Genomic DNA, 57,671 nt, shown 5'->3' with positions numbered 1-57,671 from the left:
AAGTCCTCGATCGATTAGTATTCGTCAGCTCCATGTGTCACCACACTTCCACCTCGAACCTATCTACCTCATCGTCTTTGAGGGATCTTACTTACTTGCGTAATGGGAAATCTCATCTTGAGGGGGCTTCATGCTTAGATGCTTTCAGCACTTATCCCGTCCACACATAGCTACCCAGCGATGCCTTTGGCAAGACAACTGGTACACCAGCGGTGTGTCCATCCCGGTCCTCTCGTACTAAGGACAGCTCCTCTCAAATTTCCTACGCCCACGACGGATAGGGACCGAACTGTCTCACGACGTTCTGAACCCAGCTCGCGTACCGCTTTAATGGGCGAACAGCCCAACCCTTGGGACCGACTACAGCCCCAGGATGCGATGAGCCGACATCGAGGTGCCAAACCTCCCCGTCGATGTGGACTCTTGGGGAGATAAGCCTGTTATCCCCGGGGTAGCTTTTATCCGTTGAGCGATGGTACCTTCCATGCGGAACCACCGGATCACTAAGCCCGTCTTTCGACCCTGCTCGACTTGTAGGTCTCGCAGTCAAGCTCCCTTGTGCCTTTACACTCTACGAATGATTTCCAACCATTCTGAGGGAACCTTTGGGCGCCTCCGTTACCTTTTAGGAGGCGACCGCCCCAGTCAAACTGTCCGCCTGACACTGTCTCCTGCCCCGCTAAGGGGCATGGGTTAGAATTTCAATACAACCAGGGTAGTATCCCACCGACGCCTCCTTCGAAGCTGGCGCTCCGAGATCTCTGGCTCCTACCTATCCTGTACAAGTTGTACCAAAATTCAATATCAGGCTACAGTAAAGCTCCACGGGGTCTTTCCGTCCTGTCGCGGGTAACCTGCATCTTCACAGGTACTATAATTTCACCGAGTCTCTCGTTGAGACAGTGCCCAGATCGTTACGCCTTTCGTGCGGGTCGGAACTTACCCGACAAGGAATTTCGCTACCTTAGGACCGTTATAGTTACGGCGCCGTTTACTGGGGCTTCAATTCGCAGCTTCGCTTGCGCTAACCACTCCTCTTAACCTTCCAGCACCGGGCAGGCGTCAGCCCCTATACGTCACCTTACGGTTTTGCAGAGACCTGTGTTTTTGCTAAACAGTCGCCTGGCCTATTCACTGCGGCTCTCATGCGCTTGCACGCTCAAGAGCACCCCTTCTCCCGAAGTTACGGGGTCATTTTGCCGAGTTCCTTAACGAGAGTTCTCTCGCACACCTTAGGATTCTCTCCTCGACTACCTGTGTCGGTTTGCGGTACGGGCACCTCTCACCTCGATAGAGGCTTTTCTTGGCAGTGTGAAATCAGGAACTTCGTCCATACGGACTCGCCATCACAGCTCAACGTTACAGTGTGCGGATTTGCCTACACACACGCCTTACTGCTTGGACGCGCACAACCAACGGCGCGCTTACCCTATCCTACTGCGTCCCCCCATTTCTCAAACGGTGAGGAGGTGGTACAGGAATATCAACCTGTTGTCCATCGCCTACGCCTATCTACCTCGGCTTAGGTCCCGACTAACCCTGAGCGGACGAGCCTTCCTCAGGAAACCTTAGTCATACGGTGGACGGGATTCTCACCCGTCTTTCGCTACTCATACCGGCATTCTCACTTCTAAGCGCTCCACCAGTCCTTCCGGTCTGACTTCAACGCACTTAGAACGCTCTCCTACCACTGACATCGTAGATGTCAATCCACAGCTTCGGTGAATCGTTTAGCCCCGATACATTTTCGGCGCAGCGTCACTCGACCAGTGAGCTATTACGCACTCTTTAAATGATGGCTGCTTCTAAGCCAACATCCTGGTTGTCTGTGCAACGCCACATCCTTTTCCACTTAACGATTACTTTGGGACCTTAGCTGGTGGTCTGGGCTGTTTCCCTTTTGACTACGGATCTTATCACTCGCAGTCTGACTCCCGTGTATAAATATCTGGCATTCGGAGTTTGTCTGAATTCGGTAAACCGGGATGGCCCCTAGTCCAAACAGTGCTCTACCTCCAGTATTCTCATCACGAGGCTAGCCCTAAAGCTATTTCGGAGAGAACCAGCTATCTCCAAGTTCGATTGGAATTTCTCCGCTACCCACACCTCATCCCCGCACTTTTCAACGTGCGTGGGTTCGGCCTCCAGTAAGTGTTACCTCACCTTCACCCTGGACATGGGTAGATCACCTGGTTTCGGGTCTACGACCACGTACTAATTCGCCCTATTCAGACTCGCTTTCGCTGCGGCTCCGCCTTCTAAAGCTTAACCTCGCACGTAATCGTAACTCGCCGGTTCATTCTACAAAAGGCACGCTATCACCCATTAACGGGCTCTAACTACTTGTAGGCACACGGTTTCAGGATCTCTTTCACTCCCCTTCCGGGGTGCTTTTCACCTTTCCCTCACGGTACTGGTTCACTATCGGTCACTAGGTAGTATTTAGCCTTGGGAGATGGTCCTCCCGGATTCCGACGGAATTTCACGTGTTCCGCCGTACTCAGGATCCACTCTGGAGGGAACGAACTTTCGACTACAGGGCTTTTACCTGCTCTGGCGGACCTTTCCAAGTCGCTTCATCTAACTCATTCCTTTGTAACTCCGTATAGAGTGTCCTACAACCCCAAGAGGCAAGCCTCTTGGTTTGGGCTCTTCCCGTTTCGCTCGCCGCTACTCAGGGAATCGATTTTTCTTTCTCTTCCTCCAGGTACTTAGATGTTTCAGTTCCCTGGGTCTGCCTTCAAGACGCTATGTATTCACGTCAAGATACTACGCGATTAAACGTAGTGGGTTCCCCCATTCGGAAATCTCCGGATCAAAGCTCACTTACAGCTCCCCGAAGCATATCGGTGTTAGTGCCGTCCTTCTTCGGCTCCTAGTGCCAAGGCATTCGCCGTGCGCCCTTAATAACTTAACCTAGTTATTAAGCCTATAAAAAACTTAAAAAATAAATGTGTTTGTTACAATTTCAATGTCGTTTTATCCAGTTTTCAAAGAACAAGTTTTGAAGTATTTCATCGTAATGATGAACCTTCAAAACTGAACGCAAAACGTAATCTTACAAACCCAAGGTTTGTATTCCGAAAATATCCTTAGAAAGGAGGTGATCCAGCCGCACCTTCCGATACGGCTACCTTGTTACGACTTCACCCCAATCATCTATCCCACCTTCGGCGGCTGGCTCCAAAAGGTTACCTCACCGACTTCGGGTGTTACAAACTCTCGTGGTGTGACGGGCGGTGTGTACAAGGGAACGTATTCACCGCGGCATGCTGATCCGCGATTACTAGCGATTCCGGCTTCATGTAGGCGAGTTGCAGCCTACAATCCGAACTGAGAACGACTTTATCGGATTAGCTCCCTCTCGCGAGTTGGCAACCGTTTGTATCGTCCATTGTAGCACGTGTGTAGCCCAGGTCATAAGGGGCATGATGATTTGACGTCATCCCCACCTTCCTCCGGTTTGTCACCGGCAGTCACCTTAGAGTGCCCAACTAAATGATGGCAACTAAGATCAAGGGTTGCGCTCGTTGCGGGACTTAACCCAACATCTCACGACACGAGCTGACGACAACCATGCACCACCTGTCACCGTTGTCCCCGAAGGGAAAACCATATCTCTACAGTGGTCAACGGGATGTCAAGACCTGGTAAGGTTCTTCGCGTTGCTTCGAATTAAACCACATGCTCCACCGCTTGTGCGGTACCCCGTCAATTCCTTTGAGTTTCAGTCTTGCGACCGTACTCCCCAGGCGGAGTGCTTAATGCGTTAGCTGCAGCACTAAGGGGCGGAAACCCCCTAACACTTAGCACTCATCGTTTACGGCGTGGACTACCAGGGTATCTAATCCTGTTTGCTCCCCACGCTTTCGCGCCTCAGTGTCAGTTACAGACCAGATAGTCGCCTTCGCCACTGGTGTTCCTCCAAATCTCTACGCATTTCACCGCTACACTTGGAATTCCACTATCCTCTTCTGCACTCAAGTCTCCCAGTTTCCAATGACCCTCCACGGTTGAGCCGTGGGCTTTCACATCAGACTTAAGAAACCACCTGCGCGCGCTTTACGCCCAATAATTCCGGACAACGCTTGCCACCTACGTATTACCGCGGCTGCTGGCACGTAGTTAGCCGTGGCTTTCTAATAAGGTACCGTCAAGGTACAGCCAGTTACTACTGTACTTGTTCTTCCCTTACAACAGAGTTTTACGAACCGAAATCCTTCTTCACTCACGCGGCGTTGCTCCATCAGGCTTTCGCCCATTGTGGAAGATTCCCTACTGCTGCCTCCCGTAGGAGTCTGGTAGTGTCTCAGTCCCAGTGTGGTAGATCACCCTCTCAGGTCGGCTACGCATCGTTGCCTTGGTGAGCCGTTACCTCACCAACTAGCTAATGCGCCGCGGTCATCCTATAGCGACAGCCGAAACCGTCTTTCAGTATTGTCCCATGAGGGACAAAAGATTATTCGGTATTAGCCCCGGTTTCCCGGAGTTATCCCAAACTATAGGGTAGGTTGCCCACGTGTTACTCACCCGTCCGCCGCTAACGTCAAAGGAGCAAGCTCCTTCTCTGTTCGCTCGACTTGCATGTATTAGGCACGCCGCCAGCGTTCGTCCTGAGCCAGGATCAAACTCTCCATAAAAGAAATTTGATTAGCTCAAATTGTTTTGCTGGCATCAATTTTGATGTCCAAAATTTTGTTTTGTTCACTAACGAAGTTAGCTAGTAAAAACTATATTGATTACGTTTTGCTTGTTCAGTTTTCAAGGTTCATTTTGTCGCCGCTTGTTTCAGCAACTCTTATATAATACCATCTTTTCAAATCGATGTCAACAATTTATTTTAAATTGTTTTTTGTTTTATAATTAAGTTGTTTCAGTTGTTATCTTAACGACTCTTATTACTATATCACAATATTTATAGTTTGCAAGCCTTTTATAAAAATAATATTAAAAAAGTGATTCCTAGTACACCTGGAATGCCCAACAATGCAATTGTGAAAACGGAAAACAGGTTAATTGGTACATTATAACCGCTATAACCAACACCTAAATGAATAATGAATAATAATAAAAATGCAAATGCAAATCGGAACCAAAATACTGATAGTCCTTCTAATACTTTACCCAATTTAATGTGTCTTCCTACTATATAAAGAAAAAGAAGCGCTACAGGAACACAAATACTCACAATTACAGTCCACGGCATATGCTTGCCCCCTTCGATCATAATTATGTAATTTTATGATTCCTATAGCACGTCTATAACTCTACAATCATTATTTTATTAGTACTCGTCGAATTCTAGCTTCTTTAAATAAATAAAAATGAATACTCTCTGCTGCTTTTCGCTGAGCAATAACTTCTAAATCATAATCATTTAATAATTCTTCAATCAATTTTGCTTGTTGTAAATCTTCTTTTGTTTGTTTAATGAGATTAACAAGCTTTTCGTCAAATTCTCTTTTTAGCTTTCCTTTATTGCGGAAGAACATTTCAATCCCTCACTCATAACTCTCGGCGGCCTTCCATTGCCTTCGATAACGTTACTTCATCAGCATATTCTAAATCTCCACCTACTGGTAATCCGTGCGCAATGCGTGTTGTGCGGATGCCAGATGGTTTAACAAGACGAGAGATATACATAGCCGTCGCTTCACCTTCAATAGTAGAATTGGTTGCTAAAATAAGCTCCTGCACCGTTTCATCTTGTAAGCGTACTAACAGTGAGGCTACATTAATATCCTCTGGGCCTATACCATCCATAGGTGAAATAGCCCCCTGTAACACATGGTACTTACCATGGTAATCACGCATTTTTTCCATTGCAATAACGTCCTTTGTATCTTGTACAACGCAAATTACTGAGGCATCGCGTTGTTTATCGGTACAAATATGACATGGGTCTACATCGGTAATATTGCCACAAACAGAGCAATAACTTAAATTACGTTTTGCATCTATTAAAGCTTTGGAAAAAGAAAGAACGTCATCTTCTTTCATTGTTAACACAAAAAACGCCAGTCGGGCTGCGGTTTTTGGCCCGATACCTGGCAATTTCATAAAACTATCGATTAATTTTGATATTGGTTCTGGGTAATACATATTGTTACCTCCTAGAATGGAAGGTTCATGCCTTGCGTAAATTTACCCATTGTTGCATTTGTTTTTTCTTCTACTTTTTTAAGTGCTTCATTCGTTGCAACAACAATTAAATCTTGTAACATTTCGATATCGTCAGGATCTACTACTGAAGTATCAAGATTCACTTCTACTACTTCACGTTGACCTGTAACTGTTACTTTCACCATACCGCCGCCAGCAACACCTTCAAATTGTTCAGCATTTAAAGCTTCTTGAGCTTCCATCATTTCTTTTTGCATTTTTTGCATTTTTTTCATCATGCCTTGCATATTTCCCATTCCACGCATAACCTATTCCTCCTAAGTAATCAGTCTTCAATAATTTCAATAAAATCCTTACCGAACAGCTTTTCCGCTTCCGTCACCAATGGATCTTGTGATGCCAGCGGTTGCGCATCATCGATAAAAGGTTCTTCTGGCATTTCTGCCGGTGGTGGTTCCAATAATTCAACATTCGGATCATCGTTAGCTAATGGTGCTTTCTTTTGATGTAATCCGTGATCACGAATGAACTCTTCACGCAACTTTAACCATGTTTCTTCTGGCGTACAAAGCATTTCATACATCGTGCCTGTTTGACCTGCAATAAGTTGTGTGAATTGTGCTTTTAGCATTTGATTATCAGCAACCATTTGACAATGAATATCATACTTGAATTTTAACACAAAAGCACTCGAAGATGCCGCAACAGGTTCAGCTTCTGCTAAAAGAGCTGATTGTGACTTTTGCAATTGATTTAACGCCTGCGCCCATACAGCCTTTACACGTTGCACATCTTGCTTTGTCGCATCCTTTAGCACTTCTTGAATACGACCAGTAGGCGCCTTATAACCATTTGGACTTTTTGCACGCGGACGTTGTTCTTTGGCAACCTGAGTAGCTTGTGACGGCGCACCATTTTGTATTTGTAAAGATAGTTGTTGCACCATTTGCTCAAGCGCAATGATTTTTTGCGCTAGTTCTGGGCTCATTACCGCCTCACTTGATGGGGCAGTTTGATTGACTACGCCACCCGAAAACTGTGTCATTTTTAGCAATGCTGTTTCCAAATAGATTTTCGTATGATGCGAGAAACGCATTTCTTGTTGTGTTTTCGCTAAAATGTCGATGTAGCCGTAAAGCATATCTGGTGCAAAGTCATGTGCCAATGCAAATACGCGCTCCTCAGGTGATACTAACTCTAATAGTTCAGCTAAATTCTCACTCGTTTGTAAAAGCAGTAAATCGCGGAAAAATGTAATTAAATCCTCCGATAAGCGCAACGGATCCTTCCCATCTGCGATTAGCTGCTCTAATAGTGCAAGCATTTGTGCCACATCTTTGACCTTTAAAGCTTCAGCTAAATCATAGAAAACATCCTGACTAATTGAGCCTGTGACTAGTAGTGCATCCTCTAGTTTCAACATTTCACCGCTAAAGGATACAACTTGGTCCAACAAGCTCAATGCATCACGCATACCGCCCGCAGCTGACTGCGCAATCACTTTTAGACCTTGTTCTTCAAATGGGAGTTCAATATCTTCTAGTACGACCTTCATGCGCTCGATAATATCGTTAGTTGAAAGTCGCTTGAAGTCAAAACGTTGGCAACGTGAAATAATCGTTGCAGGTAATTTATGAGGTTCTGTTGTTGCTAAAATAAATACAGCGTGAGGTGGTGGTTCTTCTAGCGTTTTTAAAAGCGCATTGAAGGCACTTGTAGACAGCATATGCACTTCATCAATGATGTACACTTTAAACCTGCTACTAGCTGGAGCAAAACGTACCTTTTCAATAATGTCCCGTATTTCTTCAACACGTGAATTAGAAGCTGCATCAAATTCAATAACGTCTGGATGAGAACCATCTGTAATGCTTAAACAAGTTGCACACTCATTACAAGGTTCACTTGCTGGAGCATGCTCGCAGTTTAAAGCCTTAGCAAAAATTTTAGCTGTACTTGTTTTCCCTGTACCCCGAGGTCCAGAAAACAAGTAAGCATGAGTTGTTTTATTCGCTAGGAGAGCATTTTGCAGCGTTCTTTTGACATGCGCTTGACCTGACATTTCTCGGAATGATTGTGGTCTATACACACGATAAAATGCTTGATACGTCAATGATTTCCTCTCCCCTTCTTTTTCAATATTAATAAAACTATTATAGCATCGGCAGCCTTGTTTATAAAACCGTGTCCTATTTTATAATATAAAAAAACGCACTCGCCTACAGTAGACGAATGCGTTTAAATTGGCAATTTAATGCCGTGCACCTTTCTTCGACAGCCGCACATAAGCGTTACTCTTGTCGTTAGCTCAGATTAGGCAACCCCGCGGCACATGAATAAGACCACTTAATGCTGCTTCCTTCCGGACCTGACATGGTTCATGGGTATCCATTGCGCAGGACCCAATCGTCAACACTACGTGCAAAAGGCAGACCAAACAATACGGACAGCCTCGAAAAAGGAATTCAGTCTCGCTAGAGCGGATTGCGAGTTACAGGACACCGCTACCTTCCCACCTAGCACGGCAATAACTAGTATACTTTCAGTTTGTATAAATTGCAACGAATTGCACAAATTATTTAAGTACATTCTTAATTAATAAAAATTAATTTTTTAAAACCTACTATTTTTTCAAAAAGATGTTGACGTCAAAATAAAATCATGATAAATTAGTTCTTGTCGATAAGACATCGAAGCAATATAGTATGGAGGTATACCCAAGTCTGGCTGAAGGGATCGGTCTTGAAAACCGACAGGCGGGTAACACCGCGCGGGGGTTCGAATCCCTCTACCTCCTCCAGTTTTTTAAAATCCGACTACACGATGTAGCCGTTTTTTTTTGCTTAAAAAATTGTATGTCATACTTATTAAATACCACTTCCGATTAGGTTGTGGTATTTTTTTATTAGCTATCTTGCTCTTAAATACTTTAGGGAGGATATTTAATATGTATTCCAAAGCCTTTATTTCTCGTAGTTCCCTCACATGGATTATATCCATCGCTTTATTAACGGCTATCGGTAGTGAAATTAAAATCATCCCTTTCGCCAATACTTCTTTTCGCTTTGGTCTGGGGACAATTATATTCTTTTTATGCACCTTACTTAGACCGACACCTATTATATTAGCCGGTATTGTAACCAGCATTGTAACAACCACTTTACGAATCGCTATTAGTTACTATACGCATAATACATCTTTAATAGATGGTATTTATACTCACTTACCTGCTGGGACATTTTATTTATTGTTTGCAATATGCCTACAGCTTTTAAATATTCATCAATATCGTGAAAAGCCATTAAAGTTAGGATTACTAGTAGCCTTCAGTGAGGTCATTAGTAATTTAGCGGAACAATTGCTACGTTTCCTTGTCCAATCCTATACAATTTTATTTATTCATGACCTGCTCATCTTATTAGCCGTTGCCCTGTTACGTAGTTTTTTTGTTGTTGGCATTTATAGCTCTATTGTTATTGCCGAGCAAAAAAAACGCGTGCAGGAAATGCTTACGATTGGTTCAGATTTATATGTAGAGACGCTCTATTTAAAAAAATCTATGAATCATATTGAAACGATTACTGCTAATGGGTTTGATTTGTATAGACAATTAAAAGCACAGGGCAATCGTTCAGAAAGTATACAAGCACTTCATATTGCCCAGGAAATTCATGAAGTCAAAAAAGATTCTCAGCGTATTTATGCGGGTATATCTAAAATTGTTGGGGACAAGAGCTTTAGCTCATTACGATTATCAGAATTATTACATTATATAGAAGACGGCAATCGCAAATACAGTGAGTTACTCGGTAAAGACATCCAGTTTAATATAAGTTTAGATACTGATTTTTTAACGAAAGAGCACATTGCCTTGCTGGCACTATTAAATAATTTAACTGCTAATGCCATTGAAGCAATAGAAAAGCAAGGTATCATATCTATTGATATTCAACAGCAGGAGGTTGATACTGTAATAACAGTAAGTGATGATGGAAAAGGCATCTCCGAAAGTGACCTTTCTATTATTTTTGAACCTGGCTATACGACGAAATACAATGTTGAAGGTGTAGCAGCTACAGGAATTGGACTATCACATGTCGCTGAATTAATTTCAAAATTAAATGGCTCCATTTCAGTTGAATCAAATAACTACAAAACGGTGTTTAAAATTATAATTCCTACGCAAACTATTCTAACGGGAGAGACTTAAATGAGGTATTTTATTGTAGATGATGATCGTGCAAGCCGCGTGATGCTAAAACAAATTATTGAAGATAGTGGTTTAGGTACAGTAATCGGCGAAGCACGCAATGGAGTAGATGCCATTCCACAAATATTAATGACACAACCTGAATTTGTACTAATCGACTTACTTATGCCTAAGTTAGACGGTATAGCAACAGTGGAGCATCTTCTTCAGAATCGATTTGAAGGACAGTTTATTATGATTTCACAAGTTGTGAATAAGGAAATGGTCGGCGAGGCTTATGAACAAGGGATAGATTTCTTTATTCATAAACCCATTAACCGTATTGAGGTTGAAAATGTTTTACGCAAAACAACGGAACAATTTCGCCTAAAAAATTCCCTATTAGTTATTCGACAATCGCTAACGAACATCGATCTAAGTGAGCAAATAAACAATAAAGCTACATCGCGAGACCACATCCAATCGATCTTAAATGATATGGGGATTGTCGGTGAAATTGGAAGTGAGGATATTATAGCAATTATTGAAACATTATTAGCTCATCAGCACAAAATTGCGCCACTTCCTCCATTAAAAGAGCTCTATGAGGAAATAGCAGCTGTCACAAAGTCAACTCCTGATGAAATATTGAAAGAGAGTAAAGCGATTGAACAGCGTGTACGTCGAACGATTTTAGCTGCCATGATTAATCTCGCCAATTTAGGTGTCGTTGATTATACAAACTCTGAATTTGAATATTATGCACCTCGATACTTTGATTTTAAAGAGATTCGCCAGCTTATGACGCAAATCGAAGACCACGGGAATCGCAAAGCAAAGGTCAATATTAAAAAGTTTATTCAGGTGTTATATTCAGACATTTTAACAAAAGTAAATTAATTTTCTCGGATTTTGTCGGATTTCATAAGTCCTCCGTATTATTAAAGTAAGGCGTGTCCTAAAAATTTTAATATAGGGGAGGAATTAAGATTTTGAAAAAGAAATTTAAAATCAGTTTAGCCGCTCAAATTTTAATCGGTTTGATTTTAGGGATAATTATTGGTGGTATCTTTTATGGTAACCCCAAAGTTGAAACATATTTACAACCATTAGGGGATATCTTCCTACATCTAATTAAGATGATTGTAGTACCTATTATCATTTCGACTTTAATTGTTGGTGTTGCTGGAACTGGAGACATGAAACAGCTCGGAAGATTAGGCGGAAAATCGCTTATTTACTTTGAAATCATTACAACAGTAGCGATTGTTGTTGGATTACTTTCAGCAAACCTGTTCCAACCAGGTGCTGGCATCAATATGAACGAACTTTCGCAAGGGGATATTTCAAAATACGTTTCAACAACTGAAGAAGTACAGCATGAAGGTCCATTTGATATTATTGTAGGTATTGTACCGACAAATATTATTCAATCAATGGCTGAAGGCAATATGCTTGCCATCATCTTCTTCTCTGTTATTTTTGGTTTAGGGGTAGCTGCAATTGGAGAACGAGGTAAACCAGTATTGGACTTCTTCCAAGGTGTAGCAGATGCTATGTTCTGGGTAACGAACCTTGTGATGAAATTCGCTCCAATTGGGGTATTTGGTTTAATTGGTGTAACCGTTTCCAAATATGGTTTTGCTTCCCTCATACCTTTAGGTAAGCTTGCAATACTTGTATATGCCACAATGTTATTCTTCATCTTTGTTATTCTTGGCTTCGTTGCAAAATTTGCCGGTGTCAACATTTTCTACTTAATCAGAGTGTTAAAAGATGAGTTAATTTTAGCCTTCTCCACTGCTAGCTCGGAAGCTGTCTTACCACGAGTGATGTTGAAAATGGAGAAATTAGGTGCACCAAAAGATATTGTTTCTTTTGTTATTCCAACAGGTTATTCTTTTAACTTAGATGGTTCAACATTGTATCAAGCAATTGCTGCATTATTCATTGCCCAAATGTATGGTATTCACTTAAGCATCGGGGAACAAATTACATTAATGCTTGTATTAATGGTTACTTCTAAAGGGATTGCCGGTGTACCAGGCGTATCATTCGTCGTATTACTTGCCACTTTAGGTACTGTTGGTATTCCAATCGAAGGTTTAGCATTTATTGCTGGTATCGACCGTATCCTTGATATGGGACGAACAGTAGTTAACGTAATCGGTAACTCACTAGCTTCATTAGTAATGGCGAAATGGGAATTTCGATAAAGAAAAAATGAAAAACTACTTTAAAGAAAATGAAAATTTAGCATAAATTCATAAAAAATGCCTCACGATGGCTTAAGCCATCGTGAGGCATTTTTTATTTTGTCAGTACTTTATCTAAATAAGCAATAATAGACGCTTTGCCATTGACATGGGCTTCTTGTGCACGCACTTCATCCTTTTCGACTTTCGCCTCAGCGGCTGCAACAATACGCTCTGCATCCTCTTGAGGCACGACAATAACGCCATCTACATCTCCAATAATATAATCACCTGGTTGCACTGTTACACCGCCAATTGCGATTGGCACATTCACTTTACCGCCGCCATTTTTGTTGCCTGCTGCTACGGTTGTCCCAAGTGAAAATACAGGAAAATCTAGTTCCCGAATCGCGGCAATATCACGAATAACCCCGTCTACTACAAAGCCCTGTACACCCATACCCTTTGCTAAAGAAATAACAAAATCTCCTGCTACCGCACGATTTCTATTACCCTTTGCATCAATGACCAAAATATCACCCTCGCTAGCTGCTCGAATCGCTTCAAGTACAGCTCCATTTTCGCCATCTGGTAAACGTACAGTAACCGCTCGACCTGCTATTTTAAAATGGTCTGCTAACGGTTTAATGTCACTGCGTAAATTTGTATGTCCCCCAGTTGCATCTGAAATTGCTGTCGTTGGTAAATGTTTAAAACTTATTTCCACATTTTCCATGCATAACACCCCTATTATGATTTATGAATACCTTACACAATTATTGTAAATAAAACACATCTACTATTTCAATATAATTCAGAAAATTTAGTAAAATATGTTGTTAAAAACAAATCGCCGTTATCCCGTTTTTTAAACAAAACAAAACACCTAAGGCAATGTTCATATCGTGACCATTTGCCTTAGGCGTCTTTTAAATTATTTCAATAAATTGTTTAGACCGTTCATCTAAAGCCTCTGCTGCAGAAGCGATTTCAGCAAAATCACTCGTCGTCACAGTAATTTGCCCATTCGTTTTTTCAATTTCCTCAGAAATTCGCGTGATGCTTTCTGTTACTTGCCCAACCTCGCGTACAATCCCTTCCACATTTTCTTTCACTTCTGAAATTGATTGCTCTACTCTTACGGAAAGTTTTCGTACCTCTTTGGCGACAACATCAAAACCTCTGCCATACTCTCCAGCTCTTGCGGCTTCAATAGCTGCATTTAAAGCTAGTAAGTTTGTTTGGGAGGCAATTCCTTGAATTGTTTTGACAATGCCTTTAATGGAATCTGCTTGATTTTGTAATTGATCTAAATTTTTAACATTTTCCGAAGATTCCTTTGAAACTTGTTGGATTGTTGCAAGTAAATTTTCACTATTTTTAATACCTGCCTCTGAACGACTGTAAAGCTTAGTGGACATTTGTTTTAACTGATCTGCTACATTGACAATGGTATTTTGACGTTCCGTAATATTTGTTGCTATTTTAGATACACCAATAACTCTTCTTGAATGATTATCAAATACGGGCATATAGGTAGCTTCTAGCCAAATACTATTTCCACGGGCATCCATTCGTTCTACTTTATCTTGATAGCTCTTACCTGCTGCTAAATTACGCCAAAACCTCTCGTATTCAGGACTCTTCACGTAATTAGGAAAACAAAATTCCTTATGGTCTTTCCCCATCATTTTTTCTACTGTATAGCCCATTGTTTTCGCAAAAAGCTCATTTACATAAGCAACTCTTCGGTTCATATCAAATCGGATAATCGCTATATTACGCTCAATTGCTTGAACAACTAAATCATCTGTGACTTGTGTATCATTCTTTTGCACAACATCCACCTCTATCACCCTATTGTACTAGCGTTATCTCTAATCTACTTTCTTCTTTTTAAAAAATGCATTGTTATATATTATAATATATCTAATAGCATCTTAAAAATACTATAAATTTGTATTTTTACTATTCTTATGCTCAATTATGCTTTTTTTCTTATTTTATCATTGTTAAAACTTCTTCTGCCGTTGTTGCGACACGAATTAATGCCTTGTGTTCTGGGCGTATAAAGCCCTCCTCTAGCATTTTAGAAAAATGTTGTAGCAGTGCGTCATAAAAACCATTGACGTTAAATAAAATAACAGGTTTTTCATGTAATCTAATTTGCGCCCATGTAAATACTTCAAAATATTCGTCCAGTGTACCGCCACCACCTGGTAACGCAATAAAAGCATCTGCTAATTCAACCATTTTTGCCTTACGTATATGCATGGATTCTACAAAATGGATTTCTGTCAATGCGGCATGAACAATTTCTTGTTTTTGTAAATGAGTAGGCATGACACCAATCACTTCTCCACCTGCTACTAATGCAGCATCTGCCACTTTGCCCATCAATCCTATTTTAGAACCTCCATAAACAATACCATGTCCATGTTGTGCTAATACCGTTCCTAATTCACTTGCCTTTTCAGCATAAATCGGGTTATTGCCAAGTCCTGATCCACAATATACTGCGATTCTCATATTTATTCCTCCTATTACAAAAGACGTGAAAACAATAGGTATCATATTGTCTCACGTCTCTTGGTCTTATTTCTGTTATTTATTTTAAAATACAAAGTCCTTATATTTCTATCTGGAAGCTTTCTACGTTCCTTTTGCTTTCGGCCAGAACGCTTTGAGGTTCCCTTCTTCAACGTCTTTACTGTTGCATAGCTTTTCTTCTATTTACGTAAATGACTTGTTTGCTTTAGCATATGACTTATGCGACTGACAATTGATTCAATTGCGTCTGGATTTTTTAATAAATCATAATCATTAATATCTAAACGTAGGACAGGGCATGAATTAAAATTATTTATCCAATTTTCGTAACGCTCATGCATTTCAATCCAATAATCATTCGGTGTTTGCTGCTCCATCTCACGACCACGCTCTTGAATACGTCCAATGACGTCATCAATCGGCTCCTCTAAATAAACTAATAAATCTGGGTGCGGGAAATACGGTGTCATCACCATCGCATCAAATAAATTACGATACGTTTCATAATCAGTTGGACTCATTGTTCCTTTATCATAATGCATTTTGGCAAAAATCCCTGTATCTTCATAAATAGAACGATCTTGCACAAAGCCCCCACCATATTCGAAAATACGCTTCTGCTCTTTAAAACGCTCTGCTAGAAAATAGACTTGTAAATGGAAGCTCCATTTTTCAAAGTCATCATAAAACTTATCTAAGTATGGATTGGTATCTACTTTTTCAAATGATGTACGGAAATTTAACGCTTGTGCTAGCGCCTTTGTCATCGTTGATTTTCCTACACCTACTGTTCCGGCAATTGTAATAACAGTTTGTGGTGGAATATCATATTTCTCTCTCAAATTCATTGTTGCAAGCTCCTTTGTTGTAACGTATCTTCGATTGTTTTTAATACATATTGTAAATCTTGTGGGTTTTTCACAAAATCAAGTTGATCTCCATTAAATCGGATTACAGGTATTTCGGGATGTAGCTGCTCAAAGTGCTCTGTAAAAGTATGATAGTCTGCTACTAACTGCTCCATATATTCACGTGAAATCATTTTCTCAAATTCACGCCCTCGTTTAGCAATGCGTTTCATTAACGTATCAACACTAGCATGTAAATAAACAACGACATTAGGCACAGGCATATCTTTTGTTAAAATTTGATAGATTTCTTCATACTTTTCGTACTCGGCAGGTGGCAATGTACGCTTTGCAAAAATTAAATTTTTAAAAATATGATAGTCCGATACAACTGATGTCTTTTGTGCTAAACGTAACTTCTTTATATCTGTTAATTGTTTATAGCGATTACACAGGAAGAACATTTCCGTTTGGAAACTCCATTCCTCTATATTTTCATAAAACTTATTTAAAAACGGATTTTCGTCTACAATTTCTTTTAATAGATGGTAATTAAATGTCGCCGCTACCTCTTTTGCCAATGAAGTTTTGCCTACACCAATCGGACCTTCTACTGCAACAAATGGAACCGTCACTAGAAGTTCCTCCTTTATATTTAGGATTCTATAAGTCAATTATGCCACTATTTTAAGGCTATATTGTATGAAACTAAAATGAATCAGTGCTTTTCATTGTATCATAGTGAGAAAATGAAAAACAGAATCAACATGTATCTCAATTTTTAACATTATTTGACCTGCCCAGTTGATAGATATCAAACAAACTTATAGCTCCATGCAACAAAAAAGACCCACCTTAGTGGGCCTAACTTTAGCCAGCAAATACTGCGTAAATTTCCGCTAGGCGGACGCTTTCCTCTCTGCACAAGTAACGTCCATTCTACGCAGGCGTTTTAGTAAAAATCTACTTAGAGAATTGTTTGAGAATTGTTTGAGTGACTGGCACTATAATTTTACTCGTTGTAAACGTAAGGCATTTAACACGACGGACACTGAGCTGAATGCCATAGCTGCACCCGCTACCCACGGTGCAAGAAGGCCCATAGCTGCAATTGGAATCCCTAATGTATTATATGCAAATGCCCAAAATAGATTTTGCTTAATATTGCGCATTGTTTTACGACTCATAATAATGGCATCTGCAATGCTAGTTAAATCACCACGAATAAGCGTAATATCAGCAGCCTCCATTGCCACATCTGTACCAGTTCCTATGGCCATCCCAATATTGGCAGTTGCTAATGCTGGTGCATCATTAATGCCATCACCAACCATCGCTACGTTTTTGCCTGTAGCTTGCAGTTTTTTCACTTCATCCGCTTTTCCTTCTGGAAGTACTTCTGCGATAACATGGTTAACCCCAACTTCCTGACCGATTGCTTGCGCAGTCCGTTCGTTATCACCCGTCATCATAATGACTGTAATACCCATATCCTGTAAACGACGAATGGCTTCTTTTGACGTATCTTTTACCGTATCTGCAACAGCAACAAGGCCTACATATTGACCGTTTATAGCAGCCAACATAGCGGTTTTACCGTTTTCCTCTAATATCTCCATTGTCGGCAATATATGCTGAATATCTATATCATATTGTTGCATTAATTTACGTGTCCCGATTACCACACCTTGACCAGAAACGGTTGCTTGCACGCCGTAACCTGGAATTATCAAAAATTGAACATCGCCAAGTGTGATACTTCGCTCTTCAATTCCTTGCACAATGGCTTGTGCTAGCGGATGTTCGGATTGTTTCTCTGCTGCCCCAATCAATGAAAGAAAGGATGCTTCTTCTTGCCCCGTTGCTAGTACAACGTCTGTTAATATCGGTTTGCCGTGTGTTACGGTTCCTGTTTTATCGACAACAACTGTATCAATGCGTTGCGTTTGTTCTAAATGCTCGCCACCTTTAAACAAAATCCCAAATTCAGCGGCGCGACCAGAACCTGCCATAATAGAGGTCGGTGTCGCTAAGCCTAGCGCACAAGGACAAGCAATAACAAGAACCGCAATTAACACTTCTAGTGCAGGTGTAAATTCACCAGGTTTTACCCATAAAATCCAAACAAGGAATGTCACAATCGCAATACCAACAACAATCGGCACGAATATACCCGAAATTTGGTCTGCTAAACGTTGTATGGGGGCTTTTGAACCTTGTGCATCTTCTACAACTTTAATAATTTGAGCAAGTGCTGTGTCTCGACCAACTTTGGTTGCTGACATTTTCACAAAGCCATTTTTATTAATGGTTGAACCGTATAATACATCTCCTTGTTTTTTATCTACCGGAAGACTTTCCCCTGTTAGCATTGATTCATCAATGGCTGTTGTACCTTCTACTACTTCACCATCTACAGGAATTTTTTCACCTGGTTTAACTAATAAAGTATCACCAATCACAACTTCTTCTAATGGGACTTCTTTTTCTACTCCATCTCGCACAACTATCGCAGATTTCGCTTGCAGACCCATTAGCTTTTTAATCGCTTCTGATGAACGCCCTTTTGCCTTTGCTTCGAATAATTTACCTAAAAGAATTAACGTAATTAAAACGGCACTCGTTTCAAAGTATAGATGCGGTCCATGATGTGAATTAACTGTAACAATGGCTTGATAAACGCTGTAAAAATAAGCTGCTGAAGTCCCCATAACGACAAGGACATCCATATTAGCACTGCCATTACGTAAAGCTTTATATGCACCTACATAAAATTGTTTCCCAATAATAAATTGAACTGGTGTAGCTAACACTAATTGCACCCAAGGATTCATTAAAAAATCGGGGACATATAAAAACGATGTCAATGAAAAGTGAGCAACCATCGTCCACAGTAATGGTAGCGAAAGAATAGCTGAAAAAAGAAATTTTTGTTGCTGTTGTTTTATTGCCTTTTCTCGATAATCTTCAGTTGCTCGCTCATCCGCTTTTTGATGAGCACCATATCCCAGCTTCTCAACCTTACCGATAATATCCGATACAGAAACCTCTGTTGGATTAAATTCGATGGATGCTTTTTCAAGTGCCAAGTTTACAGTTGCTGTAACACCTGAAAGCTTATTTAAACCTTTCTCAATACGAGTGGCACATGCAGCACACGTCATACCTGTAATATCAAGTTCCGCTTTCTGTTTTACGACGCCATAGCCTAACGCTTCGATTTTCTTTTCAAAGTCTACTTCACTCAATATTGCTGGATCATATTTTATAGAGGATTTTTCAAGCGCTAAGTTTACGGTTGCTTGCTCGACACCCTCCATTTTTTTCAAGCCTTTCTCAATACGCGTAGCACACGCTGCGCAAGTCATGCCAGTAATTTGTAGGTTCGTTTCCTTCAATTCAGAACGCATTAACTTCCCACCTCTTTCTATACCATATAGGGGTATATAAATTTGAAAATAATAGAGTGCCTTGTGAGCACCCTATTAATCTTATTCTACCTCGTAGCCTTGATCGTCAATCGTTTCTTTAATTTGCGCAAGTGATACTTGGGCATCGTCAAATGCGACATCTACCAAACCATCTGCTAAATTTACTGTTACTTGTTCTACACCCGCTAAAGCGCCGACACTTTTTTCCACTGCATTGACACAATGTCCACATGACATTCCTTGTACGTTTAATGTTACATTTTGCATAAATATCTCTCCTTTAAATTTAATGTACATGCTATATAAGAGTAACTACCCGTAAAATTATTTTTTCATTAATTTTTGAATGGTCACGACTAACTCATCTAGAACCGCTTCATCGCCTTCAGATAGGCGATCTACGACACAGCCTTTTAAATGACCTTCTAATAAAATTTTCGCTACGCTATTCAAAGCTGATTGCGTGGCAGACAGTTGCGTGATGATATCATCACAGTAAACGTCTTTTTCAATCATTCCCTTAATACCTCGGATTTGACCTTCTACTCGATTTAAGCGAGTCGTTAAATCCTTTTTCACGCGCTCAGGGTGATGACTTTTTCGACACGATGCAGTTTCCTCTGTATGACAAGCATCCTCTTTCACTGTGTCCTCCAAATTCTTCACCTCCTATTTGCTAATATCATACTATACCCACGAAGGGTATGTAAATAGGCGTTTTATTTTTTTATAATTAATGGTGATCGTGATGAACTGGCTCACTCTTAAGATTACATAAAATTGATTCATCATGGCGGTTCGCTGCGGTTTCCAATTGAATCGTTATATGCTTTATGCCCTTATGTTCAAGATTATGTTCAATTTCACGTAAAATATGCTCGCTTTCTCCAATGTTTAGCTGGTCATCGACAACTGCATGACAGGACAATGCATTTGTTCCGCTAGTTATCGTCCAAATATGAAGATCATGAATACTTTGCACACCTTCAGTTTGCTCCATTATTTGAATGATTTCCTGAACGTCGACATTTGAAGGTGTTCCTTCCATAAGAACATGGATAGCAGACTTTGTCACAAAATATCCACTACGTAGTACTAATAATGCAACAATAACACTGGCAAGTGGATCGGCTCAGCCCCAGCCGAAAAACATAATGACTAAAGCAGCAATGATGGCACCGACAGAGCCAAGCATATCACTAAGAACATGTAAAAATGCACCACGCATGTTTAAATTGTCTTCCGTATCTCCACCCCGCATCATAATCCAAGCCACTACTATATTAATTAACAAACCAATTACACTAATAATCAGCATACCTGTTGTTGCTACTTCTGGTGGATTTGCAAAACGCTCAATGGCTTCATAGAAAATAAATAACGCAATTAAAATTAATGTTACACCATTTAACACTGCAGCTAATATTTCAAACCTTTTATAACCATATGTTTTACTAAAGCTAGCTGCTTTTTCTCCAAAAATAAAAGCAAGAAGTGCAATGGCTAAAGAAATTGAGTCACTTAACATATGGCCAGCATCCGATAAAAGTGCCAAACTATTTGTTAAGAACCCACCAATTGCTTCAATCACCATATAACTCGTAATGATGATAAAGGATAGTAAAAGCACCTTTTTATTTGCACCATGTGTATGGTCATGACCGTGATCGTGATTATGCCCCATCGTTTTCCCCCCCAAATATTAATTCATACAATTAGTTGTGCGTAGCGTGTTCAATTGCTTGCTTCAATAAATTCATAATGTGGTCATCATCTTTTGAATAATATAAGCTTGTTCCTTCCCTCCTGAATTTTACTAATCGTAAATTTTTTAAAAATCGTAATTGATGGGATACCGTTGACTGACTTAAGTCTAATATTTCAGCAATGTCGTTAACCGAATGCTCATCTGAACATAATAAATTTAAAATCCGTATTCTTGTTGGATCACTCAATGCTTTAAACGTTTGAGAAACAACAAATAACGTTTCCTCATCTAAGTGCTGGCCATTACCGGTTTCTATTTCGCCCTGTTTAACTTGTTCATCCATTTTCCGTTCCTCCTATAGTTTATTTATATATGAGCATGTGTTCACATATAAATATATAGGGTTATTTTAGAAATGTCAATTCAAAGCAAAATACAAAACGCCACCCGCATGATACACTACTCTGTAAGGAGAGATTCTAGTGGATATTTTTGAAAAAGACCGCATATTTATGAACCAAGCTTTAGAGGAAGCAAAAAAAGCTGCTTTGCTTGGTGAGGTACCAATAGGGGCCGTTCTTGTATATGAAGGAGAAATTATTGCGCGCGCGCATAATCTACGTGAAACAACTCAAAATGCAACTACTCATGCCGAATTAATGGTGATTCAAGAAGCATGTAAAAAACTTGGTAGTTGGCGTCTTGAACAAACAACACTTTATGTCACACTGGAACCTTGCCCTATGTGTGCAGGGGCTATTTTGCAGTCGCGAGTGCCACGTGTTGTATACGGCGCACGGGACATAAAAGCTGGCTGTGTCGATTCACTCTATCATTTATTAAATGATGCGCGCTTCAACCATGACTGTGATGTAACGGAAGGTATATTAGCTGAAGAATGCGGACAAATTTTAACCGATTTTTTTAGAGCATTACGCGAACGAAAAAAAGCTGAGAAAAAAGCACAGAAAATGGCAGAATCTAGTGAGCCACAATAAGTGGTATTTACGAGAGCATTTGCTGTCAACATGAAAAAGGTACCCCCAAATTTAGGTGGGTACCTTTTTCTATTCTCTAATAATAGGGGGTAAATCAGGAAAGTAGACCGAAATTATCCTTTTATCCGAAACTTTTCCACGTTTCATTCGTATTAGATATAGAATAAATAAAACATCATGGGAGAGAGAACAATTGAAAAAATGGATGAAGAAATCAATTGCTTTAGTAGCGTCAGCTTCACTAATGGTTCCTGCTGCTTCTGCCTATGCTACAGCACCAGAAAAAACAGCACAGCACACAGAAGTAGAGAAAAGTCTTATAGCTAGCAATAAGGAAAAAGCATTAAAGTATGTAAAAAATGATAAGGAATGGATTAGTAAAGATACCATTATCGTCAAGCATACAGGTCTTGCTAAAAACGCACATAAAAACATTGGCTCCAAAGTAATACGATCTATTCCATCACTAGGATATGATGTAATCCAACTGAAAAAGGGAATTTCTTTAGAAAAAGCAGTTTCTTATTATGCAAAGCAAGACGGCGTTAAAAGTGTATCCCCAAGCTACGTTTATCATTCCTTCGCTAACGGAGCAGATCCAAAGAAAAAAGATATGTATCATTTAAACTTACTTCAAATGGATAAGGCACTAGAGTTAGCAGGTAATCATGAAGTAAAAGTAGCGGTTATCGATTCTGGTGTGGATTTTAAACACCCTGATTTAAAATCTCAAGTACTTCCACCGTATAATGCCGCAGCACCAGCCAATACCACTTATACTGGTGACCACGGAACACATGTAGCGGGCATTATTGGCGCTGCAAAAGATAATAATGTAGGAGGACATGGGATTAATCCAAATGCTAAGCTTCTTCCAATTGATGTATTCAACGGAGAAGAAGGTGCCAATGATTTCGTCATTGCACAAGGTATTCTTTACGCCATTGAACAGGGCGCTGATGTTATTAACATGAGTCTTGGTGGTTATGGAGAATCTCCATTAATGAAAGACGCTGTTAAGCAAGCGATAGATAAAGGAATTACGATTGTAGCAGCAGCAGGAAACGAATCGACAGATGAATATTCTTTCCCTGCTTCTTACGAAGGTGTCATTAGCGTAGGTTCTACAAATGATATCAACAAACTATCAAGCTATTCAAACTATGGTCCATCGGTTGACGTGGTAGCACCAGGTGAGGAAATATACAGTACCGTTCACGACGAGAAAAAGGGATCATCCTTTGTCAAATTTAGTGGGACATCAATGGCGGCTCCCGTTGTAGCAGGTGTTGCCTCCCTACTAAAATCAAAACATCCAAATTTAAAGCCTCATGAAGTAGAAGCTATTCTCGAAATGACCGCAAATAATCTAGGCGAGAAAGGCTATGATCTTACATATGGACATGGTCTTATCAACCCGGTGAAAGCATTACAGTTTAATGTCAATAATCTTCCGAAAGAGTATTCAGAAACAACGGAAGAACGTATTAAAAACGCCAAAGTTCTTGCAAAGAATACATTGAATTCAGAAAAAGGTGAATTCAAACAACCAAACGAAAAAAAATGGTACAAGGTTGATTTAGATGCAAATGAATATGCTCAACTGACATTAAAGGGTGCAAACAAATACGATTATGCACTTGAATTGTATTTCTACCCTACAGATAGCAAAGAGGAAGTCGACCCAATCCATATCAATGATGTGCGTGTAGGAAAGCAAGAGGGATACCTATACAAAGCAGATCAAAAAGGAACACTGCTTGTTGGGGTTAAAGATTATAATGGCAGCTATAACTTAAATGGTGAATCGAATTATGTATTCACTGCTCAAACAACGAAGGATTTACCAGTTGATTCATTAGAGATGGACAAAAAGGAGAACATTCAACAGTTCCCATTCAGTACAAAAGGGAAAAACTATACCCTGCTTTCTAAAGATCAACAAAGCGACCAAGATTATTTCACATTTTCAGTAAAAGAACCAACAACGCTGCGATTTGATTTGTCTGGTATTCCAGGTGTTACAGCCTCTATGGAACTTTATCTAAAGGAAGAATTAGATGCTGTACCAGCAGAAAACGTTAATGATGAGGAAATGTATGAGGCTTATCCAATTCAAACAAGCTATAGCGCAGATAAAGGCGACGGTGTAAACCTTATTGTTGACGCTATTCCTGGGACAGAATATGTATTAAACGTATCCAATCAAGGCAGTAGTGCTTTTTCACTTGATATGTTCTTTAGCGGCGGCATTGAAAATGAAGAAACGATAAGTGAATCTATCATCCCTTATACATTAAAGGGTGAAGTCGTTACCCTTCCTGAAGATGAAGACGGGTTACCGTTAAATGAGGAAATGCCAGAAGGTAATGTAGAAAATGAGCTTTTACCTTTAACTCAATATCAAACAAAAAAAGACAATCAAATAAATAATTTATTCAATATGTTTATGGATCCTGGTGCTATGGGTAATCCGGAAGACATAGCTCTAATTATGGAGCAAGCGGTTCCTTTTGACATTGGTCAAGATAAAAAAGCTTACTTCCAAACAGAATTTGATGAAGATTACTTCTTATTAAAGCCAGAAGAAGATGCCGTATATGGTTTCCAAGTTAAAAAAGGCATGAATCAAATTCCAGCTGGAACTATCTTTGAATATGATGAGGAAACAAACGAATTATTAGCAGTTTCTTCATTAAGTAATGATATGGGGATACTAAGTTTACTTCTTGGCTCAACTAGTAATGCCAATGATGCAAAAGCAGTCGCATTGAAAAAGGACAAAACTTATGTTGTAAAGGTAATGAATCAAGGTGCTCGCTCGGCTGAACCATATACTCTTAAAACAAGTAAATTAGCAGCTATCCCATCAGATTATAAAAGTGATAATAACACAACAATAAATGCTCAAGCGGTGCAACCTGGTACAATCTATAAAGATCATATCATTTATCAAGATGATATTGATTACTACTACTATAAACAACGCGGTCAAGATGAAATCATGAGCCTTCTTGTTTCTTCTGTACCTATGACAAATGAACAGCTAAATCAATTACCTAAAGAGCTTCAAAATGCCTTTAAATTTTCAGGTTCTATAATTGAAGATACAAATGGCAACATGGAAATTGATCCAAAAGAATTGGAAACCGAAATTCAATTTGGACAAGGCAATAACATTTTTGAACTATTACTCGGTATTATTGGCACAACTGATGTTAATACCTCTTTTAAAGCGAAAAAGAATCATGGTTATTTTATTATTATTAACGGTATGAACCTTGAACAAGTATCGATTCATCCATATACTTTAAGCATGTATAAACACAATCAAGTCGATGAAGATAAGGATTCCGAATTAATCAATGGTATACCAACAAAGCCATCTAAGCTTACGAAAAAAGATAACAAATGGGTTGCTTCGCAATATTTAAATGCCGGTATTCCGTTTGGCGATAAAGACTACTTTGAATTAAATATTGATAGCAAACGCGATGTATTCTTCTCTCTACAAACAGAAAAAGCACTGGATGGTGTTATCCGTATTATTGATGCAAAAGGAAAAACAGTAGGAACTTTTGATCTTTACGGAACTGAAGATCCGGAAGTAGGTACAGTTGAATTAGACAAAGGAACTTACTATATTGAAGTAAGTGAATTAAACGGCAAAGCTAGTACTCAACCATATACACTTGAAGTACAATAGGGTATAAATCACCTAAACATAGTCACTTCTGTTGTCTGATTTAGAACTAAAACAAAAGAGAAAAAGTGTTAGATTGACTGTAGTCAATCTAACACTTTTTTGCTATGCCGTTGTTGTCTGCAACGGCGGTGCTTTCCGCTACCAACAACTAGTGAACAGTTCTAATTTTTTAGTAGTTGCAAAAGCAAGAATAGCTAAATTCTCTATATAGTTTGGAGATTTTAATTACTTCGGTGCAATGACTTTTTTGCCGCCCATATAAGGAACTAATACCTCTGGAATAGCTACGCTTCCGTCGGCTTGCTGATAGTTTTCAAGGATGGCAGCCACTGTTCGACCAATAGCAAGACCTGAACCATTTAATGTGTGTACGTATTCTGGTTTAGCATTTGGCTCACGGCGGAAGCGGATATTGGCACGACGCGCTTGGAAATCCTCAAAGTTTGAGCAAGAAGAAATTTCACGGTACATATTTTGTGCTGGAATCCATACTTCTAAATCATATTTTTTGGCAGCAGTGAAGCCTAAATCAGCTGTACACATTTTTAATTTACGATAAGGTAAACCTAATAATTGTAATACTTTTTCAGCGTGACCTGTTAATAATTCTAGCTGTTCATAAGATTCCTCTGGTTTTACAAAACGGACTAATTCCACTTTATTAAATTGGTGCTGACGAATTAAGCCACGTGTATCGCGACCGGCAGAGCCCGCTTCTGAGCGGAAGCAAGCGCTATACGCTGCAAAGCCTTGTGGTAAAACTTCAATAGGTAGAATTTCATCACGATAGAAATTCGTAACAGGTACTTCTGCTGTTGGAATCATAAAGTAATCTGTATCATCTAGTTTAAATACATCTTCTTCAAATTTAGGTAGCTGACCTGTACCCGTTAAGCTATCTCGATTAACAATAACAGGTGGTAGCATTTCTTCATAACCATGCTCTTCTGCATGTAAATCCATCATAAAGCTCATTAATGCACGTTCTAAACGAGCACCTAAGCCACGGTAGAATAAGAAACGACTGCCCGCTACTTTTGCTCCGCGTTCAAAATCTACAATTTGTAAATCTGTTGCGATATCCCAGTGTGCTTTAATATCAAAATCAAAAGTTGGTACTTCGCCCCACGTATATTCCACTACATTGTCGTCTTCCGTAGTACCGACTGGCACAGATTCATGTGGCACGTTTGGTAAGCGCATCATCATATCTTTAAAACGGTCTTCTACTTCATTGAGTTGTGTATCTAGCTCTTTAATTTCATCGCCAACTTGACGCATACGTGCGATGACTTCATCAGCATTTTCTTTATTACGTTTCATAACAGAAATTTGTTCAGATACTTTATTTCGTTCTGCTTTCAGTTCTTCTGCTTTCGCGATTAATTCGCGACGTTTTGTATCTAAAGCTTCAAAATCATCTAAGTTTCCTAAATCTTCATTGCGTGTTAATAGCATTTCTTTAATTTCCGCGAAGTTATCACGGACGCGTTTAATATCTAACATCCTTCATACCTCCAGTAGTAGATTCATAAATGATGGGAATTTATAGATAAGATAGAACACAAAAAAGCCCTCATCCCATGAAAGGGACGAGAGCTACCCGCGTTGCCACCCTAATTGACCAGACAGATTGCCTAGTCCACTTATCTCATAACGGCATTTCAGCCGGCGACAGCCTACTTCATTCACTTCGACTGCGCAACTCCAGGACGGATTCACAAGTGCTTTTATCAGCTTCCACCACCCGCTGACTCTCTAAAAAAAACGTGCTTGCTACTACTTCCCATCATCGTGTTCAATTATTTAAATTTTATCCATACTGTACTATATGAAACGACATTTTGCAAGTCACACCATGGTCGTCACAAAATATTCGACAATGCGCAAATCTGTCGTTAGTTCAGGATGAAATGAACAGCCAAGTAAATGACCATCTCGCGCTAGCACAATTTTTCCATCATGCTCCGCTAACACTTCAACACTTTCCCCAACTGACACAATATGCGGTGCGCGTATAAAGACAGCTGGTATTGCTTCGCCAATCGCTTGGATATTTAAATTCACTTCAAAGCTATCTACTTGACGTCCATATGAATTTCGAGCAACGACAACATCCATTACAGCTAAATGTGGATCATGGTCAACTACTTCTTTTGCCAATAATATCAATCCAGCACACGTGCCGAACATTGGTACGCCTTTTTGCGCAAGTGAACGAATGGGTCCCATTAGTTCATAGCGATCAAGTAACTTGCGCATTGTTGTACTTTCTCCACCTGGTAATATAAGTCCATCAAGCCCTTCTAATTGCTCCTTATGCTTGACTAAAACCGTTTGACAACCAAGTGCCTCTAACATTCGTACATGCTCTCTAACAGCACCCTGTAAAGCTAATACACCGACTCTCTTCATATTACCAGCCTCGTTCTTGCATACGTTCACTTTGACTAAGTTGTGCAATATCAATACCTTTCATCGGCACACCCAGCTCTTTTGAAATTTCTGCAATCAATTTATAATCTTTATAATGCGTCGTTGCTTCTACAATAGCACGTGCAAATTTCTCAGGATTTTCCGATTTAAAAATACCAGAGCCCACAAATACTCCATCAGCACCTAACTCCATCATTAATGCTGCGTCTGCTGGTGTCGCTACACCGCCTGCGGCAAAGTTTACAACTGGTAATCGACCAAGCTTTTTAATTTCTCGTAATAATTCAAATGGAGCACCAAGCAATTTTGCCTCAGTCATTAACTCATCCTCAGTCATCCCGACAACTTTTCGTACTTGGGCATTGACCTTACGAATATGGCGTACAGCCTCTACAATATTCCCTGTACCTGGCTCACCTTTCGTCCGTAGCATAGATGCCCCTTCACCGATACGACGAGCCGCTTCTCCTAAATCACGACAGCCGCATACAAATGGCACTGTATAGTCACTTTTCAATAAATGATATTCCTCATCCGCTGGTGTTAACACTTCACTCTCATCAATATAATCAACGCCCATTGCCTCTAACACGCGAGCTTCAACGATATGACCAATACGTGCTTTCGCCATTACAGGAATTGTGACAGCCGCCATAACCTCCTCTACAATACGAGGATCTGCCATGCGTGCCACTCCTCCTGCCTTTCGTATATCTGAAGGCACTCGCTCTAATGCCATCACAGCCACAGCACCCGCTGCTTCAGCAATTTTCGCCTGCTCCGCATTAATGACATCCATAATCACGCCACCCTTTTGCATTTCCGCCATCCCACGTTTTACTAATTCTGTTCCTGTTTGCTTCATTCTTTTCTACCTCCACCTTTGTGATGAAATTTAGTATAATAGAAATTGACCATATCAAAATATTCAGTTTATAAAATAATTATAAGGTCAGGTGAAAAATCGAACATGGATATGCTTTTATTTCAGCTTGAAAAAAACGGTGGAAAACCGCTATATGATCAGCTTTATAGCGGTATTAAAGAAGCGATTATTACAAAGAAAATTACGGTCGGAGAAAAATTACCTTCGAAGCGAAAATTGGCAGATTTTTTAAATATTTCTCAAACAACAATCGAAATTGCCTATGCCCAATTACTTGCAGAGGGTTATATAATATCAAAATCTCGGGTCGGTTATTTTGTAGAGGATATTGATGAGCTCCCCTATATACAGCAAGACACATCTATGCTGCTAAAAGAGCAACCTCGGAAAAAAACATATGCCATTGATTTTAACCCTGGTTCCATAGATATTGATGCCTTCCCATTTCAAACATGGCGAAAATATGCAAAAGAACTTTTTGATGATACCTCCAAAGAATTATTATTGACTGGAGAACCTCAAGGAGAATTAGCGTTACGTACAGAGATTGCAAATTACTTATATCAATCGCGCGGCGTTATTTGTAGCCCAGAGCAAATTGTCATTGGTTCAGGTACAGAACAACTGCTCCCGATGATTTTGCGTCTTTTCAGCGAAGACACTTGCTTTGCACTCGAAAACCCTGGTTATCCGACCGTGCATCGGATGTTTTTACAACACAAACGACAGGTTTGTCCAATTGCAGTAGATGATGAAGGTATCCTTATTCATCAACTAGAAAAAACAACTGCTAATGTCGTTTATATCACGCCGTCGCATCAATTCCCTACTGGCGCTGTATTGTCTGCCACAAGGCGCGCACAAGCTTTAAATTGGGCAGCTCAAAGTCCATCACGATATATCATTGAAGATGATTATGATTCGGAATTTCGTTATACTGGAAAACCAATTCCCGCGCTACAAGCTTTAGATCGCAATGATAAAGTCATCTATATGAGTACTTTTACCAAATCATTAATGCCTTCCTTGCGAGTCGCCTATTTTGTACTACCACCTAAGCTACTTGCTACTTATAATGATGTCTTTAATTATTATTCATCTACAGTACCAAGGTTTGATCAGCACATTGTAGCCAATTTTATGCGAGATGGACATTTTTCAAAACATTTAAATCGTATGCGAAAAGTATATCGAAAAAAGCATGAGAAGCTCACGACGATATTAGAAAATTATTCTAATCAAATAAAAATCACTGGGGAGCAGGCAGGTATGCATATCTTGCTCAATGTTCAACATGAACTATCCGAGCAACAATTACAGCACAGTGCCAATGATGCAGGTATCGGTATCTATCCATTATCCGCTTATCGTCTTGATGAAAATACGGCCACACAAGCTCAATTTTTACTCGGCTTTGGCGGCATTCCTGTACACGAGATTGAATCTTCCATTGAGAAGTTAATGAATTGTTGGGCAATACAAACGAAACAACCATCTCCGTCACGATTCAAGTGACAAGATGGTTGTGCTTTTTTTAATTTTCTTTTAGTTGAATGTTATAATGCTTAAACCATGTATCAATTTGCCCCAAATAGGCTAACAGTTGTGGTCCTGCCATTAATTGTCCATACCAAGGTTCTTTAAATGAACTTCCTCCAGAGTCAATTAGCTCCACTAGTTTTTGTCGTTCAAAAAATTCATGAAGAACTGAATGTTTATCGTTCATAATTTCTGTTAACCATCGTTGAACACCTGCTGTATAAACTGGATGATAGGTTTTTGGATAAGGATTTTTTTTTCGATATAATACTTCCTCTGGTAATAAATGCGACATCGCCTTGCGAATCAAACCTTTTTCCATACCGTCTAAATTTTTCATTTCCCAAGGAATATTCCATGCGTATTCCACAAGCCGATGATCTGCAAATGGCACGCGCACCTCAAGACTCGCGCCCATACTCATCCGATCTTTTCGTTCTAGCAATGTTTGCATAAACCATACCGTGTTTAAATAAAACATTTCACGATGTTGAGCTGCGTCTGTACTTTCCCCTTCTAAATAAGGTACTTCACCAATCGTTTGTTCATAAACATGCTGCGCGTAATTTTCAACAGCTAACTTTGTACGCCATTCCTCGCGTAACATAGCTGTTCTTTCGGGTAATGAACGAATCCAAGGGAAACCAGTCGCTCTTTCTTTGAACCATGGATAACCACCGAATATTTCATCGGCACATTCCCCTGATAAAGCAACCGTAAAATCTTTTTTTATTTCTCGGCAAAACCATAGTAAGGATGAGTCAACATCAGCCATACCAGGTGCATCTCTTACAAAGACAGCTTCTTTCAACAAGTCAATTAACTGTTGTTGGCTAATTTGCTCCGCATGATGTGTTGTATCAAACGAGTCTTTCATTTTTTGTATCCAATAGGTATCCGTTGAATTTTGAAAAGCATGCGGATTAAAGAAACGTTCATTGTCCTCATAGTCGATAGAGTATGTGTGGAGTTTACCTTTCTTTTGTTGTTGAAAGCTGTTTGCCGCAATTCCAGTAATAATACTGGAATCAAGCCCTCCAGAAAGGAATGTACAAATTGGTACATCTGATACTAGCTGACGCTCAATAGCATCGGTTAGTAAATACCGTACATGGTCAATCGTTTCTTCTAATGATTCTTCATGTTTTTTACTTTGAAGTTGCCAGTATTGCCATATACGTAATCCTTCTTTTGAATACCGCATTGCGTATCCTGGTCGTAGCTCATGAATATTATGGAACAGCGACTTTCCGGGCGGTTTAGATGGTCCTACAGCCATGATTGTCGCAAGCCCTTCCCTATTAACAATTGGTTGGACTGCTGGATGTGCAAATAATGCCTTGACCTCCGAGGCAAATAGTAATCCTTCTTGTTGCTCAGTGTAATACAGAGGCTTTACACCTAGACGATCACGACACAGAAAGAGCGATGCCGTTTGTTCATCCCACACACCAAATGCAAAAATGCCATTTAGATAGTTCACACACTGTTCTTTCCACTCAATATACGCAGTTAATAATACTTCTGTATCTGACTGGGTTGTAAAGTCGTGTCCTCTTGTTTGCAGTTCTTTTCGCAATTCTTTGGTATTATACAGTTCGCCATTATATGTAATGACATATGTTACGCCATCATGTTTTTTCACCATTGGTTGCTTGCCACCTATTAAGTCAATGACCGCTAACCGACGGTGGCCAAATGCGATATGTTCATTACACCAAATATTTTCATCATCTGGTCCCCGTTTACTTAATGTTTGCGCCATTAACTTCACAATGCTCTCGCTTGTTCGTAAATCATTTTTAAAACTAGCCCACCCGGTAATTCCACACATTTAGCCACATCCTTTCGCCTATTAGCGTATGCACATTGACTGTAAAACGTGAAAAAAAGAACACGCTATGTTTTTTCAAACATAAACGTGTTCTTACTAGTTAGTTTTTAAAATAATCCACCAACAAAATCAGTAATGCCGCCCCATAAGTTTCCGAAGAAGTTACCGATACCTTGGAAGAATAGAGAAATACCGCTAGCACGTTCTACAGACGCTGTTGTCACGACATCAGATGTAAACTCCTTACCATCAATAAAGCCGTAATCTTTGCCTTCTGTGCGCTCTATAACGACCTTCCCTACTACTGTATCTTTCTTAACTTTAGCTTCAAGGCTTTTTTTATCTAAAACTAATTTAGGTTGATATAAATCCTTTTCAGAAGATTTCACCATAAATGAAATTGGTTCTTTCACAGCAATGGCTACTTTGTCTTCTTGCCCTTTAGTTACTTTCACAGTCTTTTGGTCTTTAAACTTATAGTTTGCTGGAATAATTTCATGTTTTGTAAATTGTGTGAAGCCATAATTAAATAACTTAGCCGTAGCATCAAAACGTGCTTTATAAGAGCCTTCTCCTTTTGCATCGACAGCTTTCATTACGACTGCGATTAAGCGTGTCCCATTGCGTTCTGCAGTACCAGTGAAGCAATGCCCTGCAAAGTTAGTAGTACCTGTTTTTAGGCCATCTACGCCTTCATATTGGAATACTAGACCTGGTAACATAAAGTTCCAGTTTGACATTTCAATCGCGTCATCTGTTCCTTCACGGAATATCTTTTTTGTTATTTTAGATGTCTCTAAAACCTTTGGATGATCTTTTAATAAATGATAGGCTAATTTTGCTACAGATTTAGCAGGCATTACATTCTCATCTTCTGGACCAGTACCTGCTGGGTGCATACCAAATAAATCAGCATTGTTAAGACCTGAAGCATTTACAAACTTATAGCCTTCAAGGACAAGCTCTTCTGCCTTTTTGTTCATTAATTTTAAAAACTCAGTTTCAGTACCAGCAATTGTTTCTGCAATTGCCACTGTAGCTGCATTAGCAGAGTAGATAGCCATTGCTTCATATAGCTCACGAATTGTATATGATCCGTCTCTTCGTAACGGTACATTACTTAATGCACGGTTTTGAGACATACGATACGTATAATCCGTCACATGATATTCCTGATCCCATTTCACCGTACCTGCATCAATTGCGTCCAGTAGTAGGTACTCCGTCATCATCTTCGTCATACTAGCGATACCTAGTGAAGTATCTGCATTTTGTTCATATAAAATTTTTCCTGAATCTGCGTCTATTAAAATCGCAGCATCAACCGTCAGCCCTAAATCTGTTTCTGCATTTGCTTTTGCAGGAACACCTGCAAATATACTAAATAATAGAACAGGAATTAGGAGCAAACGTAATACGGTGTTCGTTGTTTTTTTCACCTTTATTGCCCTCCAAAAAATAATCTTGTCCTCGACATTTTAACATAGATATCCTAGTAGGTGCGCAATCTATCTCATAAAAAATGCCCTCGTATCATCTTTGTAGACGATACGAGAGCATAAAAGTTGCTTGAAATATATTACATTGAATAGTTCGGTGATTCTTTTGTAATTTGAACATCATGCGGGTGTGATTCACGAAGACCTGCACCTGTCATGCGGACAAACTGAGCGTTGTCACGTAAATATTCAAGGTTAGGCGCACCACAATAACCCATACCTGCTCGAATACCACCAATCAATTGATAAACTGTATCTGCTAGAGGACCTTTATAAGGAAGTCGACCTTCAATTCCCTCTGGTACTAGTTTTTTTGCATCTTCTTGGAAATAGCGATCTTTTGAACCTTTTTCCATTGCGCCAATAGATCCCATACCACGGTAAACTTTGAAGCGACGACCTTGGAAAATTTCAGTATCTCCTGGAGATTCAGAAGTACCTGCAAGAAGTGAGCCAAGCATTACGATATTACCGCCTGCTGCAAGAGCTTTTACGATGTCTCCAGAGTATTTAATACCACCATCGGCAATAATTGTTTTACCTAATTCACGCGCTACTGTAGCACAATCATAAATGGCTGTAATTTGAGGTACACCTACACCTGCAACAACTCGTGTTGTACAAATTGATCCTGGTCCAATACCAACCTTCACTACATCTGCACCAGCTTCAAATAATGCACGCGCTCCCTCTCCAGTTGCCACGTTACCAGCAATAATTTCTAATTCTGGGTATGCTTCGCGGATAGAGCGAATTGTTTGTAGTACACCCTCTGAGTGACCGTGAGCTGTATCGATTACTACGATATCCACCTGTGCTTCAACAAGCTTCTCAATGCGAATCATTGTATCTTTAGATACACCTACAGCTGCTCCTACTAATAAACGACCATGTACATCTTTTGCAGCATTCGGGAACTCAATTACTTTTTCGATATCCTTAATTGTAATTAAACCAGTTAACTTACCTTCTTCATCTACAATAGGAAGTTTTTCGATTTTATATTGTTGAAGAATTTTTTCCGCATCCTCTAAAGTCGTTCCAACAGGAGCCGTAATCAAATCTTCTTTTGTCATTACATCTTCAATTTTTAAAGAGTAGTCAGAAATAAAACGTAAATCACGATTTGTAATAATTCCTACTAGCTTTTGGTTTTCCATACTATCCACAATTGGTACACCTGAAATTCGGTATTTACCCATTAAATGTTCAGCATCAAAAACTTGGTGAGTCGGAGTTAAGAAGAATGGGTTTGTAATAACACCATTTTCAGAACGTTTTACTTTTTCAACTTGTTCCGCTTGCTCATCTATGCCCATATTTTTATGGATAATACCGATACCACCTTGACGTGCCATAGCAATAGCCATCTTAGATTCTGTAACTGTATCCATACCTGCACTGACCATTGGAATATTTAATTTAATCTTTGGTGTAAGTTGAACTGATAAATCAACATCTTTCGGTAGTACTTCTGAATGAGCTGGTACTAATAATACATCATCAAAAGTTAAACCTTCTTTGGCAAATTTAGATTCCCACATTTTCGTAACTTCCTCCTATAGTTAAAAGAATATTAATTGTAAGATTAACAACGTGTCATGCTACTGTCAAGAAACTTATAAAAGAAAGACAATTCAGATTTTTTAGTTTGTCCAAACTTATACCTAATTATTCATTTTTAAAACCATTTTTCTATATTTAATGCTGAAATATCTCTTTTTAAAATATTTTTCTGTTAAACAATCAGCTACCAAGAAAAAATTAAACATCCAAACATTATTGATAGAATTAATAGTTAGCATAATTATTTTCACTTATTTTTTCACACAATTTGAAAAAATAATAGCACTAATGGACTCATAAGAACGCTTACAATTTTATTGAAATCGTTTTCGAAAGCTAAAAATAGACAAAAAACAGCCAGCAATATGCTGACTGCTTTGTGTGCCTAGCGACGTCCTACTCTCACAGGGGAAGCCCCCAACTACCATCGGCGCTAAAGAGCTTAACTTCCGTGTTCGGTATGGGAACGGGTGTGACCTCTTTGCCATCATCACTAGACAGTATTTAATTGAAAGATTGTTCTTTCAAAACTGGATAAACGGTTCATTGAATGTTTCAAACTTTTGGTTAAGTCCTCGATCGATTAGTATTCGTCAGCTCCATGTGTCACCACACTTCCACCTCGAACCTATCTACCTCATCGTCTTTGAGGGATCTTACTTACTTGCGTAATGGGAAATCTCATCTTGAGGGGGCTTCATGCTTAGATGCTTTCAGCACTTATCCCGTCCACACATAGCTACCCAGCGATGCCTTTGGCAAGACAACTGGTACACCAGCGGTGTGTCCATCCCGGTCCTCTCGTACTAAGGACAGCTCCTCTCAAATTTCCTACGCCCACGACGGATAGGGACCGAACTGTCTCACGACGTTCTGAACCCAGCTCGCGTACCGCTTTAATGGGCGAACAGCCCAACCCTTGGGACCGACTACAGCCCCAGGATGCGATGAGCCGACATCGAGGTGCCAAACCTCCCCGTCGATGTGGACTCTTGGGGAGATAAGCCTGTTATCCCCGGGGTAGCTTTTATCCGTTGAGCGATGGCCTTCCATGCGGAACCACCGGATCACTAAGCCCGTCTTTCGACCCTGCTCGACTTGTAGGTCTCGCAGTCAAGCTCCCTTGTGCCTTTACACTCTACGAATGATTTCCAACCATTCTGAGGGAACCTTTGGGCGCCTCCGTTACCTTTTAGGAGGCGACCGCCCCAGTCAAACTGTCCGCCTGACACTGTCTCCTGCCCCGCTAAGGGGCATGGGTTAGAATTTCAATACAACCAGGGTAGTATCCCACCGACGCCTCCTTCGAAGCTGGCGCTCCGAGATCTCTGGCTCCTACCTATCCTGTACAAGTTGTACCAAAATTCAATATCAGGCTACAGTAAAGCTCCACGGGGTCTTTCCGTCCTGTCGCGGGTAACCTGCATCTTCACAGGTACTATAATTTCACCGAGTCTCTCGTTGAGACAGTGCCCAGATCGTTACGCCTTTCGTGCGGGTCGGAACTTACCCGACAAGGAATTTCGCTACCTTAGGACCGTTATAGTTACGGCCGCCGTTTACTGGGGCTTCAATTCGCAGCTTCGCTTGCGCTAACCACTCCTCTTAACCTTCCAGCACCGGGCAGGCGTCAGCCCCTATACGTCACCTTACGGTTTTGCAGAGACCTGTGTTTTTGCTAAACAGTCGCCTGGGCCTATTCACTGCGGCTCTCATGCGCTTGCACGCTCAAGAGCACCCCTTCTCCCGAAGTTACGGGGTCATTTTGCCGAGTTCCTTAACGAGAGTTCTCTCGCACACCTTAGGATTCTCTCCTCGACTACCTGTGTCGGTTTGCGGTACGGGCACCTCTCACCTCGATAGAGGCTTTTCTTGGCAGTGTGAAATCAGGAACTTCGTCCATACGGACTCGCCATCACAGCTCAACGTTACAGTGTGCGGATTTGCCTACACACACGCCTTACTGCTTGGACGCGCACAACCAACGGCGCGCTTACCCTATCCTACTGCGTCCCCCATTTCTCAAACGGTGAGGAGGTGGTACAGGAATATCAACCTGTTGTCCATCGCCTACGCCTATCTACCTCGGCTTAGGTCCCGACTAACCCTGAGCGGACGAGCCTTCCTCAGGAAACCTTAGTCATACGGTGGACGGGATTCTCACCCGTCTTTCGCTACTCATACCGGCATTCTCACTTCTAAGCGCTCCACCAGTCCTTCCGGTCTGACTTCAACGCACTTAGAACGCTCTCCTACCACTGACATCGTAGATGTCAATCCACAGCTTCGGTGAATCGTTTAGCCCCGATACATTTTCGGCGCAGCGTCACTCGACCAGTGAGCTATTACGCACTCTTTAAATGATGGCTGCTTCTAAGCCAACATCCTGGTTGTCTGTGCAACGCCACATCCTTTTCCACTTAACGATTACTTTGGGACCTTAGCTGGTGGTCTGGGCTGTTTCCCTTTTGACTACGGATCTTATCACTCGCAGTCTGACTCCCGTGTATAAATATCTGGCATTCGGAGTTTGTCTGAATTCGGTAAACCGGGATGATACCCCTAGTCCAAACAGTGCTCTACCTCCAGTATTCTCATCACGAGGCTAGCCCTAAAGCTATTTCGGAGAGAACCAGCTATCTCCAAGTTCGATTGGAATTTCTCCGCTACCCACACCTCATCCCCGCACTTTTCAACGTGCGTGGGTTCGGCCTCCAGTAAGTGTTACCTCACCTTCACCCTGGACATGGGTAGATCACCTGGTTTCGGGTCTACGACCACGTACTAATTCGCCCTATTCAGACTCGCTTTCGCTGCGGCTCCGCCTTCTAAAGCTTAACCTCGCACGTAATCGTAACTCGCCGGTTCATTCTACAAAAGGCACGCTATCACCCATTAACGGGCTCTAACTACTTGTAGGCACACGGTTTCAGGATCTCTTTCACTCCCCTTCCGGGGTGCTTTTCACCTTTCCCTCACGGTACTGGTTCACTATCGGTCACTAGGTAGTATTTAGCCTTGGGAGATGGTCCTCCCGGATTCCGACGGAATTTCACGTGTTCCGCCGTACTCAGGATCCACTCTGGAGGGAACGAACTTTCGACTACAGGGCTTTTACCTGCTCTGGCGGACCTTTCCAAGTCGCTTCATCTAACTCATTCCTTTGTAACTCCGTATAGAGTGTCCTACAACCCCAAGAGGCAAGCCTCTTGGTTTGGGCTCTTCCCGTTTCGCTCGCCGCTACTCAGGGAATCGATTTTTCTTTCTCTTCCTCCAGGTACTTAGATGTTTCAGTTCCCTGGGTCTGCCTTCAAGACGCTATGTATTCACGTCAAGATACTACGCGATTAAACGTAGTGGGTTCCCCCATTCGGAAATCTCCGGATCAAAGCTCACTTACAGCTCCCCGAAGCATATCGGTGTTAGTGCCGTCCTTCTTCGGCTCCTAGTGCCAAGGCATTCGCCGTGCGCCCTTAATAACTTAACCTAGTTATTAAGCCTATAAAAAACTTAAAAAATAAATGTGTTTGTTACAATTTCAATGTCGTTTTATCCAGTTTTCAAAGAACAAGTTTTGAAGTATTTCATCGTAATGATGAACCTTCAAAACTGAACGCAAAACGTAATCTTACAAACCCAAGGTTTGTATTCCGAAAATATCCTTAGAAAGGAGGTGATCCAGCCGCACCTTCCGATACGGCTACCTTGTTACGACTTCACCCCAATCATCTATCCCACCTTCGGCGGCTGGCTCCAAAAGGTTACCTCACCGACTTCGGGTGTTACAAACTCTCGTGGTGTGACGGGCGGTGTGTACAAGGCCGGGAACGTATTCACCGCGGCATGCTGATCCGCGATTACTAGCGATTCCGGCTTCATGTAGGCGAGTTGCAGCCTACAATCCGAACTGAGAACGACTTTATCGGATTAGCTCCCTCTCGCGAGTTGGCAACCGTTTGTATCGTCCATTGTAGCACGTGTGTAGCCCAGGTCATAAGGGGCATGATGATTTGACGTCATCCCCACCTTCCTCCGGTTTGTCACCGGCAGTCACCTTAGAGTGCCCAACTAAATGATGGCAACTAAGATCAAGGGTTGCGCTCGTTGCGGGACTTAACCCAACATCTCACGACACGAGCTGACGACAACCATGCACCACCTGTCACCGTTGTCCCCGAAGGGAAAACCATATCTCTACAGTGGTCAACGGGATGTCAAGACCTGGTAAGGTTCTTCGCGTTGCTTCGAATTAAACCACATGCTCCACCGCTTGTGGTACCCGTCAATTCCTTTGAGTTTCAGTCTTGCGACCGTACTCCCCAGGCGGAGTGCTTAATGCGTTAGCTGCAGCACTAAGGGGCGGAAACCCCTAACACTTAGCACTCATCGTTTACGGCGTGGACTACCAGGGTATCTAATCCTGTTTGCTCCCCACGCTTTCGCGCCTCAGTGTCAGTTACAGACCAGATAGTCGCCTTCGCCACTGGTGTTCCTCCAAATCTCTACGCATTTCACCGCTACACTTGGAATTCCACTATCCTCTTCTGCACTCAAGTCTCCCAGTTTCCAATGACCCTCCACGGTTGAGCCGTGGGCTTTCACATCAGACTTAAGAAACCACCTGCGCGCGCTTTACGCCCAATAATTCCGGACAACGCTTGCCACCTACGTATTACCGCGGCTGCTGGCACGTAGTTAGCCGTGGCTTTCTAATAAGGTACCGTCAAGGTACAGCCAGTTACTACTGTACTTGTTCTTCCCTTACAACAGAGTTTTACGAACCGAAATCCTTCTTCACTCACGCGGCGTTGCTCCATCAGGCTTTCGCCCATTGTGGAAGATTCCCTACTGCTGCCTCCCGTAGGAGTCTGGCCGTGTCTCAGTCCCAGTGTACCGATCACCCTCTCAGGTCGGCTACGCATCGTTGCCTTGGTGAGCCGTTACCTCACCAACTAGCTAATGCGCCGCGGCCATCCTATAGCGACAGCCGAAACCGTCTTTCAGTATTGTCCCATGAGGGACAAGAGATTATTCGGTATTAGCCCCGGTTTCCCGGAGTTATCCCAAACTATAGGGTAGGTTGCCCACGTGTTACTCACCCGTCCGCCGCTAACGTCAAAGGAGCAAGCTCCTTCTCTGTTCGCTCGACTTGCATGTATTAGGCACGCCGCCAGCGTTCGTCCTGAGCCAGGATCAAACTCTCCATAAAAGAAATTTGATTAGCTCAAATTGTTTTGCTGGCATCAATTTTGATGTCCAAAATTTTGTTTCGTTCACTAACAAAGTTAGCTAGTAAAAACTATATTGATTACGTTTTGCTTGTTCAGTTTTCAAGGTTCATTTGCGCTAACTGTTTTTAAAAGAGTTAACTTTTATATAATAACATGTTTCTAAAATAATGTCAAACATTTTTTTGTTTTTATTTTTTTAGTTACATGTTGTAACAGCAACTTTTATATAATAACATCTAGTTTTTGAAACGTCAACTGGTTTTATTATTTTTTTAAAAAAAACTATATTCTAAACCTCGGCCAAGTTTTTAAAAATTGAATAGTACGGTTTCTACCTATCTCTAACAACGTTTCCTTTGTCTCTTCATTTAAATCAAATTGGGTAGCACTATAATCATCTACTGGAATAAAAACAATATCCCTTTCGTGTCTTCTTGAAATATATCTTTCATCATGAGCCCCTTTCATAGTAGCAAATAACGCTTCAAATAAATTCAAGCCATTCTTTATCTCTTGTGGGCATTGTTCTTCACTACTTCTACTTAGTTTAAGACCAAGTACAGGTCGCTTTTTACGCCCTTCTTTGTCATCAAATATCCATAAAGGGAAATTACTTAGTACGCCTCCATCAACAATGACTGATTCCCCCCTTCCTGTTTTCAATGTGACTGGTTCAAAAAAGAATGGAATGCCACAACTCATACGTAATGCACAAGCAACAGAAAAATTATTGGCATCAATTTGATATTTGTGTAAATCATCTGGTAAAACAATAATTCTTCCATTCGATAAATCGGATGCTACTAATTTTAATGAACCTTTAGGTAAATCCGAAAAAGTATAAACCCCCTTATCCGCTAATTTTTGAAAAAACCATTTTTCTAATGCTTTCCCTTTATACAAACCTAAATGGTTATAAACATTTATCCATTTCATAAACGGGAATGGTAGAAATGTTTTTCGAGGATCTAATAATGAAGGTACATCTAACTCTTCAAGTATACATTCAATTTCCTTTCCACTATAACCAGCAGCAATAAAAGCAGCTAAAATTGCTCCAGCACTTGTTCCTGCAACTCGTTTAAAATGAAAATTTTCAGCTTCTAATACTTGATACGCTCCAACCAAAGCAAAGCCTTTCAATCCTCCACCAGAAAAAACCCCATCAATCCACAAAATTCCCTCTCCTTTTTTAAGTAATCGTTATATTATAGAAAATTATCAAAGTGATTAGAACTTTAAAAAATGAATTTTGTCGAACTAACGGGCTTATTAGATTGTTTACGTAATCATTAAAAATACATAATAAAAAATAGAACGCCTGCCAGCATAAATCTCAATCCTAAATAAATAAGTAATACTTCAATATCTGCATGTATTCTATTAATGTTCTCATATAGAATATTCAAACCTCCAGCTTTCAAGCCCATCTTAAGTAACTTATTTGTTTCATAATTAAAACATGCCATACAGTCACTAGAATGCCCTTAACGGGCTTTAAAATTGCAAAAATAGTATATTGCCAGCATCTACACTTTCTAATTCTTCTTCTATTGATACTTTGTTAAAATTTAAAATGCTTGATAATGAATTATGATTTTCCATTTTAAAAAAATAACGAGAACCTATAAAAATAATAGATTCTCGTAATTGCTCAAAATAAAAAAAACAGCCAGCAATATGCTGACTGCTTTGTGTGCCTAGCGACGTCCTACTCTCACAGGGGAAGCCCCCAACTACCATCGGCGCTAAAGAGCTTAACTTCCGTGTTCGGTATGGGAACGGGTGTGACCTCTTTGCCATCATCACTAGACAGTATTTAATTGAAAGATTGTTCTTTCAAAACTGGATAAACGGTTCATTGAATGTTTCAAACTTTTGGTTAAGTCCTCGATCGATTAGTATTCGTCAGCTCCATGTGTCACCACACTTCCACCTCGAACCTATCTACCTCATCGTCTTTGAGGGATCTTACTTACTTGCGTAATGGGAAATCTCATCTTGAGGGGGGCTTCATGCTTAGATGCTTTCAGCACTTATCCCGTCCACACATAGCTACCCAGCGATGCCTTTGGCAAGACAACTGGTACACCAGCGGTGTGTCCATCCCGGTCCTCTCGTACTAAGGACAGCTCCTCTCAAATTTCCTACGCCCACGACGGATAGGGACCGAACTGTCTCACGACGTTCTGAACCCAGCTCGCGTACCGCTTTAATGGGCGAACAGCCCAACCCTTGGGACCGACTACAGCCCCAGGATGCGATGAGCCGACATCGAGGTGCCAAACCTCCCCGTCGATGTGGACTCTTGGGGAGATAAGCCTGTTATCCCCGGGGTAGCTTTTATCCGTTGAGCGATGGTACTTCCATGCGGAACCACCGGATCACTAAGCCCGTCTTTCGACCCTGCTCGACTTGTAGGTCTCGCAGTCAAGCTCCCTTGTGCCTTTACACTCTACGAATGATTTCCAACCATTCTGAGGGAACCTTTGGGCGCCTCCGTTACCTTTTAGGAGGCGACCGCCCCAGTCAAACTGTCCGCCTGACACTGTCTCCTGCCCCGCTAAGGGGCATGGGTTAGAATTTCAATACAACCAGGGTAGTATCCCACCGACGCCTCCTTCGAAGCTGGCGCTCCGAGATCTCTGGCTCCTACCTATCCTGTACAAGTTGTACCAAAATTCAATATCAGGCTACAGTAAAGCTCCACGGGGTCTTTCCGTCCTGTCGCGGGTAACCTGCATCTTCACAGGTACTATAATTTCACCGAGTCTCTCGTTGAGACAGTGCCCAGATCGTTACGCCTTTCGTGCGGGTCGGAACTTACCCGACAAGGAATTTCGCTACCTTAGGACCGTTATAGTTACGCCGTTTACTGGGGCTTCAATTCGCAGCTTCGCTTGCGCTAACCACTCCTCTTAACCTTCCAGCACCGGGCAGGCGTCAGCCCCTATACGTCACCTTACGGTTTTGCAGAGACCTGTGTTTTTGCTAAACAGTCGCCTGCCTATTCACTGCGGCTCTCATGCGCTTGCACGCTCAAGAGCACCCCTTCTCCCGAAGTTACGGGGTCATTTTGCCGAGTTCCTTAACGAGAGTTCTCTCGCACACCTTAGGATTCTCTCCTCGACTACCTGTGTCGGTTTGCGGTACGGGCACCTCTCACCTCGATAGAGGCTTTTCTTGGCAGTGTGAAATCAGGAACTTCGTCCATACGGACTCGCCATCACAGCTCAACGTTACAGTGTGCGGATTTGCCTACACACACGCCTTACTGCTTGGACGCGCACAACCAACGGCGCGCTTACCCTATCCTACTGCGTCCCCCATTTCTCAAACGGTGAGGAGGTGGTACAGGAATATCAACCTGTTGTCCATCGCCTACGCCTATCGGCCTCGGCTTAGGTCCCGACTAACCCTGAGCGGACGAGCCTTCCTCAGGAAACCTTAGTCATACGGTGGACGGGATTCTCACCCGTCTTTCGCTACTCATACCGGCATTCTCACTTCTAAGCGCTCCACCAGTCCTTCCGGTCTGACTTCAACGCACTTAGAACGCTCTCCTACCACTGACATCGTAGATGTCAATCCACAGCTTCGGTGAATCGTTTAGCCCCGATACATTTTCGGCGCAGCGTCACTCGACCAGTGAGCTATTACGCACTCTTTAAATGATGGCTGCTTCTAAGCCAACATCCTGGTTGTCTGTGCAACGCCACATCCTTTTCCACTTAACGATTACTTTGGGACCTTAGCTGGTGGTCTGGGCTGTTTCCCTTTTGACTACGGATCTTATCACTCGCAGTCTGACTCCCGTGTATAAATATCTGGCATTCGGAGTTTGTCTGAATTCGGTAAACCGGGATACCCCTAGTCCAAACAGTGCTCTACCTCCAGTATTCTCATCACGAGGCTAGCCCTAAAGCTATTTCGGAGAGAACCAGCTATCTCCAAGTTCGATTGGAATTTCTCCGCTACCCACACCTCATCCCCGCACTTTTCAACGTGCGTGGGTTCGGCCTCCAGTAAGTGTTACCTCACCTTCACCCTGGACATGGGTAGATCACCTGGTTTCGGGTCTACGACCACGTACTAATTCGCCCTATTCAGACTCGCTTTCGCTGCGGCTCCGCCTTCTAAAGCTTAACCTCGCACGTAATCGTAACTCGCCGGTTCATTCTACAAAAGGCACGCTATCACCCATTAACGGGCTCTAACTACTTGTAGGCACACGGTTTCAGGATCTCTTTCACTCCCCTTCCGGGGTGCTTTTCACCTTTCCCTCACGGTACTGGTTCACTATCGGTCACTAGGTAGTATTTAGCCTTGGGAGATGGTCCTCCCGGATTCCGACGGAATTTCACGTGTTCCGCCGTACTCAGGATCCACTCTGGAGGGAACGAACTTTCGACTACAGGGCTTTTACCTGCTCTGGCGGACCTTTCCAAGTCGCTTCATCTAACTCATTCCTTTGTAACTCCGTATAGAGTGTCCTACAACCCCAAGAGGCAAGCCTCTTGGTTTGGGCTCTTCCCGTTTCGCTCGCCGCTACTCAGGGAATCGATTTTTCTTTCTCTTCCTCCAGGTACTTAGATGTTTCAGTTCCCTGGGTCTGCCTTCAAGACGCTATGTATTCACGTCAAGATACTACGCGATTAAACGTAGTGGGTTCCCCCATTCGGAAATCTCCGGATCAAAGCTCACTTACAGCTCCCCGAAGCATATCGGTGTTAGTGCCGTCCTTCTTCGGCTCCTAGTGCCAAGGCATTCGCCGTGCGCCCTTAATAACTTAACCTAGTTATTAAGCCTATAAAAAACTTAAAAAATAAATGTGTTTGTTACAATTTCAATGTCGTTTTATCCAGTTTTCAAAGAACAAATAAAATTTGGTGGAGCCTAGCGGGATCGAACCGCTGACCTCCTGCGTGCAAGGCAGGCGCTCTCCCAGCTGAGCTAATACAAGAGGTTATATATGGTGGCCTAAATGGACTCGAACCATCGACCTCACGCTTATCAGGCGTGCGCTCTAACCAGCTGAGCTATAGGCCTCTTGGAAGTTTTATAAAGTTAGTTATAAACCTTCAAAACTGAACGCAAAACGTAATCTTACAAACCCAAGGTTTGTATTCCGAAAATATCCTTAGAAAGGAGGTGATCCAGCCGCACCTTCCGATACGGCTACCTTGTTACGACTTCACCCCAATCATCTATCCCACCTTCGGCGGCTGGCTCCAAAAGGTTACCTCACCGACTTCGGGTGTTACAAACTCTCGTGGTGTGACGGGCGGTGTGTACAAGCCGGGAACGTATTCACCGCGGCATGCTGATCCGCGATTACTAGCGATTCCGGCTTCATGTAGGCGAGTTGCAGCCTACAATCCGAACTGAGAACGACTTTATCGGATTAGCTCCCTCTCGCGAGTTGGCAACCGTTTGTATCGTCCATTGTAGCACGTGTGTAGCCCAGGTCATAAGGGGCATGATGATTTGACGTCATCCCCACCTTCCTCCGGTTTGTCACCGGCAGTCACCTTAAAGTGCCCAACTAAATGATGGCAACTAAGATCAAGGGTTGCGCTCGTTGCGGGACTTAACCCAACATCTCACGACACGAGCTGACGACAACCATGCACCACCTGTCACCGTTGTCCCCGAAGGGAAAACCATATCTCTACAGTGGTCAACGGGATGTCAAGACCTGGTAAGGTTCTTCGCGTTGCTTCGAATTAAACCACATGCTCCACCGCTTGTGCGGTACCCGTCAATTCCTTTGAGTTTCAGTCTTGCGACCGTACTCCCCAGGCGGAGTGCTTAATGCGTTAGCTGCAGCACTAAGGGGCGGAAACCCCTAACACTTAGCACTCATCGTTTACGGCGTGGACTACCAGGGTATCTAATCCTGTTTGCTCCCCACGCTTTCGCGCCTCAGTGTCAGTTACAGACCAGATAGTCGCCTTCGCCACTGGTGTTCCTCCAAATCTCTACGCATTTCACCGCTACACTTGGAATTCCACTATCCTCTTCTGCACTCAAGTCTCCCAGTTTCCAATGACCCTCCACGGTTGAGCCGTGGGCTTTCACATCAGACTTAAGAAACCACCTGCGCGCGCTTTACGCCCAATAATTCCGGACAACGCTTGCCACCTACGTATTACCGCGGCTGCTGGCACGTAGTTAGCCGTGGCTTTCTAATAAGGTACCGTCAAGGTACAGCCAGTTACTACTGTACTTGTTCTTCCCTTACAACAGAGTTTTACGAACCGAAATCCTTCTTCACTCACGCGGCGTTGCTCCATCAGGCTTTCGCCCATTGTGGAAGATTCCCTACTGCTGCCTCCCGTAGGAGTCTGGTAGTGTCTCAGTCCCAGTGTGGGATCACCCTCTCAGGTCGGCTACGCATCGTTGCCTTGGTGAGCCGTTACCTCACCAACTAGCTAATGCGCCGCGGCCATCCTATAGCGACAGCCGAGACCGTCTTTCAGTATTGTCCCATGAGGGACAATAGATTATTTGGTATTAGCCCCGGTTTCCCGGAGTTATCCCAAACTATAGGGTAGGTTGCCCACGTGTTACTCACCCGTCCGCCGCTAACGTCAAAGGAGCAAGCTCCTTCTCTGTTCGCTCGACTTGCATGTATTAGGCACGCCGCCAGCGTTCGTCCTGAGCCAGGATCAAACTCTCCATAAAAGAAATTTGATTAGCTCAAATTGTTTTGCTGGCATCAATTTTGATGTCCAAAATTTTGTTTCGTTCACTAACGAAGTTAGCTAGTAAAAACTATATTGATTACGTTTTGCTTGTTCAGTTTTCAAGGTTCATTTTGTTTCGTTTAGTGCGTCACCTCTTGGCGACTCATTTATAATATCAAGATTCATAAACTATGTCAACACTTTATCTAAAAAAATTAAAATAGTTTTTCATTACATGCATTTACTCTAATAGAACAACGGAGTAATAAGGCAATCACAACTCTTTTATGACTGCCTTATTAGTTCTTTATTTACTCTATTCATTTGTAATTATTCGTGAAATATAAAACGTACGATTTTTTCCTAAATCAAAAATTTCACCTGTAATACTTAATTTAATAATAGGACGTGTAGGTGCATATCTATTAACGAACATTACTTCACCACGTTCTAGATTAGAAAGTTCAATAATTGTTCCAATTGGTAAGTCTGCCACTAAGTCAATCAACGCTCTTACTACTTTAATATCAAATTTTCCAAACTCAGACTCATTAATCATTTCTATTACTTTAAATGAGGATTGTTTGGAGCGATAAACACGCTCACATGTCATAGCATGAAAAACATCGGCAACTGCAATAATCTGCGCAAAAACCGATATGTTTGCGATTTTCTCACCTTTAGGATATCCGCTTCCGTTTAAGCGCTCATGATGCTGGAAAATGGCTTCTTTAATTGTATCTTTTAAGATTGTTAAATCCTTTACCATGTTATAACTATATATAGGATGTTTATGAATCTCTGAAAATTCTTGTTCAGTTAATGTAGTTTTTTTATCTCGAATACGTGGGTGAATTTTAGCCATACCGCAATCTGCTAGTAGACCGCCAATTGCAATTTGAATAGTTAACCCTTTATCGTAACCTAATTTTTGAGCGATTACAGAAGAAATCAGTGCTGTTCCTACACAATGGTGGTATAAATAATCTTTTGGATTCGAATATTCGTTTAAGTTAAAAATAATTGTACGATCTTCTAAGACCATATCCAATAATGGCAAAATGATCGAACGTGCTTTTGTAATATCTACCTTCGCACCAGCTTCCCAATTTTTAAACTCTTTCTTAAATTGTTCAACAGAATTACTATAAACTCTTTTAAACGTTGGAACAGCTTCTGGTTGGAAAGCAAAATCTATTTCTTTTTCAGTCTCTACTGAAACTTCTTTTAAATTATCTTTGTATACAGGAGCTCTTGAAATATTAAATGCGCTAAAAACTTGTAAATGCTCATGTGATACTACTGTATCTTTAAAAATTATTGGATATTGTGTATTAGCAAAAATATCTTCAGAAATAACTTTTCCAATACGTAATTCTGAAATTGGGACATGTACCGTTTCCACGAAATTAAACACCTCTTTACTATTTCACTTACTTGAACTAAGGTCTATTTATATATTATCACGAATTTCTAAATTATTACTTATTTTTCACGATATATAATAAAAACCGATGAGCAGCAACAAACGCTGTCTTCATCGGTTATTTTTTATTCTTCTATTTCCTCATTTTCATCAGTGGCCTCTTCGTCTTCTTTTTCAACTTTTGCAACAGTTGCAACAAGTTCGTCATCCCCTAAACGAATTAAACGAACACCTTGAGTACTACGACCAATTAATGAAATATCATTGACATCCATACGTATCAGCATTCCGTTGATTGTAATAAGCATTAAATCTTCAGAACCATCAACAGTTTTAACAGCCACCATAGGACCATTTTTATCGGTAATTTGAATTGTTTTTAAACCAACGCCACCACGACTTTGTAAACGATACTCCTCTTCAGTTGTACGCTTACCATAGCCTTTTTCGGTAACGACTAAAATTTCTTGTCCAGGTTCCACGATTTCCATACCAACTACTTCATCGCCTTCTCGTAGCTTAATACCACGTACCCCACCTGCTGTACGTCCCATTGAACGAATATCATCCTCTTGGAAACGAACAAGCATACCGTCACGCGTTCCGATAATCACTTGCTTCATACCATCCGTTAAACGAACAGCAATTAAATCATCATCTTCTCGTAAACTAATAGCAATTAAGCCATTCGTACGGATATTTGCAAATTGAGATACAGGTGTACGTTTTGAAATACCTGTTTTCGTTGTAAAGATAAAGTAAGCATCCTTGTCAAATGAATCAACACGAATCATTGCCGTAACTTTCTCACCTTTATCGATATTCAGTAAGTTAACGATTGGTAAACCTTTCGCCGTGCGACCGTACTCTGGAATTTCGTAACCTTTAGCACGGAATACTTTCCCCTTAGACGTGAAGAATAATATAGTATCGTGCGTAGATGTATTCATAAGGTGCTCGACGAAGTCATCCTCATTAGTTCCCATTCCTTGTACACCACGACCACCGCGCTTTTGACTGCGATATGTATTGGCAGCTAAGCGCTTAATATAGCCATTATGCGTTAACGTAACAACTGAATTTTCTACAGGAATTAAATCCTCATCCTCAATCATTTCCATACCGCCAGATGTAATCTCTGTACGACGGGCATCATTGAAGCGCTCTTTCAGTTCTAATATTTCAGTGCGAATAATCTCAACAATTTTAGCTTCATCGGCTAAGATTGCTTTTAATTCAGCAATTAGCACTTGTAACTCTTGATATTCTGCTTCAATTTTTTCTCGTTCTAAGCCACTTAAACGTACTAAACGCATATCTAAAATTGCTTGGGCTTGACGTTCAGATAAATTAAACCGTTCCATTAATTGCGGTTTAGCTTCCTCACCACTACGAGAACCGCGGATAATCGCAATAATTTCATCAATATGATCTAGGGCAATTCGTAAGCCCTCTAAAATATGAGCACGGTCTTCTGCTTTCTTTAAATCGAATTCAGTACGGCGGCGAATGATGACTTTTTGATGCTCTAAATAATGATACAGCATCTCTTTAATGCCCATTACTTTTGGCTGTCCATTTACTAAAGACAGCATATTAACACCAAAGCTTGATTGCATCGCTGTTTGCTTATAAAGATTATTTAACACGACATTTGCATTGGCATCTTTTCGTATTTCAATAACTACACGCATACCACGGCGGTCAGATTCATCTCGTAGATTGGTAATGCCATCGATTTTTTTATCGCGAACTAGCTCAGCAATCTTTTCAATTAATTTTGCCTTATTTACTTGGTAAGGTAATTCATGAATAAGAATTGTTTCTTTACCGTTTGACTTTTGTTCGATTTCTACTTTAGCTCGAATAATAATGGAACCACGGCCTGTTTCATAGGCACGGCGAATACCACTGCGTCCTAAAATCAATCCACCAGTTGGGAAATCCGGTCCTGGAATAATTTCCATCAATTCTTCCGTAGTAATTGCAGGATTTTCAGATAGTGCTAACACTCCATCAATCGTTTCCCCTAGATTATGCGGAGGAATGTTTGTTGCCATACCAACCGCAATTCCTGCCGCTCCATTTACTAATAAGTTTGGATAGCGACTTGGTAAAACGACCGGTTCTTTTTCAGAGCCATCATAGTTATCAGTATAGTCAATTGTGTTTTTATTAATATCTCGAAGCATTTCCATTGCAATACGAGACATACGCGATTCTGTATAACGCATCGCAGCTGCTCCGTCGCCATCAACAGAACCAAAGTTTCCGTGACCATCAACAAGCATGTAACGATAACTAAAATCTTGTGCCATACGTACCATGGCATCGTAAATTGAAGAGTCACCATGTGGATGGTACTTACCCATTACATCCCCAACGATACGTGCTGATTTTTTGTACGCTTTATCTGCTGTATTTCCTAACTCTTGCATGCCGTATAAAATACGACGATGAACTGGCTTTAATCCATCGCGTACATCTGGTAATGCACGCGAAACGATTACACTCATTGCATAATCGAGGAAGGATGTTTCGATTTCTTCTGTTATATTAACTCCTTTAACACCGGAGCGTTCTTGTTCTGACAAAGTGTAGACCTCCCCTCAAGAAAAATTAAATATCTAAATTAGCGTATACCGCATTTTCTTCGATAAATTGACGACGAGGTTCTACTTCATCGCCCATTAAGCGTTCGAATGCTTCGTTCGCTTTAATTGCATCATCTAATTCCACTTGTAATAATGTGCGGTGCTCTGGATCCATTGTTGTATCCCACAGTTGCTCCGCATTCATTTCACCAAGACCTTTGTAGCGTTGAACTACAGGCTTAGGCATGTTTGGCAGTCGCTCTAAAATCTCTTGTAGCGCAATATCATCATAGCAATATTCAACATGCTTCCCTTGCTTCACTTGATAAAGTGGTGGCTGTGCAATATAAATATAACCAGCATCTACTAAAGGTCGTAAGAAACGGAAGAAGAATGTTAACAATAATGTACGGATATGTGCTCCATCTACATCGGCATCGGTCATTATAATAATTTTATGATAACGCGCTTTTTCTAAATTAAATTCTTCCCCAATACCAGTACCGAAGGCTGTAATCATTGCTCGAATTTCAGCATTGGATAATATTTTATCTAATCGTGCTTTTTCCACGTTTAAAATTTTACCACGTAAAGGTAAAATTGCTTGGAAGTGACGGTCACGTCCAGATTTCGCCGAACCACCGGCAGAGTCACCCTCTACAATGTAAATTTCACATTCAGCTGGGTTTGTAGAAGAACAGTCAGCAAGTTTACCCGGTAAGCTTGATACTTCAAGCGCTGATTTGCGGCGTGTAAATTCGCGTGCCTTTTTGGCTGCCACACGTGCCCGAGCTGCCATTAAACCTTTATCGATAATTTTTCGCGCTACAGTTGGATTTTCTAACATGAAACGTTCAAAACCATCTGAAAATAACGCATTCGTAATTTGGCTTACTTCGGAGTTACCAAGCTTTGTTTTCGTTTGTCCCTCAAATTGAGGATCAGGGTGCTTAATAGATATAATAGCCGTTAACCCTTCGCGAACATCTTCACCTGTAAGGTTCGTATCAGCTTCTTTTAATAAGCCATTTTTACGCGCGTAATCATTGATAACACGCGTAAGTGCTGTTTTAAAGCCTGACTCATGTGTACCACCTTCATACGTATTGATGTTATTTGCGAACGAGAAAATATTCGATGAAAAACCAGCATTATATTGCATGGCGATTTCAATAGAAATACCGTCCTTTTCGCCAAGAACATCAATTGGCTCATGGATAGGCTCTTTAGACTTGTTCAAGTGCTCTACATAAGAACGAATACCACCTTCATAATGATATGTAGTGGAACGTATCTCATCTTCACGCTCATCTGCAATTGTAATTCGAATACCACGATTCAAATAGGCTAATTCGCGAATACGATGTGCTAAAATATCGAATTCATATTCTGTTGTTTCTTTGAAAATTTCAGGATCTGCTTTGAAACGAGTAGTTGTTCCGTTATGATCGGTTTCACCAATAACAGTTAATGCCTGTGTTGTTTGACCACGTTCAAATTTTATTTCGTGGATTTGTCCCTCGCGATGAACTTGAACAATTGTCTCAACTGACAAAGCATTTACTACTGATGCCCCTACACCATGAAGACCGCCTGATACTTTATAGCCCCCACCGCCGAATTTACCACCGGCATGGAGCACTGTCATAATGACTTCGACAGCTGGTTTACCCATCTTTTCTTGAATACTGACAGGAATTCCTCGACCATTATCTTCTACACGAATCCAATTGTCTTTTTCAATCGTAACTGAGATATCAGTACAAAAACCTGCAAGTGCTTCATCTATACTATTATCAACAATTTCCCATACTAAATGGTGAAGTCCTTTAGAGCTTGTTGAACCGATATACATCCCCGGTCTTTTTCGAACCGCTTCTAAACCTTCTAATACCTGTATTTGATCGGCTTCATACGCTTGATCTTGTAAACCTTCGTTTTCTATAGCCACGGCTTCCATCTACTCCTTCATAACATCATTGTGTGTAAATGAATGAACAGTCAACCGAGCTGACTATTACCATTCTTTTATAATCTAAAAAACTCCCTGGCTAACTTTCTTCAATCGCACCTTGTTTCACGTGGAACAGCTGAGCATGTTCCATCGTCTCATGATGAATTCCATCAACACTTGTAGTCGTTACAAAGGTTTGGACTTCACCTTGAATGGTATTTAATAAATGCGATTGGCGATAATCATCGAGTTCCGACAATACATCGTCTAAAAGTAGAATGGGTGTTTCATTTGTTTCTTGTTTAATTAACTCAATTTCGGCGAGCTTTAATGACAGAGCAGTTGTTCGTTGTTGCCCTTGTGAGCCATATGTTTGCACATCATAGCCATTCACTAAAAATTGTAAATCATCTCGATGTGGTCCAACCATCGTGACACCACGCTCAAATTCACGATTCTTTGCCTCTACTAACTTTTTCAGTAAGAGATCTTCCATTTCACTAGCAGTCTGTCCTTTATCAATACCTGCTACAGTGCGGTATTTAATCATTAAAGTTTCCTTACCTTGTGAAATTCCTGCATGAATCGGCTCTGCCCACTCTTGTAATAAATCCATAAATTGAAATCTTTTTCGAATAATTTGGGTAGCTGCGTGAATATACTGCTCATTATAAACATCATACATCACGTCGTTTGTCATTATCTTACCCTGATTCATTTTCAAATAATGATTGCGTTGTTTTAAAATCTTTTGAAAGGTTAATAAATCATGTAAGTAGACGGGCGAAATTTGCCCAATCTCCATATCAATAAAACGTCGTCGTATTTGCGGGCTCCCTTTAACAACATTTAAATCTTCTGGCGCAAACATAACCACATTCATTTGACCAATATAATGACTAAGACGACTTTGTTCAATATGATTAATTTTACCCTTTTTGCCCTTTTTCGTAATGGTAAGCTCTATTGGTAAAATACCGTGCCTTTTTTGAACGGCCCCTTCTATTTTACCATAGTCTGAATCCCAACGTATCAATTCTTTATCGTTCGTCGTGCGATGTGATTTAGCCATCGCTAATACGTAGATGGATTCCATCACATTTGTTTTTCCTTGGGCATTTTCACCAATAAATACATTTATTTTTGGAGAGAATTTTAACGTTAACGCATCATAGTTGCGGTAATTTGTAAGTTTTAACTGCTCAATATGCATAATTTATTGTCCAGTGGGCCCAACAATTCGGAACCGGCCACATCCAGGAATATTTACAACATCTCCGTTACGTAATTTGCGACCACGGCGATCATCTACCTCGCCATTTACGTAAACATCATTTTCGTGTAAAAACCATTTTGCCATACCGCCTGAGCTAATCGCATCAGTCATTTTTAAAAGTTGCCCTAACGTGACAAACTCTACATCGATTTCAATGTCTTTCATAGCTGTGTTACCCTCCAAATACAGAATGTCTATCTCTCTATCATACCTAAAAATGCTTCATAAGTAAAAAAAGATAGCCGCAACGAGCGACTATCCCAAAGTTTATCAAAGCAAGTGAACATAACTTAAAATCCAATTTATTCTATATAATACAACTAATAGAAATTAGATGATTAATATGTGCGAACTGGTAAAATTAGTTGCAGAATTGCATCATCATGAACAGAGCGTAAAATAAATGGTCTCATCGCACCAGTAAATTGAATAACCACATCTTGACCATCAATTGCTTTCAATGCTTCCATCATGTATTTAGCGCTAAAGGAAATTTTTAAGTTATCCCCTTCTAATGCTTCCACAGGTATTTCTTCTTGTACTTTACCTATCTCTGGAGAATTCGATGAAACTTCAACCGCTTGACTATCTAATATTTCGAAGCGCACGACATTATTACGATCTCCTCGTGCGACAAGTGATGCACGATCAATTGCTTGTAATAAAGCTTTACCGTTAATCGTTACATTTGTTTGATATTCTTCTGGAATTAAACGTGATGTATCTGGGTAGTTCCCTTCAAGTAAACGAGAGAAGAATAATACATCTCCTGTTTTAAATAATACTTGCTGACTTGTAATAACAATTTGGACAAGATTTGTAGAATCTTCTAACACCTTATTTAACTCATTTAAACTTTTACCAGGAATAACTACACTATGTTCAACTTCAGGTAAATCTTCTAACTGTACTTTACGTCTTGCTAAACGGTGGCTATCTGTTGCAACACAGATTAATGTTTCGTTTTTAATCTGCCAGTTTACACCTGTCAACACGGGTCTGCTTTCAGAAGTCGCCACTGCGAATACTGTTTCACGGATAATTGATTTTAGTAAGTCTGCAGGAATAGTAAATTTTTGATCCTCTGTTAATTCAGGTAACAAAGGATATTCAGCAGCATCAGAGCCAATTAAATGGAATTCTGATTTTCCTGAACGAATATGCGTTTGGAAACCTGTCGTTACTTGAATTTCAACCTCGTTTGTCGGCAATTTACGAACAATTTCATTGAACATACGTGCTTGTACAACGATTGAACCCGTTTCCGCAATGTGAATAATTTGTTGTCCATCTTCTTCTACTGGGATAAATGTTTGAATTGTAATATCTGCATCACTACCAGTTAGACGAATTCCTTCGTTTGTTACATCAATTTTAATCCCCGTTAATATCGGAATTGTTGTTTTAGAACTTACGGCTTTCATGACATCATTTAAACCTTCTAGTAAACGGTCACGTAAAATATCAAATTTCATTTGTTTTCCCTCACATATTTATATTATTTATTTATTAAATATAAAAAGATATAGTAATAGGTCCTGTGGATTTGTGGATAAGTGCTTCTAGGTGAATAAAATCAGTCTATCCACATGTAGATAGACTGTGTATAAGTTTGTGTTTAAAAATTAGAGTTGTCCACAAGTTTATTTCCCTAGCATGCTACGAATTTGTTTAATATCTTGTTGCAGTTGAACGTCATTTTTCAACAAAGAAGATATTTTTTCATGCGCATGGATAACAGTAGTATGGTCACGACCACCAAACTCTTCGCCAATTTTCGGCAGCGAGAAATCTGTTAATTCGCGTGATAAAAACATCGCAATTTGTCGAGGAAAGGCGATTAGCTTAGTTCGTTTTTTAGCTGAAAAATCTTCTAAACGAATATTAAAGTGCTCTCCTACTGCGTTTTGAATATCTAAAATTGTCACAGTTCTAGGTTTTGCATTAGGAATGATATCTTTTAATGCTTCAGCGGCTAATGTAGCTGTAATATCCTTGTTCACTAACGAAGAGTAAGCTACGACACGAATAAGCGCACCTTCAAGCTCCCGGATATTGGAGTCAATCTGGTTCGCAATATAGAGCATTACTTCGTTTGGTACATCCAAACCGTCCGCTTTTGCTTTTTTTCGTAGAATAGCGATACGAGTTTCTAAATCAGGTGGAGCTATATCAGTAATTAGCCCCCACTCAAATCGAGATCGTAAGCGATCCTCTAAAGTAGGTATTTCCTTAGGTGGACGGTCACTTGATATGACAATTTGTTTTGATTCCTCGTGTAATGTGTTAAAAGTATGGAAAAATTCTTCTTGAGTCGATTCTTTTCCAGCAAGGAATTGAATATCATCAATTAGCAGCACATCTACATTACGATATTTGTTGCGAAAATCGAGTGCTTTATTATCGCGAATAGAGTTAATAAATTCATTTGTAAACTTTTCTGATGATAAGTACACGACTTTTGCGTTTGGATTATGTTCTAACACATAATGGCCAATTGCGTGCATTAAATGCGTTTTGCCAAGCCCTACGCCCCCATATATAAAGAATGGGTTATAAGCCTTTGCAGGGGCTTCAGCAACAGCTAACGATGCAGCATGTGCGAAGCGGTTTCCAGAGCCAATAACAAACGTATCAAATGTATATTTCGGATTTAACATCCCTGGTGAAATATCATGATGGTCGTTATTTTTTGCTTGGATAATCGGCGCTGGTAAGTCAAAATCGTCCGAATCCTGGTTTTTTTGAACAACAAATTTAATAAGCAAGTCTTCGCCTGTTAGCTCCGTTAATATACCTGTAATCAAATGAATATAATGATTTTCAAGCCAGTCTCGAGCAAACGAATTTGGCGCCGCTATTGTCACGGTTGAACCACTTCCATTGTAAGAAAGTAATTTAGTAGACTTTAGCCACGTTTCGAAGCTTGGTTTAGAAATTTTTTGTTCAACTTGAGCCAGGACATTATTCCATAATTCTTCTAAATGTTCCAA

General features: G+C 40.8%; 34 protein-coding genes, 2 tRNA genes, 8 rRNA genes, 1 other RNA gene, 2 pseudogenes and 1 other annotated feature (1 of these 48 running past the window's edge). Of the genes and pseudogenes, 7 read left to right on the top strand and 40 right to left on the bottom strand.

All coding sequences use genetic code 11. The features are described 5' to 3' along the window. The 8 genes from LO754_RS00230 to ffs form a co-directional block, all read right to left on the bottom strand. A 23S ribosomal RNA gene (locus tag LO754_RS00230) occupies nucleotides 1-2,917 on the bottom strand; it reaches 6 nt to the left of the window's first position. Nucleotides 2,918-3,096: 179 nt separating this feature from the next. Beyond that, nucleotides 3,097-4,640: ribosomal RNA gene (locus LO754_RS00225) — 16S ribosomal RNA — on the bottom strand. The 16S and 23S rRNA genes sit together here, the layout of an rRNA operon. Before the next feature lie 293 nt (nucleotides 4,641-4,933). Then, entirely contained in the window at nucleotides 4,934-5,206 is a 273-nt protein-coding gene (locus LO754_RS00220; protein ID WP_024362957.1) for a pro-sigmaK processing inhibitor BofA family protein, read from the bottom strand. Nucleotides 5,207-5,276: 70 nt separating this feature from the next. Next, nucleotides 5,277-5,492: a YaaL family protein gene (locus tag LO754_RS00215; RefSeq protein WP_024362956.1), complete on the bottom strand. Its 216-nt coding sequence runs from the start codon at nucleotides 5,490-5,492 to the stop codon at nucleotides 5,277-5,279. Nucleotides 5,493-5,505: 13 nt separating this feature from the next. Next, nucleotides 5,506-6,102 (bottom strand): recombination mediator RecR, encoded by a 597-nt coding sequence (gene recR / locus LO754_RS00210; protein ID WP_024362955.1) that lies wholly within the window; start codon nucleotides 6,100-6,102, stop codon nucleotides 5,506-5,508. 11 nt (nucleotides 6,103-6,113) lie between these two features. Then, the gene (locus tag LO754_RS00205) at nucleotides 6,114-6,428 is read right to left on the bottom strand and encodes a YbaB/EbfC family nucleoid-associated protein (protein WP_024362954.1); all 315 of its coding nucleotides are present in this window, start codon (nucleotides 6,426-6,428) and stop codon (nucleotides 6,114-6,116) included. Nucleotides 6,429-6,448: 20 nt separating this feature from the next. Continuing rightward, nucleotides 6,449-8,236 carry a DNA polymerase III subunit gamma/tau gene (gene dnaX / locus LO754_RS00200; protein WP_025218323.1) on the bottom strand — a complete coding sequence of 596 codons (1,788 nt, stop codon included), beginning with the start codon at nucleotides 8,234-8,236 and terminating at the stop codon, nucleotides 6,449-6,451. Between the two features lie 144 nt (nucleotides 8,237-8,380). Next, nucleotides 8,381-8,648: signal recognition particle sRNA large type (gene ffs, locus LO754_RS00195), an RNA gene on the bottom strand. 182 nt (nucleotides 8,649-8,830) lie between these two features. Between ffs and LO754_RS00190 the strand changes: the two genes are divergently transcribed. The 4 genes from LO754_RS00190 (at nucleotide 8,831) to LO754_RS00175 (ending at nucleotide 12,528) form a co-directional block, all read left to right on the top strand. Next, a tRNA-Ser gene (locus LO754_RS00190) sits at nucleotides 8,831-8,923 on the top strand. Between the two features lie 147 nt (nucleotides 8,924-9,070). Continuing rightward, complete coding sequence (locus tag LO754_RS00185; RefSeq protein WP_231785362.1) at nucleotides 9,071-10,333, top strand: ATP-binding protein; 1,263 nt, start codon at nucleotides 9,071-9,073, stop codon at nucleotides 10,331-10,333. Next, nucleotides 10,334-11,212, top strand: coding sequence for a response regulator (locus LO754_RS00180; protein ID WP_024362951.1), 879 nt, complete (start codon nucleotides 10,334-10,336; stop codon nucleotides 11,210-11,212). A gap of 92 nt (nucleotides 11,213-11,304) precedes the next feature. After that, complete coding sequence (locus LO754_RS00175) at nucleotides 11,305-12,528, top strand: cation:dicarboxylate symporter family transporter (RefSeq protein ID WP_231785361.1); 1,224 nt, start codon at nucleotides 11,305-11,307, stop codon at nucleotides 12,526-12,528. A gap of 94 nt (nucleotides 12,529-12,622) precedes the next feature. Here LO754_RS00175 and LO754_RS00170 read toward each other — a convergent pair whose 3' ends face one another. The 11 genes and pseudogenes from LO754_RS00170 to LO754_RS00125 form a co-directional block, all read right to left on the bottom strand. After that, a complete protein-coding gene (locus LO754_RS00170; RefSeq protein ID WP_231785360.1) occupies nucleotides 12,623-13,243 on the bottom strand; it encodes an RraA family protein in 621 nt (206 codons plus the stop codon). A gap of 193 nt (nucleotides 13,244-13,436) precedes the next feature. Continuing rightward, nucleotides 13,437-13,928: a methyl-accepting chemotaxis protein gene (locus LO754_RS23650; RefSeq protein ID WP_370510650.1), complete on the bottom strand. Its 492-nt coding sequence runs from the start codon at nucleotides 13,926-13,928 to the stop codon at nucleotides 13,437-13,439. Between the two features lie 42 nt (nucleotides 13,929-13,970). Next, nucleotides 13,971-14,345: pseudogene (locus LO754_RS23645) on the bottom strand (PAS domain-containing protein); the annotation flags it as partial. Nucleotides 14,346-14,505: 160 nt separating this feature from the next. Then, nucleotides 14,506-15,036, bottom strand: a complete 531-nt coding sequence (locus tag LO754_RS00160) for an LOG family protein (RefSeq protein ID WP_029747256.1) — start codon at nucleotides 15,034-15,036, stop codon at nucleotides 14,506-14,508. A gap of 200 nt (nucleotides 15,037-15,236) precedes the next feature. Next, entirely contained in the window at nucleotides 15,237-15,905 is a 669-nt protein-coding gene (locus LO754_RS00155) for a deoxynucleoside kinase (protein WP_231785358.1), read from the bottom strand. Next, nucleotides 15,902-16,540, bottom strand: a complete 639-nt coding sequence (locus tag LO754_RS00150; protein ID WP_024362946.1) for a deoxynucleoside kinase — start codon at nucleotides 16,538-16,540, stop codon at nucleotides 15,902-15,904. The genes LO754_RS00155 and LO754_RS00150 overlap by 4 nt, the downstream gene beginning before the upstream one ends. A gap of 369 nt (nucleotides 16,541-16,909) precedes the next feature. Continuing rightward, nucleotides 16,910-19,315, bottom strand: coding sequence for a heavy metal translocating P-type ATPase (locus tag LO754_RS00145; protein ID WP_231785357.1), 2,406 nt, complete (start codon nucleotides 19,313-19,315; stop codon nucleotides 16,910-16,912). A gap of 81 nt (nucleotides 19,316-19,396) precedes the next feature. Beyond that, on the bottom strand, nucleotides 19,397-19,603 hold the full coding sequence (copZ, locus tag LO754_RS00140) for a copper chaperone CopZ (RefSeq protein ID WP_024362944.1): 207 nt from the start codon (nucleotides 19,601-19,603) through the stop codon (nucleotides 19,397-19,399). Between the two features lie 57 nt (nucleotides 19,604-19,660). Next, nucleotides 19,661-19,993 carry a metal-sensitive transcriptional regulator gene (locus tag LO754_RS00135; RefSeq protein ID WP_024362943.1) on the bottom strand — a complete coding sequence of 111 codons (333 nt, stop codon included), beginning with the start codon at nucleotides 19,991-19,993 and terminating at the stop codon, nucleotides 19,661-19,663. Nucleotides 19,994-20,069: 76 nt separating this feature from the next. Next, nucleotides 20,070-21,020 (bottom strand): annotated as a pseudogene (locus LO754_RS00130) (cation diffusion facilitator family transporter). Nucleotides 21,021-21,051: 31 nt separating this feature from the next. Next, nucleotides 21,052-21,387 carry an ArsR/SmtB family transcription factor gene (locus LO754_RS00125; protein ID WP_108031380.1) on the bottom strand — a complete coding sequence of 112 codons (336 nt, stop codon included), beginning with the start codon at nucleotides 21,385-21,387 and terminating at the stop codon, nucleotides 21,052-21,054. Nucleotides 21,388-21,526: 139 nt separating this feature from the next. On the opposite strand from LO754_RS00125, the gene tadA reads away from it, so the two are divergent. Continuing rightward, nucleotides 21,527-22,042, top strand: a complete 516-nt coding sequence (gene tadA / locus LO754_RS00120; protein ID WP_231785356.1) for a tRNA adenosine(34) deaminase TadA — start codon at nucleotides 21,527-21,529, stop codon at nucleotides 22,040-22,042. Between the two features lie 193 nt (nucleotides 22,043-22,235). Next, nucleotides 22,236-25,748, top strand: a complete 3,513-nt coding sequence (locus tag LO754_RS00115; protein WP_231785355.1) for a S8 family peptidase — start codon at nucleotides 22,236-22,238, stop codon at nucleotides 25,746-25,748. Nucleotides 25,749-25,973: 225 nt separating this feature from the next. Here the strand turns inward: LO754_RS00115 and serS are convergent, their stop codons facing one another. The 3 genes from serS to pdxS form a co-directional block, all read right to left on the bottom strand. Further along, nucleotides 25,974-27,254, bottom strand: coding sequence for a serine--tRNA ligase (gene serS, locus LO754_RS00110; protein WP_024362938.1), 1,281 nt, complete (start codon nucleotides 27,252-27,254; stop codon nucleotides 25,974-25,976). A gap of 79 nt (nucleotides 27,255-27,333) precedes the next feature. Then, nucleotides 27,334-27,550: a binding site (T-box leader), on the bottom strand. A gap of 49 nt (nucleotides 27,551-27,599) precedes the next feature. After that, nucleotides 27,600-28,163 (bottom strand): pyridoxal 5'-phosphate synthase glutaminase subunit PdxT, encoded by a 564-nt coding sequence (pdxT, locus tag LO754_RS00105; RefSeq protein WP_231785354.1) that lies wholly within the window; start codon nucleotides 28,161-28,163, stop codon nucleotides 27,600-27,602. A gap of 1 nt (nucleotide 28,164) precedes the next feature. After that, nucleotides 28,165-29,049, bottom strand: coding sequence for a pyridoxal 5'-phosphate synthase lyase subunit PdxS (gene pdxS / locus LO754_RS00100; protein ID WP_024362936.1), 885 nt, complete (start codon nucleotides 29,047-29,049; stop codon nucleotides 28,165-28,167). A gap of 105 nt (nucleotides 29,050-29,154) precedes the next feature. Between pdxS and pdxR the strand changes: the two genes are divergently transcribed. Next, complete coding sequence (gene pdxR / locus LO754_RS00095; RefSeq protein WP_024362935.1) at nucleotides 29,155-30,585, top strand: MocR-like pyridoxine biosynthesis transcription factor PdxR; 1,431 nt, start codon at nucleotides 29,155-29,157, stop codon at nucleotides 30,583-30,585. Nucleotides 30,586-30,604: 19 nt separating this feature from the next. Here pdxR and asnB read toward each other — a convergent pair whose 3' ends face one another. From asnB to dnaA, 18 genes are all read right to left on the bottom strand, one after another. Next, nucleotides 30,605-32,443, bottom strand: a complete 1,839-nt coding sequence (gene asnB / locus LO754_RS00090) for an asparagine synthase (glutamine-hydrolyzing) (RefSeq protein ID WP_231785353.1) — start codon at nucleotides 32,441-32,443, stop codon at nucleotides 30,605-30,607. A gap of 107 nt (nucleotides 32,444-32,550) precedes the next feature. Next, nucleotides 32,551-33,882 carry a D-alanyl-D-alanine carboxypeptidase family protein gene (locus LO754_RS00085; protein WP_231785352.1) on the bottom strand — a complete coding sequence of 444 codons (1,332 nt, stop codon included), beginning with the start codon at nucleotides 33,880-33,882 and terminating at the stop codon, nucleotides 32,551-32,553. A 140-nt stretch (nucleotides 33,883-34,022) separates the two neighbouring features. Then, nucleotides 34,023-35,486 (bottom strand): IMP dehydrogenase, encoded by a 1,464-nt coding sequence (gene guaB / locus LO754_RS00080; RefSeq protein WP_024362932.1) that lies wholly within the window; start codon nucleotides 35,484-35,486, stop codon nucleotides 34,023-34,025. Between the two features lie 405 nt (nucleotides 35,487-35,891). Next, a 5S ribosomal RNA gene (rrf, locus tag LO754_RS00075) occupies nucleotides 35,892-36,006 on the bottom strand. A 65-nt stretch (nucleotides 36,007-36,071) separates the two neighbouring features. Then, nucleotides 36,072-38,995 (bottom strand): 23S ribosomal RNA (locus tag LO754_RS00070). 179 nt (nucleotides 38,996-39,174) lie between these two features. After that, nucleotides 39,175-40,717: ribosomal RNA gene (locus LO754_RS00065) — 16S ribosomal RNA — on the bottom strand. Between the two features lie 304 nt (nucleotides 40,718-41,021). After that, a complete protein-coding gene (locus LO754_RS00060) occupies nucleotides 41,022-41,915 on the bottom strand; it encodes a patatin-like phospholipase family protein (RefSeq protein ID WP_024364927.1) in 894 nt (297 codons plus the stop codon). A 522-nt stretch (nucleotides 41,916-42,437) separates the two neighbouring features. Further along, nucleotides 42,438-42,552, bottom strand: a 5S ribosomal RNA gene (gene rrf, locus LO754_RS00055). Nucleotides 42,553-42,617: 65 nt separating this feature from the next. Then, nucleotides 42,618-45,534, bottom strand: a 23S ribosomal RNA gene (locus LO754_RS00050). 178 nt (nucleotides 45,535-45,712) lie between these two features. Beyond that, nucleotides 45,713-45,787: transfer RNA gene (locus LO754_RS00045), tRNA-Ile, on the bottom strand. A 96-nt stretch (nucleotides 45,788-45,883) separates the two neighbouring features. Continuing rightward, nucleotides 45,884-47,426, bottom strand: a 16S ribosomal RNA gene (locus tag LO754_RS00040). A gap of 318 nt (nucleotides 47,427-47,744) precedes the next feature. Next, the gene (locus LO754_RS00035) at nucleotides 47,745-48,833 is read right to left on the bottom strand and encodes an HD-GYP domain-containing protein (protein WP_024364622.1); all 1,089 of its coding nucleotides are present in this window, start codon (nucleotides 48,831-48,833) and stop codon (nucleotides 47,745-47,747) included. 146 nt (nucleotides 48,834-48,979) lie between these two features. Beyond that, a complete protein-coding gene (gene gyrA, locus LO754_RS00030) occupies nucleotides 48,980-51,448 on the bottom strand; it encodes a DNA gyrase subunit A (protein WP_024364623.1) in 2,469 nt (822 codons plus the stop codon). Between the two features lie 25 nt (nucleotides 51,449-51,473). After that, the gene (gene gyrB, locus LO754_RS00025) at nucleotides 51,474-53,408 is read right to left on the bottom strand and encodes a DNA topoisomerase (ATP-hydrolyzing) subunit B (protein ID WP_051147787.1); all 1,935 of its coding nucleotides are present in this window, start codon (nucleotides 53,406-53,408) and stop codon (nucleotides 51,474-51,476) included. Nucleotides 53,409-53,499: 91 nt separating this feature from the next. Further along, entirely contained in the window at nucleotides 53,500-54,615 is a 1,116-nt protein-coding gene (recF, locus tag LO754_RS00020; protein ID WP_024364625.1) for a DNA replication/repair protein RecF, read from the bottom strand. A 3-nt stretch (nucleotides 54,616-54,618) separates the two neighbouring features. Then, complete coding sequence (gene yaaA, locus LO754_RS00015) at nucleotides 54,619-54,843, bottom strand: S4 domain-containing protein YaaA (RefSeq protein WP_024364626.1); 225 nt, start codon at nucleotides 54,841-54,843, stop codon at nucleotides 54,619-54,621. A 173-nt stretch (nucleotides 54,844-55,016) separates the two neighbouring features. Next, nucleotides 55,017-56,153 (bottom strand): DNA polymerase III subunit beta, encoded by a 1,137-nt coding sequence (dnaN, locus tag LO754_RS00010; protein ID WP_024364627.1) that lies wholly within the window; start codon nucleotides 56,151-56,153, stop codon nucleotides 55,017-55,019. A gap of 168 nt (nucleotides 56,154-56,321) precedes the next feature. Beyond that, the gene (dnaA, locus tag LO754_RS00005) at nucleotides 56,322-57,671 is read right to left on the bottom strand and encodes a chromosomal replication initiator protein DnaA (protein ID WP_024364628.1); all 1,350 of its coding nucleotides are present in this window, start codon (nucleotides 57,669-57,671) and stop codon (nucleotides 56,322-56,324) included.

Origin of the sequence: Lysinibacillus sp. GJ-1, assembly GCF_021166035.1 — a bacterium.
GTDB classification, from domain to species: Bacteria; Bacillota; Bacilli; order Bacillales_A; family Planococcaceae; genus Lysinibacillus; species Lysinibacillus sphaericus.
Note: the sequence above shows the minus strand (reverse complement) of the source record. Positions and strands in the feature narration are given on the sequence as shown.

Excerpts from the sequence above, each read along its gene's own strand:
- dnaN (WP_024364627.1), bottom strand. The coding sequence starts at position 56,153 with ATGAAATTTGATATTTTACGTGACCGTTTACTAGAAGGTTTAAATGAT.
- pdxT (WP_231785354.1), bottom strand. The coding sequence starts at position 28,163 with ATGAAGAGAGTCGGTGTATTAGCTTTACAGGGTGCTGTTAGAGAGCAT.
- LO754_RS00125 (WP_108031380.1), bottom strand. The coding sequence starts at position 21,387 with ATGGATGAACAAGTTAAACAGGGCGAAATAGAAACCGGTAATGGCCAG.
- recF (WP_024364625.1), bottom strand. The coding sequence starts at position 54,615 with ATGCATATTGAGCAGTTAAAACTTACAAATTACCGCAACTATGATGCG.
- LO754_RS00215 (WP_024362956.1), bottom strand. The coding sequence starts at position 5,492 with ATGTTCTTCCGCAATAAAGGAAAGCTAAAAAGAGAATTTGACGAAAAG.
- pdxS (WP_024362936.1), bottom strand. The coding sequence starts at position 29,049 with ATGAAGCAAACAGGAACAGAATTAGTAAAACGTGGGATGGCGGAAATG.
- LO754_RS00185 (WP_231785362.1), top strand. The coding sequence starts at position 9,071 with ATGTATTCCAAAGCCTTTATTTCTCGTAGTTCCCTCACATGGATTATA.
- serS (WP_024362938.1), bottom strand. The coding sequence starts at position 27,254 with ATGTTAGATATTAAACGCGTCCGTGATAACTTCGCGGAAATTAAAGAA.
- gyrB (WP_051147787.1), bottom strand. The coding sequence starts at position 53,408 with ATGGAAGCCGTGGCTATAGAAAACGAAGGTTTACAAGATCAAGCGTAT.
- LO754_RS00180 (WP_024362951.1), top strand. The coding sequence starts at position 10,334 with ATGAGGTATTTTATTGTAGATGATGATCGTGCAAGCCGCGTGATGCTA.
- asnB (WP_231785353.1), bottom strand. The coding sequence starts at position 32,443 with ATGTGTGGAATTACCGGGTGGGCTAGTTTTAAAAATGATTTACGAACA.
- recR (WP_024362955.1), bottom strand. The coding sequence starts at position 6,102 with ATGTATTACCCAGAACCAATATCAAAATTAATCGATAGTTTTATGAAA.
- guaB (WP_024362932.1), bottom strand. The coding sequence starts at position 35,486 with ATGTGGGAATCTAAATTTGCCAAAGAAGGTTTAACTTTTGATGATGTA.
- pdxR (WP_024362935.1), top strand. The coding sequence starts at position 29,155 with ATGGATATGCTTTTATTTCAGCTTGAAAAAAACGGTGGAAAACCGCTA.
- LO754_RS00220 (WP_024362957.1), bottom strand. The coding sequence starts at position 5,206 with ATGCCGTGGACTGTAATTGTGAGTATTTGTGTTCCTGTAGCGCTTCTT.
- LO754_RS00170 (WP_231785360.1), bottom strand. The coding sequence starts at position 13,243 with ATGGAAAATGTGGAAATAAGTTTTAAACATTTACCAACGACAGCAATT.
- LO754_RS00160 (WP_029747256.1), bottom strand. The coding sequence starts at position 15,036 with ATGAGAATCGCAGTATATTGTGGATCAGGACTTGGCAATAACCCGATT.
- yaaA (WP_024364626.1), bottom strand. The coding sequence starts at position 54,843 with ATGAAAGACATTGAAATCGATGTAGAGTTTGTCACGTTAGGGCAACTT.
- LO754_RS00145 (WP_231785357.1), bottom strand. The coding sequence starts at position 19,315 with ATGCGTTCTGAATTGAAGGAAACGAACCTACAAATTACTGGCATGACT.
- LO754_RS00205 (WP_024362954.1), bottom strand. The coding sequence starts at position 6,428 with ATGCGTGGAATGGGAAATATGCAAGGCATGATGAAAAAAATGCAAAAA.
- copZ (WP_024362944.1), bottom strand. The coding sequence starts at position 19,603 with ATGCAAAATGTAACATTAAACGTACAAGGAATGTCATGTGGACATTGT.
- LO754_RS00155 (WP_231785358.1), bottom strand. The coding sequence starts at position 15,905 with ATGAATTTGAGAGAGAAATATGATATTCCACCACAAACTGTTATTACA.
- LO754_RS23650 (WP_370510650.1), bottom strand. The coding sequence starts at position 13,928 with ATGTCCACTAAGCTTTACAGTCGTTCAGAGGCAGGTATTAAAAATAGT.